This window comes from Pseudomaricurvus hydrocarbonicus (assembly GCF_011602365.1).
In the GTDB taxonomy this organism is placed as follows: domain Bacteria; phylum Pseudomonadota; class Gammaproteobacteria; order Pseudomonadales; family Cellvibrionaceae; genus Pseudomaricurvus; species Pseudomaricurvus hydrocarbonicus.
Genome location: NZ_JAAONZ010000007.1, coordinates 57,672 through 115,342 on the forward strand (window position 1 = coordinate 57,672; position 57,671 = coordinate 115,342).

The 57,671-nt window shown below is 55.6% G+C and carries 49 protein-coding genes (2 of these 49 cut by a window edge); 32 read left to right on the forward strand and 17 right to left on the reverse strand.

The genetic code is table 11. The annotated features are described in order from the left end of the window. The 8 genes from G8770_RS11075 to G8770_RS11110 all read left to right on the forward strand — a co-directional run. Window positions 1-647, forward strand: the 3' portion of a protein-coding gene (locus tag G8770_RS11075) for an acyl-CoA dehydrogenase family protein (protein WP_167186258.1). The gene continues 418 nt to the left of window position 1, outside the view; only the last 647 of its 1,065 coding nucleotides appear in the window; its start codon lies off the left edge, out of view; its stop codon occupies window positions 645-647. A 90-nt stretch (window positions 648-737) separates the two neighbouring features. Beyond that, window positions 738-1,886: an acetyl-CoA C-acetyltransferase gene (locus tag G8770_RS11080; RefSeq protein WP_167186261.1), complete on the forward strand. Its 1,149-nt coding sequence runs from the start codon at window positions 738-740 to the stop codon at window positions 1,884-1,886. Between the two features lie 60 nt (window positions 1,887-1,946). Further along, window positions 1,947-2,831, forward strand: a complete 885-nt coding sequence (locus G8770_RS11085; RefSeq protein WP_167186264.1) for an SDR family oxidoreductase — start codon at window positions 1,947-1,949, stop codon at window positions 2,829-2,831. Window positions 2,832-2,851: 20 nt separating this feature from the next. Continuing rightward, window positions 2,852-4,039, forward strand: a complete 1,188-nt coding sequence (locus tag G8770_RS11090) for an acyl-CoA dehydrogenase family protein (protein WP_167186267.1) — start codon at window positions 2,852-2,854, stop codon at window positions 4,037-4,039. Window positions 4,040-4,043: 4 nt separating this feature from the next. Continuing rightward, complete coding sequence (locus G8770_RS11095) at window positions 4,044-5,246, forward strand: acyl-CoA dehydrogenase family protein (RefSeq protein WP_167186270.1); 1,203 nt, start codon at window positions 4,044-4,046, stop codon at window positions 5,244-5,246. Window positions 5,247-5,392: 146 nt separating this feature from the next. Continuing rightward, window positions 5,393-6,184, forward strand: coding sequence for an SDR family oxidoreductase (locus tag G8770_RS11100; RefSeq protein ID WP_167186273.1), 792 nt, complete (start codon window positions 5,393-5,395; stop codon window positions 6,182-6,184). 9 nt (window positions 6,185-6,193) lie between these two features. Then, the gene (locus G8770_RS11105) at window positions 6,194-6,658 is read left to right on the forward strand and encodes a MaoC family dehydratase (protein ID WP_167186276.1); all 465 of its coding nucleotides are present in this window, start codon (window positions 6,194-6,196) and stop codon (window positions 6,656-6,658) included. Between the two features lie 126 nt (window positions 6,659-6,784). Next, window positions 6,785-7,987, forward strand: a complete 1,203-nt coding sequence (locus G8770_RS11110) for an acetyl-CoA C-acyltransferase (protein ID WP_167186279.1) — start codon at window positions 6,785-6,787, stop codon at window positions 7,985-7,987. Window positions 7,988-8,202: 215 nt separating this feature from the next. Here the strand turns inward: G8770_RS11110 and G8770_RS11115 are convergent, their stop codons facing one another. Next, on the reverse strand, window positions 8,203-8,517 hold the full coding sequence (locus tag G8770_RS11115) for a protein dehydratase (RefSeq protein ID WP_167186282.1): 315 nt from the start codon (window positions 8,515-8,517) through the stop codon (window positions 8,203-8,205). Here G8770_RS11115 and G8770_RS11120 point away from each other — a divergent pair. After that, entirely contained in the window at window positions 8,492-8,686 is a 195-nt protein-coding gene (locus G8770_RS11120; protein WP_167186285.1) for a hypothetical protein, read from the forward strand. The genes G8770_RS11115 and G8770_RS11120 overlap by 26 nt on opposite strands. Window positions 8,687-8,710: 24 nt before the next feature. Here the strand turns inward: G8770_RS11120 and G8770_RS11125 are convergent, their stop codons facing one another. The 5 genes from G8770_RS11125 to G8770_RS11145 form a co-directional block, all read right to left on the reverse strand. Next, on the reverse strand, window positions 8,711-9,163 hold the full coding sequence (locus G8770_RS11125) for an SRPBCC domain-containing protein (protein ID WP_208022197.1): 453 nt from the start codon (window positions 9,161-9,163) through the stop codon (window positions 8,711-8,713). Between the two features lie 67 nt (window positions 9,164-9,230). Beyond that, window positions 9,231-10,034, reverse strand: coding sequence for an SDR family oxidoreductase (locus G8770_RS11130; protein WP_167186586.1), 804 nt, complete (start codon window positions 10,032-10,034; stop codon window positions 9,231-9,233). Further along, window positions 10,034-11,212, reverse strand: a complete 1,179-nt coding sequence (locus G8770_RS11135) for a sulfotransferase family protein (protein ID WP_167186291.1) — start codon at window positions 11,210-11,212, stop codon at window positions 10,034-10,036. The genes G8770_RS11130 and G8770_RS11135 overlap by 1 nt, the downstream gene beginning before the upstream one ends. Then, window positions 11,209-12,366 carry a DUF1214 domain-containing protein gene (locus G8770_RS11140; RefSeq protein WP_167186293.1) on the reverse strand — a complete coding sequence of 386 codons (1,158 nt, stop codon included), beginning with the start codon at window positions 12,364-12,366 and terminating at the stop codon, window positions 11,209-11,211. Before G8770_RS11140 ends, G8770_RS11135 begins: the two co-directional genes overlap by 4 nt. Window positions 12,367-12,530: 164 nt before the next feature. Continuing rightward, entirely contained in the window at window positions 12,531-13,313 is a 783-nt protein-coding gene (locus G8770_RS11145) for an SDR family oxidoreductase (RefSeq protein WP_167186296.1), read from the reverse strand. A 330-nt stretch (window positions 13,314-13,643) separates the two neighbouring features. Here G8770_RS11145 and G8770_RS11150 point away from each other — a divergent pair, with 330 nt between their 5' ends. The 4 genes from G8770_RS11150 (at window position 13,644) to G8770_RS11165 (ending at window position 17,759) form a co-directional block, all read left to right on the forward strand. Further along, on the forward strand, window positions 13,644-14,648 hold the full coding sequence (locus tag G8770_RS11150; RefSeq protein WP_167186299.1) for a 3-ketosteroid-9-alpha-monooxygenase, oxygenase component: 1,005 nt from the start codon (window positions 13,644-13,646) through the stop codon (window positions 14,646-14,648). 112 nt (window positions 14,649-14,760) lie between these two features. Beyond that, on the forward strand, window positions 14,761-15,132 hold the full coding sequence (locus G8770_RS11155) for a nuclear transport factor 2 family protein (RefSeq protein ID WP_167186302.1): 372 nt from the start codon (window positions 14,761-14,763) through the stop codon (window positions 15,130-15,132). 225 nt (window positions 15,133-15,357) lie between these two features. Continuing rightward, window positions 15,358-16,824 (forward strand): flavin-containing monooxygenase, encoded by a 1,467-nt coding sequence (locus tag G8770_RS11160; RefSeq protein ID WP_167186305.1) that lies wholly within the window; start codon window positions 15,358-15,360, stop codon window positions 16,822-16,824. Between the two features lie 164 nt (window positions 16,825-16,988). Beyond that, on the forward strand, window positions 16,989-17,759 hold the full coding sequence (locus tag G8770_RS11165; protein WP_167186309.1) for an SDR family oxidoreductase: 771 nt from the start codon (window positions 16,989-16,991) through the stop codon (window positions 17,757-17,759). A gap of 14 nt (window positions 17,760-17,773) precedes the next feature. On the opposite strand, the gene G8770_RS11170 is transcribed toward G8770_RS11165, so the two are convergent. Further along, window positions 17,774-18,916 (reverse strand): helix-turn-helix transcriptional regulator, encoded by a 1,143-nt coding sequence (locus tag G8770_RS11170; RefSeq protein WP_167186312.1) that lies wholly within the window; start codon window positions 18,914-18,916, stop codon window positions 17,774-17,776. Window positions 18,917-18,963: 47 nt separating this feature from the next. Continuing rightward, the gene (locus G8770_RS11175; RefSeq protein WP_167186315.1) at window positions 18,964-19,887 is read right to left on the reverse strand and encodes an alpha/beta hydrolase; all 924 of its coding nucleotides are present in this window, start codon (window positions 19,885-19,887) and stop codon (window positions 18,964-18,966) included. Window positions 19,888-20,109: 222 nt separating this feature from the next. Here G8770_RS11175 and G8770_RS11180 point away from each other — a divergent pair, with 222 nt between their 5' ends. Then, window positions 20,110-21,831, forward strand: a complete 1,722-nt coding sequence (locus G8770_RS11180; protein WP_167186318.1) for an FAD-binding protein — start codon at window positions 20,110-20,112, stop codon at window positions 21,829-21,831. 55 nt (window positions 21,832-21,886) lie between these two features. On the opposite strand, the gene G8770_RS11185 is transcribed toward G8770_RS11180, so the two are convergent. From G8770_RS11185 to G8770_RS11195, 3 genes are all read right to left on the reverse strand, one after another. Then, window positions 21,887-22,741: a tyrosine-protein phosphatase gene (locus tag G8770_RS11185; RefSeq protein WP_167186321.1), complete on the reverse strand. Its 855-nt coding sequence runs from the start codon at window positions 22,739-22,741 to the stop codon at window positions 21,887-21,889. Window positions 22,742-22,823: 82 nt separating this feature from the next. Continuing rightward, complete coding sequence (locus G8770_RS11190) at window positions 22,824-23,618, reverse strand: SDR family NAD(P)-dependent oxidoreductase (RefSeq protein ID WP_167186324.1); 795 nt, start codon at window positions 23,616-23,618, stop codon at window positions 22,824-22,826. 78 nt (window positions 23,619-23,696) lie between these two features. Beyond that, a complete protein-coding gene (locus G8770_RS11195) occupies window positions 23,697-25,901 on the reverse strand; it encodes a TonB-dependent receptor (protein WP_208022199.1) in 2,205 nt (734 codons plus the stop codon). A 241-nt stretch (window positions 25,902-26,142) separates the two neighbouring features. On the opposite strand from G8770_RS11195, the gene G8770_RS11200 reads away from it, so the two are divergent. Continuing rightward, window positions 26,143-26,775 (forward strand): TetR/AcrR family transcriptional regulator, encoded by a 633-nt coding sequence (locus tag G8770_RS11200; RefSeq protein WP_167186328.1) that lies wholly within the window; start codon window positions 26,143-26,145, stop codon window positions 26,773-26,775. 100 nt (window positions 26,776-26,875) lie between these two features. Here the strand turns inward: G8770_RS11200 and G8770_RS11205 are convergent, their stop codons facing one another. The 3 genes from G8770_RS11205 to G8770_RS11215 all read right to left on the reverse strand — a co-directional run bounded on the left by G8770_RS11205 (window position 26,876) and on the right by G8770_RS11215 (window position 29,909). Further along, the gene (locus G8770_RS11205) at window positions 26,876-27,673 is read right to left on the reverse strand and encodes an SDR family NAD(P)-dependent oxidoreductase (protein WP_167186331.1); all 798 of its coding nucleotides are present in this window, start codon (window positions 27,671-27,673) and stop codon (window positions 26,876-26,878) included. A gap of 66 nt (window positions 27,674-27,739) precedes the next feature. After that, window positions 27,740-28,606: a 5'/3'-nucleotidase SurE gene (gene surE / locus G8770_RS11210; RefSeq protein ID WP_167186334.1), complete on the reverse strand. Its 867-nt coding sequence runs from the start codon at window positions 28,604-28,606 to the stop codon at window positions 27,740-27,742. Window positions 28,607-28,673: 67 nt separating this feature from the next. Next, complete coding sequence (locus G8770_RS11215) at window positions 28,674-29,909, reverse strand: NADH:flavin oxidoreductase (protein ID WP_167186336.1); 1,236 nt, start codon at window positions 29,907-29,909, stop codon at window positions 28,674-28,676. Window positions 29,910-30,044: 135 nt separating this feature from the next. Here G8770_RS11215 and G8770_RS11220 point away from each other — a divergent pair, with 135 nt between their 5' ends. The 3 genes from G8770_RS11220 to G8770_RS11230 all read left to right on the forward strand — a co-directional run bounded on the left by G8770_RS11220 (window position 30,045) and on the right by G8770_RS11230 (window position 34,748). After that, window positions 30,045-30,608, forward strand: a complete 564-nt coding sequence (locus G8770_RS11220) for a TetR/AcrR family transcriptional regulator (protein WP_167186339.1) — start codon at window positions 30,045-30,047, stop codon at window positions 30,606-30,608. A 138-nt stretch (window positions 30,609-30,746) separates the two neighbouring features. Then, window positions 30,747-32,471 (forward strand): FAD-dependent oxidoreductase, encoded by a 1,725-nt coding sequence (locus G8770_RS11225; protein ID WP_167186342.1) that lies wholly within the window; start codon window positions 30,747-30,749, stop codon window positions 32,469-32,471. A 75-nt stretch (window positions 32,472-32,546) separates the two neighbouring features. Then, window positions 32,547-34,748, forward strand: a complete 2,202-nt coding sequence (locus G8770_RS11230; protein ID WP_167186345.1) for a TonB-dependent receptor — start codon at window positions 32,547-32,549, stop codon at window positions 34,746-34,748. 272 nt (window positions 34,749-35,020) lie between these two features. Here G8770_RS11230 and G8770_RS11235 read toward each other — a convergent pair whose 3' ends face one another. Beyond that, window positions 35,021-35,638, reverse strand: coding sequence for an EthD domain-containing protein (locus tag G8770_RS11235; RefSeq protein WP_167186348.1), 618 nt, complete (start codon window positions 35,636-35,638; stop codon window positions 35,021-35,023). Window positions 35,639-35,703: 65 nt separating this feature from the next. After that, a complete protein-coding gene (locus G8770_RS11240; protein ID WP_167186351.1) occupies window positions 35,704-36,789 on the reverse strand; it encodes an aromatic ring-hydroxylating dioxygenase subunit alpha in 1,086 nt (361 codons plus the stop codon). A gap of 235 nt (window positions 36,790-37,024) precedes the next feature. Here G8770_RS11240 and G8770_RS11245 point away from each other — a divergent pair, with 235 nt between their 5' ends. The 14 genes from G8770_RS11245 to G8770_RS11310 all read left to right on the forward strand — a co-directional run bounded on the left by G8770_RS11245 (window position 37,025) and on the right by G8770_RS11310 (window position 56,960). Then, window positions 37,025-37,615 (forward strand): host attachment protein, encoded by a 591-nt coding sequence (locus G8770_RS11245; protein WP_167186354.1) that lies wholly within the window; start codon window positions 37,025-37,027, stop codon window positions 37,613-37,615. 674 nt (window positions 37,616-38,289) lie between these two features. After that, window positions 38,290-39,318 carry an aromatic ring-hydroxylating dioxygenase subunit alpha gene (locus G8770_RS11250; protein ID WP_167186357.1) on the forward strand — a complete coding sequence of 343 codons (1,029 nt, stop codon included), beginning with the start codon at window positions 38,290-38,292 and terminating at the stop codon, window positions 39,316-39,318. A 176-nt stretch (window positions 39,319-39,494) separates the two neighbouring features. After that, a complete protein-coding gene (locus G8770_RS11255) occupies window positions 39,495-41,192 on the forward strand; it encodes an acyl-CoA dehydrogenase family protein (protein WP_167186360.1) in 1,698 nt (565 codons plus the stop codon). Between the two features lie 176 nt (window positions 41,193-41,368). Further along, window positions 41,369-42,766, forward strand: coding sequence for an aldehyde dehydrogenase (locus tag G8770_RS11260; RefSeq protein WP_167186363.1), 1,398 nt, complete (start codon window positions 41,369-41,371; stop codon window positions 42,764-42,766). A 78-nt stretch (window positions 42,767-42,844) separates the two neighbouring features. Beyond that, window positions 42,845-43,678 (forward strand): p-hydroxycinnamoyl CoA hydratase/lyase, encoded by an 834-nt coding sequence (locus G8770_RS11265; protein ID WP_167186365.1) that lies wholly within the window; start codon window positions 42,845-42,847, stop codon window positions 43,676-43,678. 135 nt (window positions 43,679-43,813) lie between these two features. Further along, window positions 43,814-45,313, forward strand: coding sequence for an AMP-binding protein (locus tag G8770_RS11270; RefSeq protein ID WP_208022201.1), 1,500 nt, complete (start codon window positions 43,814-43,816; stop codon window positions 45,311-45,313). A gap of 21 nt (window positions 45,314-45,334) precedes the next feature. Next, the gene (locus G8770_RS11275) at window positions 45,335-45,766 is read left to right on the forward strand and encodes a Zn-ribbon domain-containing OB-fold protein (protein WP_208022202.1); all 432 of its coding nucleotides are present in this window, start codon (window positions 45,335-45,337) and stop codon (window positions 45,764-45,766) included. Further along, on the forward strand, window positions 45,763-46,923 hold the full coding sequence (locus G8770_RS11280; RefSeq protein ID WP_167186368.1) for an acetyl-CoA acetyltransferase: 1,161 nt from the start codon (window positions 45,763-45,765) through the stop codon (window positions 46,921-46,923). Before G8770_RS11275 ends, G8770_RS11280 begins: the two co-directional genes overlap by 4 nt. A 73-nt stretch (window positions 46,924-46,996) precedes the next feature. Further along, window positions 46,997-47,470, forward strand: coding sequence for a MarR family winged helix-turn-helix transcriptional regulator (locus G8770_RS11285; protein ID WP_167186371.1), 474 nt, complete (start codon window positions 46,997-46,999; stop codon window positions 47,468-47,470). Between the two features lie 255 nt (window positions 47,471-47,725). Next, window positions 47,726-50,131, forward strand: a complete 2,406-nt coding sequence (locus G8770_RS11290; protein ID WP_167186374.1) for a TonB-dependent receptor — start codon at window positions 47,726-47,728, stop codon at window positions 50,129-50,131. Window positions 50,132-50,426: 295 nt separating this feature from the next. Further along, window positions 50,427-51,770 (forward strand): MFS transporter, encoded by a 1,344-nt coding sequence (locus G8770_RS11295; protein ID WP_167186377.1) that lies wholly within the window; start codon window positions 50,427-50,429, stop codon window positions 51,768-51,770. 143 nt (window positions 51,771-51,913) lie between these two features. Then, on the forward strand, window positions 51,914-53,089 hold the full coding sequence (locus G8770_RS11300) for a helix-turn-helix transcriptional regulator (RefSeq protein ID WP_167186380.1): 1,176 nt from the start codon (window positions 51,914-51,916) through the stop codon (window positions 53,087-53,089). Between the two features lie 294 nt (window positions 53,090-53,383). Next, window positions 53,384-54,637 (forward strand): serine hydrolase domain-containing protein, encoded by a 1,254-nt coding sequence (locus tag G8770_RS11305; RefSeq protein ID WP_208022203.1) that lies wholly within the window; start codon window positions 53,384-53,386, stop codon window positions 54,635-54,637. 136 nt (window positions 54,638-54,773) lie between these two features. Continuing rightward, the gene (locus tag G8770_RS11310) at window positions 54,774-56,960 is read left to right on the forward strand and encodes a TonB-dependent receptor (RefSeq protein ID WP_167186383.1); all 2,187 of its coding nucleotides are present in this window, start codon (window positions 54,774-54,776) and stop codon (window positions 56,958-56,960) included. Window positions 56,961-57,094: 134 nt separating this feature from the next. Here G8770_RS11310 and G8770_RS11315 read toward each other — a convergent pair whose 3' ends face one another. After that, window positions 57,095-57,671 carry the 3' portion of an arylsulfatase gene (locus G8770_RS11315; RefSeq protein WP_167186601.1) on the reverse strand. It continues 971 nt past the right edge of the window, so only the last 577 of its 1,548 coding nucleotides appear in the window; its start codon lies beyond the right edge, outside the window; its stop codon occupies window positions 57,095-57,097.

Sequence of the window (57,671 nt, forward strand, 5' to 3'; positions counted from 1 at the left end):
GGCTGCTGCTACCCAGTGGTGATCAGATTCATCTGCTGGCCCGCGATCAAGTCAAACTGGTTACCCAGCACAGCGTTGATCCGAGTCGTCGCTTATTTACTGTTGAGTGGAAAGCCACTGATGAGACCTGCCTTGCAGGTGGCCCTGAAGGGGTTCAGCTGCTGGCTGCCAGCCTGAATCGTGGCGCCTTGGGTTGTGCGGCACAGTTGGTGGGACTGGCTGAGGCTATGGTCAGTTTGACGGTTGACTACACCGCTGATCGTCATCAATTCGGCAAGGCGATCGGTACCAATCAGGCCTTGAAACATCACATGGCCAACTGCGCCGTAAAATCCGAATTTGCGAAAGCGCCGTTGTATCGTGCCGCATATACGCTGAGTAAGGCACCACAAAATGCCGACTTTGCCGTCTCCCACGCGAAAGTGGCCGCAGGGGAAGCGGCATTACTGGCGGCCAAGAACGCGATTCAGTCGTTCGGGGCGATGGGTTACACCTGGGAATGCGACCTGCACATTTTTATGAAGCGGGCCTGGGCACTGGACAAGTTTTGGGGGCACACAGGCTTCCACAAAAACCGTCTGCACCAATGGTTGATGAATCCCAATGCCAAAATCGGAGCTGATAAAACATTCGGGATACAGGGCTAGTTTTTCCCGTCATTGCTGCGCTTGCGATGACGGGAGCAGTGATCACCGTCACGGTAACAACACCAGATACAGAGTCAGAGAGAAAAAATTATGGCTGAAGCCTATATAGTTGATGCACTGCGCACACCCACCGGACGTCGTAAGGGCGGCCTGTCTCATGTGCACGGCGCCGATCTTGGCGCGCATGTGTTAAAGCACCTGGTGGCGCGTAACGGCATACCCGATGCCGATTACGATGACGTCATTTTTGGTTGTGTCGATACCATCGGTCCCTTGGCCGGTGATATTGCCCGCACCTGCTGGCTGGCGGCCGGCCTGGACCAGGGCGTGCCCGGTACCACCATCGACCGTCAGTGTGGCTCCTCGCAACAGGCCGTGCACTTTGCGGCGCAGGCGGTGATGTCTGGCACCATGGATGTGGTGGTGGCCGGGGGGGTACAGACCATGACCCAGATTCCAATTTCTTCCGCCATGATCGCGGCCGAACCCCTGGGCTTTGCGAATCCCTTTACGGGCTCCAAAGGTTGGGTGGAACGCTACGGTGATATTCCGCCGACACAATTTAACTCGGCGCAAATGATCGCTGACAAGTGGGGCCTCTCCCGCCACGAACTGGAAGTCTACTCGCTCGAATCTCACACGCGGGCACTGAGAGCGATTGAAGAAGGCCGTTTTGACCGTGAAATTGTACCGCTGGAAGGGGTGACCACTGACGAAACTCCGCGTCAATCGACGCTGGAAAAAATGGCGGAGCTGGAAGGCATTTTCGGTTGTGACAAAGTCACGGCCGGGGTTGCCTCGCAAACCTGCGATGCGGCTTCTGCGTTGTTGGTGGTGTCGGAAGACGCACTTAAACGCTACAACCTGACACCGCGCGCCCGCATTCACCACATGAGTGTGCGCGCCGACGATCCCATCTGGATGTTGACCGCGCCCATTCCGGCCACCAAGTACGCCTTGAAAAAAGCCGGCATGAGCCTGGCGGAGATCGATCTGGTGGAAATTAACGAAGCCTTCGCTTCTGTGGCCATGGCCTGGTTGAAAGAGACCGGCTATGACCACGCCAAAACCAATGTGAACGGTGGAGCCATTGCCCTTGGGCATCCACTGGGTGCTACTGGCACCAAACTGATGACCACACTGCTGCACGAACTGGAGCGCACCAATGGACGCTATGGTTTGCAGACCATGTGTGAAGGCGGTGGTCAGGCTAACGTCACGATTATTGAGCGCCTCTAACGGCGACAATTGTTGCGCTGCGGCGCAATCTACCAAAGACAAGATCAGAGGAACAGCAGTATGGGTATTTTGGATAATCGGGTTGTCATCATTACCGGTGCCGGCGGCGGTCTGGGCGCGGCCCACGCAAAAGTCCTGGCCGCTGAGGGTGCGAGTGTGGTGGTGAACGATATTAACGCGGCAGCCGCTCAAGCGGTGGTGGATGCTATTACCGCAGCCGGTGGCAAAGCGGTCGTGAATACGTCCGACATCACCAACTACGACGACAGTCAGAATGCGGTCAGGCAAGCCATTGAAAGCTTTGGTGATCTGCACGTGGTATTGAACAACGCCGGTATCAACCGCGACCGCATGTTTGCCTCCCTGAGTGAAGCTGATTGGGACGCAATCATGAGTGTGCATCTGAAAGGTCATTTCTGCATTACCTCCCACGCGGTGCACTACTGGCGCGCCAAGTCCAAAGAGGGCAAGGCCGTCGACGCACGCATTATCAACACCACTTCCGGCGCGGGTCTGCAGGGCTCTATTGGGCAATCAAACTACGCCGCCGCCAAAGGCGGCATCGCCGCACTGACGTTGAACCAGGCGGCGGAGTTGGCTCGCTATGGCATTACCGCCAATGCGGTAGCACCCGCGGCGCGCACTGGTATGACCACAGCCGTTGAGGCGATGGCGACCCGCATGGCGAAGCCGGAAGACGGCAGCTTCGATTATTTTGCACCGGAAAATGTATCTTCGTTAATGGCGTGGCTGGCTTCGGCGGAGTCGACAGACATCAGCGGCCGCATTTTTGAATCTGAAGGTGGCAAGATATCCATCGCCGACGGTTGGCGCACCACCGAAGGTGTCGACAAGGGAGCACGCTGGGAACCTGCGCAAGTGGGCGAAGCGATGAAAGCGTTGCTGGCCAAAGAAGTACCGGCGCAGAACGTTTACGGTACCTGATAGAGTATTGAGGTTTCATCATGGAATTCGCGTTTACTGACGAACAGCAAATGATCCGCGACACCGCCGAGGCGTTTCTGGCCGAGGTGTCGACCAGCGAAGCCGTACGTCAGGCGATGGTGACGGATCAAGGCTACGACCATGAGCTCTGGCAGCGTATTTGCACCGAGTTGTATTGGCAGGCCATTCATATTCCGGAAGCCTATGGCGGACTCGGATTGGGCTACGTTGAACTGGTGGCGATGCTGGAGCAGATGGGTCGCTACCTGTTGTGTTCTCCATTTTTCAGCACTGTGTGTCTGGGCGCAAACGCACTGATCGTCGCGGGCACCGAAGCGCAGAAAGCGGAATTTTTGCCGCAAATCTGTGACGGTAAAACCGCTACCCTAGCCTACACCGGTTATCAATCTGCTCGTCATGGCGGTCAATGGGGTGCCGACGCCGTCAGCACCACTGTGTTTCGCGATGGTGAGGATTTTATTCTCAACGGCACTTTGCGCTACGTCCCGGATGGTGCCAGTGCTCAGTTACTGGTCGTCGCCGCGCGTGCCGAAGGCAGCCTGGGCGCGGAGGGTATCAGCCTGTTCGTTCTGTCAGCTGACGAGGCCGGCATTAGCCGCAGGTTATTGCCCACCATGGATCAGACCCGCAAGCAGGGCGAGATTGTATTGACGGATGTGCGCGTACCCGCAGCGGCCTTAATGGGCGCAGAGGGGCAGGCCTGGTCCAACCTGGAAGCCATTGTTGATCTGGCCAACGTGGCACTGGCGGCCGAACAGATGGGTGGTGCGCAACAGTTGCTGGACATGACCGTGGACTACACCAAAGAGCGCCAGCAGTTTAACCGGCCCATTGCCGGTTTTCAGGCCATCAAGCATATGGCCGCCGACATGATGACCCGGGTGGAAGTGGCGCGTTCCGGCGTCTACTACGCCGCTTGCATCGCGGAAGAGTTTTTGCAAAAAACTGAACTGGCTGTAGAGCTGCCAGAGGCGGCCAGTGTGGCCAAATCCTATTGCGCCGACGCCTATTTTCAGAACGCCAGTGATGCCCTGCAAATGCACGGCGGGGTGGGGTTTACCTGGGAATACGACGTCCACCTGTATTTTAAACGCGCCAAGGCGAGTGAACATTTCCTCGGCAATGGCGACTACCATCGCGAGCGTCTTGCGCAATGGCTGCTGGATCAAGACGAGCGGGGAGAGTGAGACCATGAAGTTAAGTTTCAGTCCTGAAGACGAGCAGTTCCGCGTAGAAGTGGCCCAATGGCTGCAACAAAACCTGACCGGCGAATTTGAAAAACTCAAGTTTCGCGGCGGCCCCGGCGACGAGCATATGTTCCCGCACGAGCGTCAGCGTTGGGAACAAAAACTGGCCGAAGGTGGCTGGACCTGTATCGGCTGGCCGCAAGAGTGTGGCGGTCGCGGTTGTTCCATCGAACAGCAGGTGATCTTCAACGAAGAGTACGCTCGCGCCGGCGCTCCCGGTCGCGCCGGTCATATTGGTGAAGGCCTGGCGGGGCCCACCATCATTGCTTTTGGCAGTGACGCGCAGAAACAAAAATACCTGCCCGGCATTGTCGCCGGTACCGAGTTATGGTGTCAGGGCTATTCCGAGCCGGGCGCCGGTTCCGATCTGGCCAATGTCAAAACCCGGGCCCGGTTTGATGAAGCCAAAGGCAAGTGGCTCATCAACGGACAAAAGGTTTGGACCTCGCTGGCTCATGAATCCGATTACTGTTTTGTGATTGCCCGTACCGATCCGGATTCCGTCGCTCATAAAGGCCTGGGCTTCTTTTTGGTAAAAATGGCTCAACCGGGCGTTGAGGTGCGCGGTATCCAGCAGATCACCGGTACCAGTGAATTTAATGAAGTGTTCTTTGACAACGCCGAGTGCGACGCTGAAGACATTGTAGGTGAGCCGGGTGACGGCTGGAAAGTGGCCATGGGGCTATTGGGCTTTGAGCGCGGTGTGTCGACGCTGGGTCAGCAGATGCAATTTCAGAACGAACTGAACGCAGTCATCCGCGAAGCCAGGGCTAACGGTGCCGATCACAACCCGGTCATTCGTCAGCGCATTGCACGCGCTCACGCCGAATTGAAAATCATGCGCTACAACTCTATGCGCATGTTGTCCGGTCAGGGCGGCAGCGATGGCAGCCTGCAAAAGGAAGCGCTCATTTACAAACTGTTCTGGGCCACCTGGCACCGCAGTCTGGGTGAGCTGGCCATGGACGTGCTGGGTCCTGACAGCCAGATTCTCGAAGACGGTCCCTACCAGCTGACTCGCCTGCAATCCATGTATCTGTTTGTGCGCTCGGACACCATTTACGGCGGTACCAACGAAATTCAGCGCAACATTATTGCTGAGCGTGGCCTGGGCATGCCGAAAGAACCCAAGGTCGCCGTTCAGTAATTACGCTACTAAACACACGTCATTGCGAGGAGGAACGCGACGCGGCAATCCATTATTGGCACTCTGTAGTTTAGAGATTGCCAAGCCATGGACTGCTTCGTGATTTCATTCCTTGCAATGACGAATCAGAATAACTGGAGTACATAATGGATATTCACAACCCCACTTACGTCGAAGGTCATGGCCTGTTAAAAGGCAAATCTGTACTGGTGACGGCTGCCGCCGGGGCTGGCATCGGTTATGCCGCGGCGTTGAAAGCCATCGAAGAGGGCTGTCGCGCACTGGTTGTCAGTGACATCCATGAGGGACGTTTAACCGACGCGGTCAACAGCCTGAAAGAAAAAACCGGGCTGCGGAATATTTACGGAAAAACCTGCAATGTGGCCGTCGAAGAAGACGTTCAGGCGCTGGTGAACTTCGCCGAAGACGCCCTGGGCGGCGTTGATGTGCTGATCAACAACGCCGGGCTCGGGACCAGCAAGTTATTGATTGAGATGGAAGACGCTGAGTGGATGAAAGTGCTCGACGTTACCCTCAACGGCACCATGCGCATGACCCGCTACATGATGAAAGTAATGAAAGCGCGCGGGCAGGGTGGGGTGATCGTCAACAACGCTTCGGTACTGGGTTGGCGCGCGCAAAAAGAACAGAGTCACTATGCCGCCGCCAAGGCGGGGGTGATGGCATTGACCCGCTGTGCGGCGTTGGAAGCGGCCGAGTTCGGTGTGCGCATCAATGCGGTATCGCCGTCACTGTGTGTGCACCCGATGCTGAAAAAATCCGCTCCCGAAGCTCTGTTGCAAGAGCTGGAAGGTCGAGAGGCCTACGGTCGCGGTGCCGAAGCCTGGGAAGTGGCCAACGTGATGATGTTCCTGGCCTCCGATTACGCCAGCTACCTGACCGGCGAGAACATCGCCTGTTCCAGCCAACAAGCTTAAGGATCGAACATGACAACGGTATTCAACAGCCCGCACGAGCTTAAAGACGCGGTGGGCCAGAACCTGGGGGCCAGTGAATGGGTCAGCATTGAACAGGACCGCATCAACGGTTTTGCCGACGCCACCGACGATCACCAGTGGATTCACGTCGATCCCGCACAGGCCAAAGATGGCCCGTTTGGTGACACCATTGCTCACGGCTACCTGACCCTGTCGCTGGTCAACCGCTTCCTGCCGGAAATCCTTGATGTGCAGGGCATTTCCATGGGCGTTAACTACGGCTGTGACAAGGTGCGTTTCCCCAGCCCGGTTAAAGTCAACTCGCGGGTGCGCGGGGTGGGTGAACTGATCGCGGTGGAAGAGGTGAAAGGTGCAATTCAATCCACCGTGCGGGTGACGGTTGAAATCGAGGGCAGCGATCGCCCGGCTTGTGTGGTGGATACCATCTCCCGTTATTTTCCCGCAGCGGGTTAACTGAACCGATCAGCGTTGGCCAGCTAGTCCAAATTGACGTTTCGGGCCAACGTTAAAATCTCAATAATTATGTTGAATGAAATGGCCAGGATATGGCCCGTCAACGTTTAATCGAAGGAAGCCATTATGCGCGAAGCCGTCATTGTCTCCACCGCCCGTACCGCACTGGGAAAATCTTTCCGCGGTGCTTTTAACGATACCGAAGCCCCCGCCCTGGGAGGCCACGTCGTGCAAGCCGCGGTGGCCAGAGCCGGTATCGACCCGGCCCTGGTGGACGACTGTATCTTCGGCGCCGCGGCGCAGCAGGGCACCCAGGCTTACAATCTGGGCCGTTTGTGCGCCGTGGCGGGCGGGCTGCCGGAGAGTACTGCCGGCATGGCCATTGAGCGCCAGTGTTCGTCAGGCTTGATGAGCATTGCCACCGCTGCCAAGAGCATCATGTGCAACGAATACGATGTGGCCGTCGCCGGTGGGGTGGAGTCCATCTCCCTGACGCAGAACAAGCACAAGAACAGCTATCGCAACGTCTCCAAAACTGTGACGGCGATTGATCCTACCGCCTACATTCCGATGATTGAAACGGCGGAAATCGTGGCGGATCGCTACCACATCTCCCGCGAGCTTCAGGATCTCTATTCCCTGCAGAGCCAGCAACGCATCGCAGCCGCTCAGCAGGCAGGGGTGTTCGCTGACGAGATTGTGCCCATGACCGTCACCAAGGCACTGTTCAACAAGGAAACCAAAGAAACCACTTACCAGGAGGTCACGCTCAGCCAGGACGAGTGCAACCGTCCCGGTACGACCCTGGAAAGCCTGCAATCGCTGGAGCCGGTCTGGAAAGACGGCAACTGGGTTAAGCAGGGTCGGTTTATTACCGCCGGCAACGCCTCCCAGTTGTCCGACGGCGCCAGCGCCTGTGTGTTGATGGACAGCAAACTGGCCGAACAGCAGGGCCTGGCGCCACTGGGGGCCTACCGCGGTCTGGCGGTGGCCGGTTGCAAAGCGGACGAAATGGGCATCGGACCGGTGTTTGCGATTCCCAAGTTACTGCAACGTCACGGTCTGACGGTCGACGACATTGGCCTGTGGGAACTGAACGAAGCCTTCGCCTCCCAGGTGGTCTACTGCCGCGATAAACTGGAGATCGACAACGACAAACTGAACGTCAACGGCGGGGCCATTGCTATCGGTCATCCGTTCGGCATGAGCGGTGCGCGCATGGTCGGCCACGTGCTGCTGGAAGGCAAGCGTCGCGGGGTGAAATACGCAGTGGTTACCATGTGCATCGGTGGCGGTATGGGAGCCGCCGGGCTGTTTGAAATTTTTTAATCTAGCCCAAGGGCTAAAACTCTCTGCCCCGATGGTATTTTATTGGGATTGTGCGGTTGTCGATCTTCGGATGGGCAGCCGCTTTTTTTGTCTGTGAGTTGTGCGTTTTGGGGCTGTATTTTAGGGTACATTCACCATTGATGTTATTTGGGGCAGTCACTGTTATCTGGGATAGTCACAGCCCAGGTGACCGGCACACACACTAGTAGTTTGTGTCAGCCGTTGATCCATACAGTGGCAGTCCCGGCCAACAATATTCCCCTGTCGTCATGTTCCAACCAAATATCACAGTCCGCCACAGAACGCGCGTCGATCGTGCGCAATGCGGTGATGGTGCCTCTGGCAACGACTCGCTCCCCATCCAGCACGACCTGGGGAAAGGTCATGACCAGGCGTTGAATGCATTCAGGCCCCATCCACGCGTGCAGCATATTGACCATGTAGCTTAGGCCCAGCGGTCCCTGATTGATGGTGCGTTTGCCGAGTCCCAGGGGCAGGGCGTCGATGGCTATCCGTGATTTTTTACCCATGCTGCTCTCGCTCTACCACAACACCGGGGTGACTCATGAGTTGGCCTGGGTGCCGGGCTTTGGTCATTTCTACCCGGCGGCGGTACCCAGTCTCTCTGCCGACGGCCGCAAGCTGTCGGTGGATGCGCGCATTGACGAATTTTTGCAGCGGCTGGTGGGCGCCCCCTGAGCCGTGGGTGTCTTTGGGTTGGCCTCAGACCAGGGCTTCGGCACGGGCTTTGAGTTGCCGGGCAACGTCGTCAAACCCCTGTTTGATCCAGGCGCCGTGGTTTTTCATCACCGCTTTGGTAAACAGGCCGGAAAAACGGTCGGTGGTGTAGTAGCGGGTCTTGCCGTCGGGCAGGGTTTCCAGGTACTGGTCGCGACGGGCGCCCAGCAGCCAGGGGTGCAGCCATTTCATGCCCCAGGACAGACGCTTTTGCGGTTCCCAGCAGAGCAGGTACTCGCGCTGCATCATCAGCTCGCCCGAGCCATCGGGTTTGGGCAGGTACAAATCAACTTTCTCGTGCAATTGCATACTGGATTCGACTCGCACCGTGTAGGGGTTCCAGTCGCCGTAGCGTTCCAGGTCGGTGAGCACTTGCCAGACCAGGCTGGCGGGGGCGTCGATGTCGACGCTGATGGAGGTCACAATGTCCTTGGCCATATTGAGTCTCGTGATGAATGTTGAATGATGAATAAGGGCAGCCGATGCCCATGTCCGCGCAGCTCGTTCAAAGCGGCAAGAAATCCCCGCCGTTGACATCAAGGCTGGCACCGGTAATGGCCGAGGCGTAGTCCGAGGCGAGAAACAGGGCCGCGCGCGCGCATTCGTCGTCGGTACAGATACGCTTAAGCGCCATGTTTGTCGCCAGGGCGTCGATCAGATTCTGTTCCGGAATGCCTTGTTCTGCGGCGGTGTGTTGGACGTAACTTTTTACCGGCTCACCCCACATCCAGCCCATGTGCGCGTTGTTGACTCGAATACCGTAAGCGCCCAGTTCCCGGGCCAGGTATTTACTGGCGACGGCCAGCCCACCTTTGGAGGCGGCGTATCCGGATTCGCCGCCGATGTCCAGCACCGCCGGTTGGCGGGTGGCCTGGGTATTGATCATGACAATGGCCCCTTGTTGCTGGGCTTTCATGGTGGCAATGACGGCCTGGGTCATGTTCATGGTGCCGATCAAATTGGTGTCGAGGACTTTGCGCCAGAGTTCCATATCGGCGTGTTCAATAGCCTCGAATTCGCCATGGTAGTAGGCGCTGTTGATGAGGGCATCGATGCGCCCAAAGGTGTCGACGGTCTGTTTCACCAGATCATCGCACTGGTTGCGATCGCAAATATCGGTGACTACCTTAAGGGTCTGGCAGTCACTGTTGAGGGCCCGGATCTGGGCCTCGGCAGCGTCCAGTTTGGCGGCGGTGCGGGCGGCCAGAACCACGCCGCGGGCGCCTTCTTGAGCGGCGTGCAGCGCCAGTTTAACTCCGAGGCCAGGGCCGATGCCCGATATAATAATTACCTTGTTACGCAATAACATCACACTTTCTCCGGGTGAATGTAAGTGTCGCGGTAGGCGCGGTAATCGCGATCCATTTGAGGTTCACTCAAGCCAAATTGCGCCAGGCTGTAATGGTGGGGCGCGCGTTGGTCACGGTGGTTACGCGCGCGCCAATTTTCAATGTTGGTACGGGTCTCGGCGGTCAGGGGCATGTCGGCAAACTGGTAAATGGCCTCGATTACCGCCAGCGGCCGCTCGACGGTGTCGATAAAGCGCACGTCCAAAAACCGATCCCCATGCTGGCGCTGGCGAAATTCCAGGGTCTTGTGCAGACCCGCTGCCATTTTGCGATGCCACTGTTCGCCCACCGCCAAGGGGTCGGCCTGGTCACTGCCCAGTTGCCACAGGTGATGGATAAAGCTTGCCAGTGACGGAATAGTCTGCAGCGGATCACGATGAGTTTGTATCACCTGCGCGTCGGGAAACTCGGCAAACAGCGAGTCGATACAGTGGATATGGTGGGGCGATTTCAACACCCAGCGACGGGCGCTGTGGCCGCGCTGTTTTTTTTGCCACTGCAGAAACTGCAGCAGTTGCTTCAGATAGCGGTAGCCGGGGCTTTGATCTTGTTGTTCGAGCCATGCGCCGAAGCCGGGGACATTGGCCATGGCTTCGGGGTTGGTGCTGAAGAACGACTGCTCCAGCAGCGTGATCTCCTCGTCGGCGGCCTCGGCTTCCAGCGGGTGTATGGCGGCCAACTCCGGGACGGTGTCGAGCATCATCTGCACCTGGGCCCGGGCGGCGTCGATGCGCGGATCCTCAGGCTGACTAAAGTCAATGTCTTCCAGTGGCACCGGGTACAGCGTTTCCCAGTACATGGCCGAGTAAAAGCGCGGGTCCGTTGCCAGCATGCGCTGCAGCAGGGTGGTGCCGGTACGCGGCAGGCCAACAATCACCAGCGGCGGCTCAATCACTTCGTCGAGAATTTGCGGGTACTGTTTGAGGTAGTGGGCAAAGCGCAACCGGGTTTTCAGAATCGTAAGGATACGCTGATACTGGCTGTCACGGCCGATGTCATTCAGATTGGCTTCTGTATTCAGGGACCACAACAAACGCTGGCAGGCCTCACGAAAACTGTCGTCACCAAAATCACTTAACCCGGTTTGCTGCTGCGCGTCCAGCAGCAGGGTCGGGAGTTCCAGTCGGGGGTTGCTCATAAAGTTGCTCCCGCCGTGGCGGACTGGTCGGCCAGCCATTGCTGCAACTTCACCACCCGGGTGGTGGGGTGGCACTGCTGCTCGGCACCGACCCAGCGAAAACACAGGGTGCCCTGGGTATAGCCGGCGGTGGTGAGCCAGTTGCGGTGCTGCGGATCGCGATGGGCGAGAATCAATTGCACACTGCCGTCCGCATGGTAGTGGGCGGTGTGTTTGTTGATGCAGATGCGGTGGTAGCGGTAGTCGAGTGATTCCATCCAGTAATTGTTGATCTGCAGGTTCCAGGTATCGCAGTCGGGCACTTGCGCCACATCAACTACCAGTGCCTCGTCCTCGGCCAGCGCCCAGTGACTGTGGTAATAAAAAATGTTCGGGTCGCCGCCAACAGACTGGCACTCAGCCTGGTTGGCCGCTGGTAACAGGTTGCTGTGGGGCAGGTAGCTTGCGGCCCAGTCGGCAAACAGACGAGCGGTGCCGTCGACAAAGTGGGCCGCATCCAGCAGGCCTCGGGCCAGCGTGGCCGCTTGCAGGGGGGGCGGTGCACTATCGCCGTCCAGTCGCTGCAGGGTTAACTCGGCGGCGCGCTCCTGCTGCCGGTCGTGAAAGGTATGCCGCACCACCAATGCGTTGCTGTCCGCCTCCATAGGCAACCAGTGGCTGTGGGGCAGTAATTGTTGGGGTCTATCGCGGCTGACAATGATTTCAAACTGGCCCTGTTCATCGGGTGACAGTTGATTGCTGTCGAGAAAGCCGGTTTCAATCATGCTGCCGTCGCTTTCATAACCGCCTTTTTGCGTGCGAAAGCTCAGATAGTGCACCGTGTTGCGCTGGCCGCGTATGCGGTATTCATATTGTCCGTTAAGACGGGCGGATTGATAGAGATTGTCCGGGTTGTCGGCACCGATTTTGGCGGTCTCGTGAGACGGTTTAAAAAAGCCGGGAAATTGCGGATCGGAAAATTCTACGTGCATTTCCAGGCCGATGCGCAGTAATCGCGTCAGGTAGCGAAACCCCTCGGCACGGGTGGCAGCGTCGGTTGGGGCTTCCGGTCGCAGAATTTGCTGACCGGCCTGTTTCAGGGTGTCACAGAACTGATTCCACAGTTCGCCCGAAATGATGTCCCCGTCGGTGACGGGGTGCTGGGTGTGCGGCATGGTGTTTCCCCTTGCGTTTATTGTTATTCACAACAGTGTGCTGGGGAAACACCATGGACGCATGGTCCAAATGTAGGAGGCTTAGCGTGTAAAATCGTTGCTGAAGAATTTGACTAGGCCAGCTGTTTCTTCATCTGTTTTTATTCAACAGCGCTGCGAGTGGGTTATTGTGACAAGGCCGCGGCCTCTTCGGCGATGCGCAAAAAACTCGGCGGTTCACCGCCACCATAGACTTCCAGGGCCGCGCCGCTGACGTAAGCGGAGGTGGGCGAGGCCAGGAACAGACAGGCGTTGGCAATGTCAGCCGGCACGGCCATACGCCCCATCGGTAACGCTTGTTCCAGCATCTGCATGCCTCTCTGACCGCCGTAGTGTTCTTCCGAGGCTTCGGTGCGAATCAGGCCGGCGATGATGCTGTTGACCCGCACTTTATCCAGACCCCACTCCTGCGCCAGTGAGCGGCTGACGTTAATCAGTCCGGCTTTGGCGGCACCGTAGGCGGCGGTACCCGGTGACGGTCGCTCGCCGGAGACACTGGCAATGTTAATGATGCTGCCGCCCTCGGCATTGCGCAGCATGACGGCGTGGGCCTGCTGGGCAAAGATCATCGGTGCAATCAGGTTCAGGCGGATGATGGATTCGGTCAATTTGTAAGGCGCGTCGGCGGCGGCAATCGGGGGGCTGCCACCGGCGTTATTGATCAGCACATCGAGTCGACCGCTGGTTTCCATAACGCTGTCGATCAGGCGCTGGGTGTCTTCGGGCTTGCGCACATCGGCTGCGATGAAGCGGGCGCAGTTGCCGTTCACCTCGGGCGTCTGCTCGGGAGGGCGACGCCCGCAAATAGTGACCTGGGCACCGGCGGCCAGAAACGCCTCGCTGATGCCGAGACCGACGCCTTTACCGCCACCGGTGACGATGACACTTTTGCCGTTAAAACTGTTCATAAGCGGTTTGAACTTCCTGCTGGTTACGCAATTCGTTTTGAGTATCGCAACTCTGTTTCCGGCAAACAATCGACACTGACAGAAATAGCGCCGATTTTGCGGGTTTCTACTCCGTACAGACTAGGCGCGGGGACAGGGTACGCTCATCGGCTGCGCTGGCACTTGTGTACGTTGGCGAAGGGCTAATTGGAGCATCCGCTATCAGATCTTTACAGACCAATTCAGTCTAGCGGTGGGGCCGGCGCATTTCGTAGTCCTCTTGGACGAGGAGAAGGGCAGGCTTGCCGTGGATAATCCTTACATATTGTGTGGAATACTGGATGATTCACTATGACAGCAGCATTGACCATCGCCACTGACAAACCGCGTTTCGCGCGCGGCTGGCACGTAATCGGGACGGGTTGGGATTTCCCTCAGGGAGAGGCCAAAAGTTTTTCCTACTTTGGAACCAAAATCGTCGCCTACCGCGGAGAGGACAACCACGTCTATGTGCTGGATGGCTACTGCCCGCACATGGGCGCGGATCTGGGCAAAGGCAAGGTGGTGGCCAACTCTATCCAGTGTCCGTTCCACCATTGGCAGTGGGGGTGCGATGGCGCCTGTGAGGATATTCCTTACGCCAAGGTGGTGCCGCCCACCGCCAAAATCAAAGCCTGGCCGGTGTGTGAACGCAACAACCTGGTGTTTGTCTGGCACGATCCGGAAAACAACCTGCCCTATTATGAAATTCCTGAAATGCAGGAGTGCAGCAGCGACGAATGGCTGCCCTGGGTGGTGGACACCATTCACATTCCGGTACACCCAAGAGAGCTGGTGGATAACGTCGCCGACAAGGCCCACTTCGGGCCGGTGCATGGCGCCCCCTGGCATCATTTTGAAAATCAGTTTATCGATCACATGGCAGTGCAGATCATGGAGGCCAGAAGCGAGCGGCTGGGGAAAGACCTGTTGAAAACCACCGCCACTTATTACGGACCGTCCTATCAGATCACAGTGATGGAGGGGGATGTTGAGAGCCGGCTGTTGAATTGCCACGCGCCCATTGACGGCAACAGCTTTGATTTGCGCTTTGGGGTGATGGTGAAAAAAATCCCTGGCAAGAGCGACGAGGAAATGCGGGAAATCGCCAACGCCTATGTGGCCAAGGCGCAAGAGGCTTTTTACGAAGACGTGGAAATCTGGCGCCATAAAACGTTTTTGGAACAGCCATTACTGTGCCATGCCGATGGCCATGTGATGAAACTGCGCAAATGGTACACGCAGTTTTACACCGACGTGGCGGACCTGCCAGAGGCACAGCGCCCTCAAACCTATCTCGAGGCCTACGCCTCCTGATCCGTAAACACTTGATCAAAGACAGGGCGGCTTCACCGAAGCGGCCCTGTCTTTATTTTTGGGCGACGATCTTGTCACCTTTAATTTTTTTTGCAATGAAGAGGAAAAAATCATGCTGACTCATCAAGCTGCTGAGCACATTGTGGATACCTATATGCGCTGTTTGAGTGAAGGGGATCTGGAGGGGATTATGGCGCTCTATGCCGACGACGCCACGGTTGAAGATCCGGTTGGCAGTGGGGTGCTGGCGGGTAAAGCGGCGATCCGTGAGTTTTATGGTCACACTGTGGCCATGGACATTACGGCTGAGCGGACCGGCGCGGTTCGCTGTGCGGCCAACGAAATGGTGTTTCCGTTTTTGGTGCATGCCCGCACTGCGGATATGGCCATCACTTACGAAATCATCGATCACTTTGTTGTCGACGGTGAGGGGCGGGTGGTGTCGATGCGGGCATTCTGGAGTGAAGCCAATATACGTCATTAGCGCCCTCGGAACTGTTTATTAGCGCTTACCGAGCGGCAAGGTGTGAGCGCCATTCCCACACAGGAGGGTGGTCGTGAACTTTGGCAAAGGACTGTCGAAAGCCACGTAAAAATGCCTAGTCTATACGCAGGATGCTTCAGGACCGACCACTGCTTAGATTAAAGCCTGGATAAAAAATCATACCAGACCTGAATAAGTTATCGCGATACGGAGTAGATATAGGCTATGAGCAAAGAATCACAAGGGCGCGAGTTGCGCTTTGTCATTATTGGTGCCGGTATGGCTGGCATTTTAAGTGCAATCAAACTGCGCGAAGCGGGTTTTCAGAATGTGACGATCTATGAAAAGGCCGCCAGGATCGGCGGTACCTGGCGTGAGAACACCTACCCGGGACTGACCTGTGACGTGCCTTCTCACTCCTACACCTACTCCTTTGCCCCCAATCCGGACTGGAGTCAGATTATGCCCCCGGGTGGCGAAATTCAGCGCTACTTTGAGGGCATTGTTGCCGACTACCGGGTGGACAACATTGCGTTCAACCAGGAAGTGATTCGCTGTGAGTTTGACGGTGATCGGTGGCAGTTGGAAACCGCGGCGGGCATCAAGGACAGCGCTGATTTTGTCATTGCCGCCACCGGTGTGTTGCACCATCCACGCTGGCCGGACATTAAAGGCGCCGACAGTTTTGCCGGCGCTCTGTTTCACAGTGCCCAGTGGGACCATGCGGTGCCTTTGGAGGGCAAACGCATCGGCATTATTGGCAACGGTTCCACCGGTGTGCAAATTGTGTCTGAACTGGCACCGCGAGCAGCGAAACTGTGTCACTTCCAGCGCACGCCGCAGTGGATCATGCCGATTGAAAACCGACCTTTCACCAATGAGGAAAAGCAGGCCTTGCGCAGCGATCCGGCCTTGTTGCACCAGGTCCAGAATGACCCCACCCTGAATGCCAGTATTGAGCGTTTCAGCGAGGCCATTGTCGACCCGGACTCCGACGCGATGCATGAGATTGAAACGCTGGTGATTGGCAATCTGGATAACAGCGTCAGCGATCCGGTGTTGCGGGAAAAACTGCGTCCCGACTACCGCGTGGCCTGTAAGCGCTTGATTTTTTCGACCGATTATTATGAAAAAGTTCAGCACCCCAACGCCGAGTTGGTGGTAGAGGGAATCGAGTGCATTGAGCCAGCCGGGGTGCGCACCAAGGACGGTCGTTTGATTGAGCTGGACGTGATCGTGTTTGCGACAGGGTTTCACGCTGATCAATTTATGCGGCCCATGAATGTGACCGGGCGCAATGGCACGCTATTGAATGAGGTCTGGACGCCTAAGCCTACCGCTTACATGGCCATCTCCATTCCGGAATTTCCCAACCTGTTTATGCTCAATGGGCCCAACGGCCCGGTGGGTAATTTCTCCCTGATCGAGATTGCCGAACAGCAGTGGCATTACATCAGCCAGTTGATCGACAAGGTCGCGTCCGGTGAATGTCGTCATATTGCGGCGACCCGTGAAGCGCTGGAAGCGTTCGACAAGGCGCGTATCAGTGCGGCCAAAACTACGGTGTTCGGCAGCGGTTGTCAGAGTTGGTATCTGGACGCCGAAGGGGTGCCGGCCACCTGGCCCTGGTCGCGCGCGCGCTTTGCAGAAGAAATGCAGGCACCGAAGCTGGACGCGTTTGAAATGCTCTGAATCGTATCGCTATCGCGTCGACTTTTAGCTCAAACAAACCCTTTTTTTAATCAGTGCTTTAGTCCAAACAGTTCTTTAGTCCAAACAGAGGACGCCCCGCAACCTGAGCCCGTTTAGGGTAAGGGCTGGGGCATCCCAAAATAACCATTATCAGAGAAAACGTTATGACAAATCGAGTTGCTGGAAAAGTGGCCATCGTCACCGGGGCCAGTCGTGGCGTCGGTCGCGCCGATGCCGAGTTGCTGAGCCGTGAAGGCGCCACGGTGATTCTGACCGATGTGAATGCCGAAGCGGGTCAGCAGGCGGCCGCAGACATTGGCGGCAATGCCCGCTTTATCACCCAGGACGTCAGTGACGAGGCCGGCTGGCAGGCGTTGATTGACATGGTGGAACAGGAATACGGTCGCCTGGATATCCTGGTCAACAACGCCGCCATTTTGAAAATGGCCGACATCAAGGCAGAAACCCTGGAAGGCTGGCGTCGCATCCATACCGTCAACACCGAGAGTATTTTCCTGGCAATCAAGTACGCCCTGCCGTTGATGGAAAAATCCGGCGGAGGCTCGATTATCAATATGTCCTCGTCGTCGGCGCTGGTAGGTATGCCGCAGTTTGCCGCTTATTCGAGCAGCAAAGCTGCGGTGCGTGGTCTGACGCAAAGTGTGGCGGTATATTGCCACAAGGCGGGCAACAAGGTGCGCTGCAACACCGTTCATCCTGATGGCATTGCCACACCCATGGTCGCGGAGCTCGCTGCAGCGGCCAGTAGCCCGATCATGGATGAAGCCAAGGGGCAGGTGGCGGCCAGCTATACTTGTCTGCCGGAAGACGTGGCCAATACGATCCTGTTTTTGGCCTCCGACGAATCCCGTCACATCAACGGCGCGGCGATTCGGTTGGACAATTCCTCCACCATCACCCCGCCGTATCTGTAACCGGTATTTGTGGCTCAGGGCATGGACGCCAGACTTTTCAGCACCAGACTCACCAGCATGGATTGCTGGGTGACGCCGGTTTTTGAAAAGATGGCTCGCAAATGCGCCCGCGCGGTGTTGCGGGCCATGTTCATCCCCGATGCCACTTCATCCAGCGTGTGGCCCTGGGTCAACATAATCGCCACTGAAGCTTCGGTCACGGTCAGTTGATACAGTTTCATCAGCAGCCGCAGGTTGATTTCACCGGTTTGATCCGGTGCGTAAATAAACACACTCAGGTGAGGGGATCCGCGGGTATCGATCATTGGATCGAAGGGCAGCGGTTTGATCACCATTTCGTAATCGGGCTTGCCGGAGGGGCGCGGTACTGCCAGCGCGTTAATGCTAACTGGCTTGTCTTCGCGTTGCTGTTGCAGTGCTTCATGAATGTATGTCTTGAGTTTCTGGTTGAGGTCGGGGTTTTTCAAGTACAGGCGGTTGTGCAGCTGACTTAAGCCGTCTTTTTCACTCAGGCGACGATCCGCCACAGCGGTGGTGCGCACGATAGCGCCGGTTTCATCCAGCATGACCACACCGATGGATTTGCCGGACACGGAGCTGGCCCACATTTGCCGCTCGCTGTCGAGACGGATCAGTTTTTCGCCGTAGGCCACCGCCCGCTGAATGTGTTCGGCCAGCATGGTCAGAAAGTCACATTCCTCTGCGGTGAAGGGACCCTGTTGCTGTGAACGGGTAAAGCGCACGGAAAACCGCTGCTTGTTGTCGTATTCCAGATCCAGACCTGCCGAGTAATAGATATCAATCGGCTTCATGCCCAGCTGGAAGAGCTCACTGGCTTCCAGTGTGGCGCGGTCAATCACGTCTTCAATTAACACCACTTTACCCACGGGAAGATTCACCAGCGGATCGCTGGTGTAATAGCCTTGGGTATAAAGGTTGGCGGGATTTTCAGGAGTGACGGAATCGATCCGCTGGTTACTGGAGATCATCAGGCCGCCATCGTTGTGGGTTGGCGAGCGCAGGAAGAGAAAGCTGGCATTGAGATTCAGAATCTCATCAAGCTTGGCCAGACAACTGAACCAGGGGGAGGCTTCAAAAGCGCCTTTGTACAGTAGGTTCAACAGCTGATTGTACGCTTGGATTGACAGGTTTTGCATAGGCTACCGGCTTCTAAGCGAGGGCGATGTTTTTATAATTACTATCATTATAAACGACACTTTATGGCCCGGAGTATAGCCTTGACCTCCTCTTCGACGCCAGGCATGGACATAAAGCCGTGAATCATGCCCGGGACGACCTCACTGCAGACGTTGATGCCGGCCTGTTGCAGGCGCTCGGCAAACGCCAGGCCCTCGTCTTTCAAAGGATCCAGCTCAGCCATCACCAGCTGGGTGGGCGGCAGGCCGGCCAGGCTGACAGCTTGCAATGGTACGGCACCGGTCTGGCTGGCATCCAGCTGAGCCGGCAGGTAGTTGTCCCAGTAAAACTGCATCATGCCCCGACTGAGAAAAAAGTCGCCGTTGCCCAGTTCGCGGTAACTGTCGGTATCCTGTTGCGGGGTCAGTGTGGGGTAAAACAGCATTTGGCCGTCAATCGCGGCGGCCTCCGAGCGCTCCCGACTGAGTAAGCAGACGGCAGCGCACAGGCCGGCACCGGCACTGTCGCCGGCCAGCAATAGGGGGCAATCAGCGCTGGCTAACTGCTGGCGCTGGGCCGCCGCCCATTGGGTCGCTGCATAGCAGTCTTCGGGGGCGGCGGGAAAGGGGTGTTCGGGTGCCAGGCGATAGGCGACCGAGAGCACGCTGCTGTTGAGCTCCTGGCACAGATGGCGGCAGAGGCTGTCGTGAGTTTCCAGCGTACCCATGACAAAGCCGCCACCGTGAAAAAACACGATCAGGCGTTGCGGTTGCGCTTGCGGCAGGTACAGGCGCGCAGCCAGCGGACCTTCGGCGCCCGGTACCTGCAGTTCCTGCACACCGCCCACCGCCGCTTTGGCCATGGGCAGCGGGGTATCAAAGATCTGCCGCATGGTGTGGATGTCCATGGTTTCGATGGCTGGCATTGGCGTTTCGGCAAAGCCGGCCAATAAGGCCTGTAACGCCGGGTGCAGCGGGCTGGGTGAGGGCATTGGGTTCTCTCCTGCAGGATTATCGTTATTACTTTGATTGTAAGCAGCTTCAGCCGTGGGATTATCGTCCTGATGGACGATGAGTTGGTATCGCCATCAGAGCAGAATCGAGCGTTCGTGTGTTAACCGCATGCGCCGGTTTTACAGTGGTTGCCTCAATGCAGCCTGAAATCATAAGCCCTAAAAAATAATAAGGATGATTCAATTGAATGAGGCCACAGTATGAATAACGAGCAGCGTCCGTCCTCACGGTGGCGGCAACAATTACAGACGGCAGTGGCGCCGCCCCGGGTAGTCAATACCGCTGGCGAGTGCCAGTGGCACGGTGAAACGCAGGTGGCGGTGGTGGGATATGGTGCCGCAGGTGCCAGTGCAGCCTTGCAGGCGGCTGAAGACGGGGCCCGGGTCACTGTGCTGGATCGGCTCAATGGCGGTGGTGCCAGCGCATTGAGTGGTGGGGTGGTGTACGCCGGCGGCGGTACCCGTTTTCAACAGCAGGCAGGTGAGCAGGACAGCGTCGAGAACATGTTGAACTACCTGCGGCAAGAAACCGCAGGTGTGGTGTCGGAAGAGACCCTCAGGCGCTTTTGCGAACACAGCGTAGAAAATATTGACTGGCTGCAGGCCCACGGGGTGCCTTTCAGTGGTACCGCTTACAACGACAAGGCGTCTTACCCGCCGGAAGGCTATTTTCTCTATTATTCTGGCAACGAAACCTGCATGCCGTATCGCCAGCAAGCGACGCCGGCCAAGCGGGGACACCGCACCGCCGGTGAGGATTTTACCGGACGGGTGTTGTTTGCCAGTCTGCACCGTTCCGCCAGTATGCATGAACACATCGACATTCAGCCACACTGTGAAGTACAGCGTTTGATTGTCGATCGCGACCATCGCCTTCTGGGGGTTGAATACCTGCAGGCGCCCACCCAGCCGCTGGTTCGCTGTTTGATGGCGCTCACCAATCGCTTTGCCAATCGTTTTGCGTTGTTTTCGCCGCAGCTGGGTGGGTTGATTCGCCGTTTGGTGCACCTGATGCGGCGGTGTGGACAGGTGCGATGCCTGCGGGTCACCCAGGGAATCATTCTCAGTACCGGTGGCTTTGTGTTTAACCGCCCGCTACTGGCTCAGGTGGCACCGGACTATACGGTGCCACTGCCTTTGGGTGAAGAGTGCAATGGCTCCGGCATTGGTTTGGGGGTCAGCGCAGGCGGTGCCGTTGCACACCTGGAACGCATTTCCGCCTGGCGTTTTTTCTCACCACCTGCCGACATGCTGAAGGGGATGGTGGTGGATAAAACCGGCCAGCGCATCTGTAACGAAGATCTGTACGGTGCCACCACCGCGGATAAAGTGATGGCGACCGAGGGCAAGCGGGCCTACCTGATTATGGATCAGACGCTCATCGATCAGTGTAAACGGGCAGCCCGTCCCGGCAAACTTCCCTGGCACGCCTGGTTACCGGCGCGGCTGTTTTTGAATGCCTCATCGGTGAAAGCCCAATCCCCGGCTGCATTGGCTGAGGCGTGTGGCTTCGACGCCGATGATTTGCAGCGCAGCCTGGAGACCTACAACGCCGGTGTGCACAGCGGTGAAGATCAATTCGGTAAAGCCGGCAAGTACATGCAGCCACTGGACCAGGGGCCGTTTTACGCCATCGACATTTCCATCAGTAATACCCGTGTGCCCTGTCATGCGATCACTTTAGGGGGATTGCGCGTTAACGAGGGTACCGGAGAGGTCCTGAATGACCGTGGCGAACCAATTTCAGGGTTGTATGCCGCCGGCCGCACTGCGGTGGGCATCTGTTCCAACTCGTACCTGAGCGGCCTGTCTCTGGCCGACTGTGTGTTTTCCGGCCGGCGTGCCGGTGTGCATGCGGCAACCCGGAACACTTCGGGATCAAAGCAGCAGACGGAAACGCCAGAGGCCTCACTGGCCAGCTGACGTCTCCGGGGCTGTCGTTTTCGGCATTGGCCGTCGCTGACGCTGTGCCGCGAGGTTATTGCGGCGTGGGTGTCAGCAGGTTGTGACGCATCGCTGATAACTCCGCGTCGGTTAACCCCAGGCCCTCGCGCAAATAATTGTCGACGCCGCCGTAGCGTTGCTCGAGCGCGTTCAGGGCTGTTTGCAAAAACTCCGGGCGCGCTTCAAACAGTGCCGGGGCGGCCTGTTTAATGGGAGCGTAGGCGTCGGGGATGGCGGTCGGGTACTGGTTGGTCAACGCGTAATCGGCGAAGACGGTTGCTTCCGGCACGCCCAGTGCCAGCAACACCAGCGCGGCCCCAAAGCCGGTGCGATCCTTGCCGGCGGTGCAGTGGAACAGCATCGGCAATTCCTGCGGGCGCGCCAGTTGCTGAAACAGGGCCCGGTATTGATCGGTGTACTCCAGTGCGATGTTGCGATAGGCATCCACCATAAACTGGTGCCAGTCGACGCCATCAATGCCTCTCTCTTTCATCAGCTCGCTGACTTGCATCAGGTTGGTCGCCGGGTTGCCGTTACAGGTTTCGATGCGCTCGACACTGGCGGGCAGTTGGCTGGGGTTGTGTTCGCGCTCGGTGGCGGTGCGGAAGTCACACACACTGCGTAGGCCGAGTTCGGTAATGCGTTGCTGATCCGTGTCGGTGAGACCACTCAATTGACCGGAACGATACAGCAGGCCGTAGCGAACCTGGTGGCCGTCGACGGTGTGGTAGCCCCCCAGGTCGCGAAAGTTATTGGCCCCATGCAGCGCAATCACTCGCTCTTTGAGCGGACGGGTGTCAAGGGCGTCGTCACCGGGTTGGCTGTCATTGCATCCCAGGGTGAACAAGAGGGTACTGACTGCACCAGCCAGGAGAAGGTGTTTCTTCATAACGGGTATCCACATATCGGAAATCCAAAAAAAAGCCCGCAGGTCAGTACGAACTGCAGGCAAGCAAGATTGAGGCATGGTTTCACATACGCTGGGAGGAAATGTTGCCGCCATCCACGACCAGCTCCGCGGCAGTCACATAGCTGGCTTCGTCGGACAGCAGGAAGCGCACAGCGCGGCCGATTTCGGCGGGTTCACCCAGGCGGTTCAATAAAATGCGCTGCTCGAACTGTCCCTGAGGCAGTGCCTCCACCACCGGTTGCAGCATTGGGGTCAGGATCTGACCGGGGGAGACGGCATTGATGCGGATGCCATCCTGGCCCAGGTCATCGGCGAGTGCGCGTATCAGCGACAGCATGCCGCCTTTGGAGGCGCTGTAAGCCGGATTGGCGGCGTTGCCCAGGGTGGCGTTGATGGAGGCAATCCCCACAATCGCCGACCCGCGTTGGGCTTTGAGGTCGGCGCGGATGGCTTGCACCACAAACGGCAGTGCCCGCAGGTTGACGCGCAGCACGGTTTCCCAGCTTTCCTCGGTTAATTGGTCCAGTGGCACCGGCAGGGATACGCCGGCGGCGTGAACCAGACCGCCAATACTGCCCAGCGCGGTGCGGCTGGCCTCGACCGCCGCCGCGATGCCGTCAGTGCGGGTCAGGTCAATGGCCAGCCCGCAGACGGGCGTGTCGTACCTGCCAGCCAGGTCGCGGGCAAGGGCAGTGGCTTTGTCGGCGTCCAAATCCCAGAGGGCGACCGGGCGACCAACGGCGACCAGGGCTTCCGCGCATGCCAGGCCAATGCCTGAGGCGCCACCTGTGACGATCACACCGCTGTGGGGCTGACCGGGGCTCGGAGTTAATGCTGAGGTTGTAGTTGTTGTCATGTTGGGTTCTCTGTGGGGAACGGTTTTCGGAATTGTAAAACCGCCGCCCGGGGGCGGCGGTCGCAGTTCTGATTAGAATCAGTATTCGTAGATCAGATCCAGTCCGTAACTGCGCGGCTCGCCGTACACCGCCGACGGCACCACCAGTCCGAAGTGCGCGGTGTAGTACTCCTGGTCCTCCAGGTTTTTACCCCACAGGGCCAGGCGCAGGTTGCCACCGGCGAAGGCGACATCGGACAGACTCAGGCGGGCGTTGAGCAAACCGTAGTCATCGACGATGTATTTTTCATCGTCGACGCTGGAGGATGTGTATTTTTCATCCTGCCAGGTGTAGCCGATGTGGGCGCTCAACTGGCCAAACGACAGCGCCGGGAAATCGTAATTCAGGTCCACGGTGTAACTGTGTTTGGGCGCGTTGGTAAAGCGGAAATTGTCGGCAATGTCGCTGCCGGTGGCATCCACAATTTCCTCGTAGTCGGCATCCAGGTAGCCGTAACTCAGGTTCAGGGTCAGGCCCTCTGTCAGCAGCGCGGTGACGTCCAGTTCCAGCCCCTGGACTTTACCCTCACCGGCGTTGAGCACGTCGGTTTTGGTCGGATCACCACCGTCGGAGCGCACATTAACTTGCAGGTCTTCATAATCGGAGGTGAACACCGCAGCGTTCAGCCGTACCCGGTTGTCCAGCAGCTCCGATTTGATGCCCAGCTCGTAGGAGCGCAGGTTTTCCGGATCAAAGCCCTGGTTGAAAAAGTCGATGCTGGAGGCCCGGGTATTAAACCCGCCGGTCTTGTAGCCATCCACCACCTTGGCGTAGAGGTTGATGTTGTCGGTAAGGTCATAGGCAACCACCAGCGACGGACTGACGTTGGTGAAGGTGTTGTCGCCGACGCCTTTGGGGTAATCGGTGACAGCGCCGCTCGACAGCGTGATGTCACGTTCTTCCAGGGTGGCAGAGCGTTTGTCCTGCGACCAGCGCAAGCCGGCGGTAATGCGCAGCCGATCAGCCAGGACGTTGGGGGTCCAGGTGGCCTGGCTAAACGCCGCCAGCGCAGTGTTTTTAATGTCCGCCTCGCCGAATGAAACTTCGTCGCTCAGGGGTTTGCGGGTGTCGTCGTTGTCGACGCCTTCCTCATTGAAATAGTACAGGCCGACGATGTATTCGAGGCGACTGTCCCAGGCATCACCCAGCAACTGAATTTCCTGGCTCCACTGTTCCTGATCGGTGGTGTGGGTTGAGGTAAACAGTGGCAGCGGGGCATACAGACCGGCGTGATAATTCTGATTAGTGAAGCTGTCCAGCGCACGGTAAGCGCTGATGGACTTTAGGGTCAGGTGGTCATTGAGGTCGTAAGTGATGGTGAGGTTGTGGCCATCGGAGGTAATGTCATTGGGCTGCAGGTCCCGCACAAACTCACCGGCGGCAGAGGGCGTCGGCGTGAATTGCGGGTGCAAGTCGACCCGGGCAATCAGCGCCGGGCTGTCATGGATGTTAGAGCGGTCGTAGCTGTAGCGCAGTTCCAGCTTGTCGGTGGGTTGCCACAGCAGGTCGGCGCGCCAGGCATCGCGGTCCTGATCGCCAAAGTGATCGACGTCGGTGCCCTGGTTGTTGATAAAACCGTCTTTCTCCGTGTTGAGATAGCTGAGGCGGGCCGCCAGGTTGTCTCCCAGGGGGGCGTTCAACATGGTTTTGAGACGCTGGCTGTGGCGGTTGCCCAGCGACACTTCCTGCTTGAAACCCCATTCGCCGATTTCGGGTCTGGCGGTGATGAAGTTGATCGCACCGCCGGTGGCATTGCGACCATAAAGCGTGCCCTGCGGACCGCGCAGCACCTCGATACGCTCAATGTCGGCGACACTCATGGACAAGCCCTGGCTGCGAGCCACGTAGACCCCGTCCAGATAGACTGCAACGCTGGGATCCTGAGTGATTTGATCGTCGTTGTTGCCCACCCCGCGCATGAACACCCGCGGCGTGGTGGCGCTGTTGGGGTGGGGGGTTAACTGCAGGTTGGGGACGTTGGCCTGCAGGTCATCGAGGGTTTGAATGCCTTTGTTTTCCAGATCTTGCGCGCCAAAGGCGGACAGCGAAATGGGGGTGTCCTGCAAGGACTCCTCACGCTTTTGCGCGGTGACCACCACCTCTTCCAGCATCAGGCCCGGGCTTTGGGTGCTGCCTTCGGCCCAGCTCAAAGGGGCTTGTGTCGCGACTACCAACGCCAGTGCGGTTTTGCTGAAGCCACACGGCGTCAGCCTATGGCTCGGTTTTTTGATTCTGTGTTGCATACTTACCTCTCTCCATCGGCCTGTTTCCAGTTGTGCCACTGGTCTTTAGACCTGTTGAACGGTTTGATTATTGTGGTGTGCTCAATTCCCTTCGCGGTACGGTCTGTATACGACTCGGAGTGGAATTAATAATCAATCTACCTGCGCGCAGGTAGAATTACAACAGTTTTTGACGCCAGTCATTGGACTGGGGCAGGCTTGCCCTTATGATTGAGTCATTTCAACGCAGGAATACGTCCAGATGAACGATGCTTTGCCCATCAACCCCGCTCTGGCCAGCCGTGGGGAGCTAACCCGTGAGCGCATTCTGGATGCCGCGGAGCAGATTTTTGCCAACAAGGATTTTTCCGCTGCCCGGTTGGAGGATGTGGCCCAGGCGGTGGGTATTAAGCGGGCATCCATCGTCTACTACTTCAGTAACAAGCAGGAACTCTACGATGCAGTGGAAGGGCGCTTGTTCGCCGCTATGGTGGAGGCCACGGAGCAGCGTCTCAATGCAGACGCACCGGCTCTGCAGCAGGTGTTGACGGTGCTCGATACCTGGCTGGACTTTATGGTCAAGCGACCCACCGCACCGCGCCTGATACTGCGCGACAGTGCCAATACTTATCCCAACGCCTCGGCGTCGGTGCGCATTTCCGGGGTGGCACTGAGTACCTGGGAATCCGTGATTCGCGCGGGGCAGGAAAAGGGCGAGTTGGTGGATGTCGAACCCATGTACCTGCTGCATCTGCTTGGCGCGCCGGCGATTTATTTCGCCGCCACCAGCCAGCTGCTGGGGGAGAACCGCAACTTCGACCCGGCCGAACCGGAACACCTGCAGGCCTTCCGCTCCATGTTGCATCGCAGTGCTCGCGCGGTGCTGCAGCCCTGAATGAAAGGGGCAAGCATGCCCCCTTTGGTTCGTGAATCACACAACAAACATTCTAAGTGCGTGCAAATGTATGCAACGCTTGGTTTGAGCGAATGGGTGTTTAGTTCTTGCGGGTCAATTTCTGGATGCCGACCGGGAACCAGCGTTTCAACCAGTCCACCAGCACCGCGTCGAGCCCGATGCGAATGCGCAAGTGATTTTTCTCGATGGCCTTCACAATCCGTCGCGCGGCATAGTCGGACGAGACGCCGATCTTCTGCACCATAGCGTGGGTTTTCTGCGCTACCTCTTTGCTGTCGGCGGTTTGCATGGTGGTGAGCAGGATGTCGGTCTTGACCGCACCGGGGTGCACACTGGTGACGCCGATGTTGTGCGCGGCCAGTTCCCCCCAGATGGATTCGCTCAGCAGTTTCACCGCCGCCTTGGTGGCGCAGTAAGAGGCCTGCGAAGGCAGGCCGATAAACGCGGTCATGCTCGACAGGTTGACAATGTGACCTTCGCCGGCGGCTTTCAGGTGATCCAGAAAATAATGGCAGCCATAGAGCACGCCCCACCAGTTGATGCCGACAATCTTTTCCCAGTCTTCCAGGGTGTGGTTGGAAAACTGTTTTTGAAAGGTAATGCCGGCGTTGTTGACCAGGATGTTGACCTTGCCATGTTGTGCCACCACCTGGTCGGGCAGGGCGGCCATTTGCTGCTTGTCGGATACGTCCACAATGTGGGTGCTGGTGTTGACGCCATACTGGCTCAATGCCTCTTGCGTACCCCGCAAGCCGGTCTCGCTGACATCCACCAGCGCCACATGGGCACCGCGGCGGGCCAGTTCGATGCATACCGCCCGGCCAATGCCGCCGCCGGCGCCAGTGACCACGGCCACTCGATCCTTAAACTCTTTCATAAATACAGATATCCGTTAACTAGTGTGTTGTTAACTACGTGTGTTGTTTCAATGTTGAGGCCGCGATCACGGCTGTTTGTTCAAGGACGGCACCAGGGACGCTGGCAAAAGGCCTTGCCAGTCCGGGGCGGTGTAATCACCGTCAATGGGGACAATGGTGATAAAGCCCTGACGCAGACCGAAGGTGTCCTGCTCCAGTTCGCCGGTGGTCAGCGCAGCGGGCAAGGGGGTTTTTTGGTTGTAATACACCTTGATGTCGTGACCGTGGCGGTAGATGCCGGCGCCTCGTATCTGCGCTTGCGGCAGGGCCGGGTAATTGACGTTCAGTGCGATACCCCGCGGCAGCAGTGGCGCGTTGTCGGTTTGTGACTGTTGCAGTGCCGCCACCAGGGTCACCATAAACTCGGCGATCTGCTTGGCGTGTTGCAGATTGGCGGGCGCACTGGCCTCGGCCTTGGCATCGAGCAAATTGCTGCTGATGGCGATGGCGGGAATGGGTGCGCCCGCCATGTGCAGGGCCGCCACCGTGGCCCCGACGGTGCCGGAAAAGGACGAGAACACGCCGATGTTGGCGCCTTCATTAATGCCGGAGATGATCAGGTCCGGACGTTGCGGTAGCACTTTTGTTGCTCCCAGGATGGCCGCCGTGGCGGGCGAACCCTTGACCGCATAAACGCCTTCGGCGGGGTTGGTGATCGCGTCGGCGCTGTTGCGCAGGGCATCCAGTGTCAGGGCTGCCGACTGGCCACTCTGGTTGGCTTGCGGTGCGACAATGGTGACGTCATGGCCGGCCTCGGCCAACACCGATTGCAGGGTGCGCAGCCAGGGGTGCTGGTAGCCGTCGTCATTGGTAAGCATGATGTTGAGCGCCAGCGCTGGATGGCTGACGAACAGGGTTAAAAACAACACAGAGATCAGTTTTCGCAGAGACACGGTTAATTCCTCAGGTAAAAGCCCCGGCACAAGGGGTATTCAGGGAGTGAAGCCAGCGGGGCTGGCTTCAGGTGTTAAGCACGGGGCGCTTATCCGGGTGCAGCTCCGGGCAATAGATCCCGCCAGGGGCATCGATCAGGGCCACGCAGCGGTTGCAGTGGTTGCAGCCGCTGTCGTAGGGCTGGCTGTTCGCCAGTGCCGCGCTGGCGTTGCGCGGGTAGTTCGGGTCGGCCAGCAAGGTCCGGCCCAGCTGCACAAAGTCGATGCCATCGCGCATCACCTGTTCCAGACTCTCCAGGGTTGAGCAGCCGCCGATGTAGACCAGCTGGCAATCGACGGCGTCGCGAACCCGGCGACACCCATCGCGGAAGTAAAGCTCGTGATAGGGGTATTCTTTAAACAGGCTTGGCCCCAATATTTTCATGCCCAGCTTGGCAATCAGGCTCTGGCTCTGTTCGATTAAGCCGTGGTGAATGCTGGGGCCGCGAAACATCAGGTTGGGATTAAAACTGGAGGTGCCGCCGGTGGTAATCAAGGCATCGCAACCGGCCTGGTCCAGGTAGCGGGCCACCTCGACCGCCTCGTTTTCCTCGAGCCCGCCTTTGATGCCGTCAGTCAGCCCCATCTTGGCGATGATCGGGAAGTCATCGCCGACCGCGGCGCGGATGGTTTCGATGATGCGCACCGGCACCCGCATCCGATTGTGCAGGCTGCCACCGTAGTCGTCGGTACGGCGATTGGTTTTCGGGCTGATAAACTGGCTGATGCCGTAACCGTGTCCGCAGTGCACTTCCAGGGCATCGAAGCCCACCTCTTTCATAAACAGTGCCGCGTCGTGGAAGCTTTGCACGAAATAGTCGATATCCGCATGGGTCATGGCGCCGGCAAACGGGCGGCCGAGTGGCACACCCAAGGTATTGAGCTGACGCGACGGCCCCAGGGGTTTGTCGAGACGCTGCAGTTTGGGATTGCGGGAAAAATAACCGCAGTGAACCACTTGTCCCGCCACCCGTGCGCCGGTGGCTTTCACCGCACTCACCAGGTCTTGCAACTGCGGGCGGATGCCCTCGTGCATGTACATCATCTGGTCGTGAATACGACCGTCGGCTTCGGTGGCACAGTAGGCTACTGTGGTCATACCGATGCCGCCCTCACCGAGTTCCACATGAAAATTCTGCAACAGCTGACTGGGCACCCCGCCTGGGCTTTTGCCTTCATAGGTACCCGCTTTGATCAGGCGGTTGCGCAGTGGCAGTTTTCCTAAGGTGGCGGGGGACAGGGCACGGCGTAAAGCATCGCTCATAGTGATGTCTCTTTCGGATAATTATGTTCGACCGCACAGGGCGGCGGAATATGGGGGTGATTGCTCTTATGCAATGACATTGCATAAGTTATGCAATACTATTTCATAAGTCAATCATCGAGCCAGGGCCCTTGCATGAGCAGTCAACGTCGAAGTCAGGCCGAGCGCCGGCAGCAAACCTACAATCAGGTATTGGAAAGCGCGACGCAGCTGTTTGGTGAACGCGGTTATGACGGCACCTCGCTGGAAGACATTGCGGTCGCATGTGGCTTGACCACGCGGCCGATTTACCATTATTTCGGCAACAAAAAAGCTCTGTTTGCCGCCGTCAACGAACAACAGGAGCAGCGCATCCTGGCAAGCATGGACGCCAGCGCCGATGTCATGAGCAGTTGGCGCAGCTTTCTGGGTTTGTGCGATGAGGCGGGTTTTCGCCGCATCGTATTGCTCGACAGCCCCAATGTGTTGGGACGTGACCGCTGGGGCAACAGTGAGGTGGCTCAGGCCTCGCTAAAGTTCTTAGTCGCTGATGCGACGCAGTCCAAGTCACAGCGCATTCGACAAACCCTGATCAGTCGGGTTCTGATAGCCGCCTTTGGCGAATGCGCGCTGATGATTGCCCAAGCTGACGATACTCAAATGGCCAAACGCGAGGCCGATCGATTGGTGCAATCCCTGGTGCAGGCCTTTATTGGCTAGGCGCTCGGCGCAGCTGACAGGCTCCGCAGCCCTCCCGCCGCTAAGTTGCACTTCTTATATCGTCCATGTGGACGATGAGCCGCAGCCGCCATCAATTCAGACTTGTGTCGAATCTGCAAATCTGAAGATGGCGAATCCATGACGGAAACTACAACCTACGATGTGATTGTGGTCGGCTCCGGTGCCGGTGGCATGACAGCGGCCCTGCGGGCGTTTGATCAGGGGCTGTCGGTGTTGCTGATAGAAAAGAGTGAGCTCTACGGCGGCACATCGGCCATGTCGGGCGGTGGTATCTGGATCCCCAATCACGGTAAGCCCTCCAGTGTGCAGGACTGTTACGACGAGGCCTTCACCTACATGCGGGGGCTGGTGGAACCCTGTGTCAGTGACGAGCGCATTCACACCTACCTGACAAAAGCTCCGGTGATGCTGCGCTATCTGGAAGCGCATACTCATGCCCGTTTCGATCCCCAGGACAGCTATTGCGATTACTACCCCGATCGTCCCGGCGGCAAGAGTGGCGGCCGTACCCTGGATCCGGCGCCTTACGATGGCGCTTTATTGGACGATGAGATGGCGCGGCTGAGACCTTCGCACGTGCAGACCGTGGTCATGGGGCGCTACACGCTGACCATGGCCGAAGCTCGCAAGGTGTTCAGCAAAGCCTCCGGCTGGATGTCACTGATGCTCAAGGTGGTGGCCCAATATTGGCTGGACTGGCCCCAGCGCCGACGCAGTTCACGCAGTCGCCGTCTGGTGCTGGGCAACGCGCTGGTCGGTCGGCTGCGCCACTCTATGCTCGATCGCAATATCCCGCTGTGGCTGAATACGGCGCTGGAGGAATTGCTGTACGAAGCTGGCCGATGCACCGGAGTACGAGTGCAGAAGAACGGACAGCCGCTGACCCTGATGGCTCGCAAAGGCGTGATCTTGGCCGCCGGCGGGTTCGAGCGCAATCAGGCCATGCGCGATCAGTATCTGCCGCAGCCGTCGTCCATAGACTGGTCTGCGGGCAACCCGGCCAACACCGGTGATGCCATTCGCGCGGGCCAGAAACTCGGTGCCCATACCGACCTGATGGCACACGCCTGGTGGGGACCGGCGGTGAAAGTCGAGCAGGAGCCGCTGGCGCGTATTTTGTTTGTGGAAAAATCCTTGCCGAGCCTGATCTTTGTCAATCGGGACGGCAAGCGTTTTTCCAATGAGGCCGCCCCCTACCAGAATTACGGTGCGAGTGCCTATACGGGGCTGGAGGAAGAGGGCAACGCGGTGCCTGCCTACGCCATTTTCGACAGTCAATACCGCAAGAAATACCTGTTCGGGCCCATGTTGCAATCCGAAGTGACCCCGGACGCGCTGCTGCCCAAACACCTCAAAGATAACTTCTATCACAAGGCCGACAGCCTGGAGGCGCTGGCCGCAACCCTGGGCTTACCGGTTCAGAACCTGAGACAAACCGTGGATCGTTTCAACCGCATGGCCAAGGCCGGCGAGGATACGGATTTCCACAAGGGCGGCAATCTGCACGATCAGTATTACGGTGACGCCAGTCATTCCCCCAACCCTTGTCTGGGCACCCTCAGCAAGGCGCCGTTTTACGCCGTCAAAGTCTACCCCGGTGATCTGGGCACCAAAGGCGGTTTGTTAACGGATACGCACGCGCGGGTACTGCATGAAAATGGCGAAGTGATCAACGGTCTCTACGCCATCGGCAATTGTTCGGCGTCGGTGATGGGCAGTACCTATCCAGGTGCCGGCTCAACATTGGGGCCGGCCATGACGTTCGGTTATCTGGCCGCCAATCACTTGGCAGACTGTAAACAAGAGGAACAATTGGATCCCCGGGAGGCGATGTCGGCTTAATTCTGTCCATCGTGATCCGTGCAGAAGCTCTCCCAAAACAATAACCATAAACAAGCCCGAAGAGTGAGTAACACCATGCATAATAAAAAAACAAGACACGCTTTACCCCTGGCTATCATGATGGCATCGGGGCTGATCCCGCTCACGGCCAGCGCCGAGGGGGTGCTGGAAGAAGTTGTGGTCACGGCGCAAAAGCGCAGCGAGTCCCTGCAGGATGCTCCTGTGGCGATTACGGCTTACAGCGCCGAGTCCCTGGAATCACTGGGGATTGATAACATGGAAGACCTGACCACCACCGCGCCGAGCCTGCAGAGCTACGCCTTTCCGACCTCCACCAACACTGTGTCGCTGTTCATCCGGGGACTGGGCAACCTGGATTCCCAGACCCTGACGACTGATAACCCGGTCGGTATTTACGTCGATGATGTGTACATCGCCCGCGCCAATGGTGCCCAGATTGATTTGCTGGATCTCGAACGGGTGGAAGTGCTGCGCGGACCACAGGGCACCCTATACGGGCGCAACTCCAGTGCCGGGGCGGTGAAATTCATCAGCAAAAAACCGGCGGACGAGGCCGGCGTGACGGTGAAAGCCAGTGTCGGTGAATTTGATTACGCGCGCCTGGGGATCACCGCCGATCTGCCGATCAGTGACAGCCTGCGTACCAAATTGTCGGTCATGGCGTCCAGCGAAGATGGCTGGGTGGAAAACCGTGGCCCGAACACAACCGGCGGCAAACCTGACAACGACTTTTACGCCAAAGACCAGAGTGCCATTCGCCTGGCAGTCAGCTGGGACATCAGCGACAACCTGACGGCCGATTACAGCTACGACTACACCGATGTGGACAGCACCGCCCAGTACTACCAATCGGTAGCCTTGGGTAATAAACGCCGAGACGATACTTACAACATCCTCACCGGCGGTGACTACCGTTATGTTCTGCCGGAAGGCAATATGGAGCAGCAGGGCCACAACCTGACGGTCACGGCGCAGTTGGCAGACAACCTGACGTTGAAGTCGATTTCTTCCTACCGCGACTCCACCGACGATGTGGCGTCCAACTGGAGCGATGTGATTTTTTTCGCCACCCATACCCGCTTTGCCACCGAGTCCTTCAGTCAGGAGTTTCAACTGGTGGGCAATGCTGAGCGGCTCAGCTACGTAGCGGGTTTGTATTACTTCTCCGAGGACGGTTCAAAAAGTGATACCCAGTATTCGAACATCGACTTTGGCGGGCTGCCACTCTCTACAGATGTGCTGCTCGACCCGCTGGCCAGCCAGTCCTATTTCGGTTTTCCACAGGGCACGTTACTCGGCACTACCTATATTGAAACCGAGCTGCAATCCGTAGCCGCCTACGGCCAGGTCACCTATGACATGACCGACCGCCTGAGTCTGACCCTGGGGTTACGCTACACCGAAGACGATCGTGAAGCGCAGCGCAGCGGCGATAACCTGACCTTCTTCCCGGGCGCCAACGACGGCACCTATGACCATATTGACTGGACGGCGATTGCCGACTTCGCCTTTACCGATAGCGTCAACGGCTATGTCAAAGCCGCAACTGGCTTCCGCTCCGGCGGTTCTTCCGAGCGGGCGCCCAACTTTGCGCAAACCTTTGCTGAAGAGGAAGTGATCAGCTACGAACTCGGTGTGAAATCGGAACTGCTGAACAACAGCTTGCGTCTGAACGCCGCACTCTTCCGCACCGAAACCGATAATGCCATCAACACCATCGGCGGCACGGGCGTGATGGCGGCGTTTCAGGAAACCTTTAACTTCGGCGAAGTGAAAATCAGCGGCTTTGAACTCGATGCCCTGTGGGCGCTGGGTACAGACACCACCCTCGGACTGAATTATGTCTACCTGGATGGTGAATTGTCGGATGTGGTGGTGCCGGATGAAAGCCTGTTGCAAATTCCCGGCAGCGATATCACCGACCAGAGTTATTTGTCGCAAACGCCGCGTCACGCCTTCAGTCTGACGTTTGATCACAGCTTTGCCATCGCGGAACATACCCTGGACGCGCATCTGGACTACAGTTACCGCGATGAAGTGTATTCATCCGCTCTGGGTTTCAAGGTGAACGACCTGGGTCAGCTCAACGGCCGCATAAGTCTGCGTGACCTCAGCATTGGCAAGTCCACCATGGACATCGGGCTGTGGGGCAAAAACCTGACCGACGAGGAAGAAACCATCTACGTACTGGCCGGTGGCGGCAATCAGTTCAACAAGCCACTCAGCTACGGTGTGGATGTCAATATCCGTTTCTAGGACGGCGTCTCACAGGTCCTGCCGCTGGGTGGCAGGACTGTTTTTTTAGATTTACCTGCTTGGTTTTCTTAGCGCTAAACTGCCGTCCATGGTTGTCTGAAGATTGGGTGGCCCTGTAACCCGTGATGCTGTGTCAGTGTTGGTTGCAAGGCCAAGGTTGTGTGACGTCGACGCTGCCTGCAGTGACGCAATTACACAGTGACGCCATTACGCAGTGACGCAGTGGACCAGTGGCCAGATTTGATCAGGTGACTTTGACTCGATCAAAGTCATCAAACATCAAGACGTGTCAGCAGCAAAGAGGCGATCAGTGCAGAGGGGTCGGTTTCCTCCCGCTGTACGCGCAGAGCCGTGGCTGACACAGACTGAGGCAAGTTGTCGGTAACAAAGGGGTCCGAGGTCCACAGTAGCGCCCGTGCGGGAAAGCTGGAGGGTTGCATGATCCAGTCCAACGTCATCTCGGCGTCGGACGGGACCAGAGTGTTGGCCTGAATCAGACTGTTGACCCAGTCCTCGACAGTGGATCGATCACCGCTCCAGTTCAACAAGATGGCCCAGCGTTGATTGAGCAACGGGCCGGTTGACAAGTATTGCACTTCACAGGCCCCCGCTGCCTGCTGCGAAGGGTCCATAAATTGCAGCTCATCGGTGCGCAACAGTTTGCGCGCCGGGCCATTGGATATGGTTGCCACATGGTTCAGGTCTTCGGCCCAAAACTCCGAAATGGTATCAAAGCCAATCCCTTCGTGATCCAGCAAATGGTTGCGCACGTAGCGGTTAAACGGCAGGTACTGAATCGCCAGCGGTACGTGCTGTTGCTCGTAATAGTGCTGAAACTCCTGTCGCGACATGCCCATACGGCGCGTTAATGCACAAATGGATTTCATCATGGGCGTTAACTCTTATTGTTGTGAGCATATTATTGTTGTTGGCAAATTATGATTGGCGTCGTCCGCTAATCAAAAAGACCACTTTCCAGTTCACGCGCTGTGCTGTCGGGTGCAGGCAGGTGCTCGGTCAGGTAGGTGCCGTTGACAGCTTGTTGAATTGCCGTGCTTTCTTCGGTGTTGGCATAGAACTGATTGATCCACTTGCGGCCTTTGAAAAACGGGCCATCCACCGGCATTTGCATCGCGCGCAAGGCTGGCTTTTTGTATTTCCAGATTTCAAAGTCGGCGGCAAAAGCTTCCAGGGCACCGGCCTGAACCTGGCGGGCGTGCTCGATATCCGCTTCGGTAACGCTATCGCCTGCCGCCGGGGTCAGGCACGCATGCCACACTTTTGTGACGCCATCCTCTACCGGGGTGTTGGCAATCAGTTCGTAAGTGAGCGTGTCGCCAAACTGTTGTTTGGAGAGCAGAATGCCGGGTCCGGTGTACCAGGTGACGGTGGTCAGCATGGCCTGGTAAATCTGGTGAAATCCCCCCTGCCGCTGGATGTAAACGTGATCGCGAAATTCGTTTTCAAACCACTCACAGGGCGCTCCGTGAGTGGGGCCCAGGTGAGCCGTGTCGGCCATGTTGTCAATGATTTCTATGGCGTGAATGTCGAGCGTGCCGAGGTGATCGAGTGTCCAGCGAACCCAGCGGGGGTCGTCCCACTCCTTCAGAAAAGGGGGTTCGAATAAGGGGGCGCTGCCCTCGGGATCGTGCCAAACCATAATGCAGCCCATGACTTCGCGGACGGGATAAGAGGTCAGGCTCTTCACTTTGGGGCAGGATTCCATGTGGGGGATATCGTCCACTTCACCGGCGGCGTTAAAGCGCCAGCCGTGGTAGGGACAACGAATGGCATCGCCTTCGATCTGTTGTCCGTTCTTGACGATGATGGCGCTCTTACCGCGGGCCAGGTGGGTGCCCATGTGTGAGCAGTAGGCATCCAGCATCACCACCCGGCCGCTTTCGCCGCGATACAGTGCAAAGTCCTGACCGAAAAAACGAATGGGGATGGGGCCATGGTCCAGTTCCGAGGCTTCGGCGACAACAAACCAGCCGCGTGGGTAGGTGGCGGGTCCCAGACGATATTCTTGTGATGTGGCCATGGTATCTCCCTGTAATTGTATAGCGTGTCTTAAATGGATTGATTTGAGAAATCGAATGACTTCAGGGTAATGCACGGCTTCGGTGAATACCATCGTCCGCGGGTAGAGAATCCTAGTCCATTTGGGGGAGGTTAATGACCGTGTTGTTTGAGGGGGTGTTTTTTGAAGTTGGACTGGTCAGTTCATTGAGAAATGACAGCAGTGTTTTACCGCTGTGACTAATTCGGGCGGCCAAGTGCATGATGATGGTGTCATCAGTCGCGACGAGAATCTTGCTATTCTTTTAGCGGTTATCTTGACTATGATCAAGATGCCACTGGTGCTTTGGGGTCAAGGTGGAATACGCTTTGATACGAAGATTCAGGAGGTATGTATGGCCCATTTAGTGGCGGTTTATAATCATCACATGGCCCGATTTCTTCAGGGTAGTGAAGATGAAGGGGTTGTCGAAGTTGCGACACTAATCTGTCCAGAGGCAAGGCAGTCTGCGCGGGATTTAGAGAGCGATGCCCCAAGTCGCATGCAAAACAGTTTTGGCGCAGGACAGGTCTATGAAGGGCGAACCGGGGCCAAGGAGAAACTGACTAAAGAGTTTGCCCATGACATTGCCGAGTGGTTGGATCATGCCAGGCAGCAACATACCTATACGCATATTGTGCTGGTTGCCCCACCGGATATGATCGGAGCCCTCAGGGCGGCAATGAACTCTGAATGCAGGAAAATGGTAGTTGAAGAGGTGCAAAAAAATCTGGTGGAGATGGAAATTGTCGACATGCTCACCGCACTGCCGAAATCCGTTAAGCTGGCACAACAGGCGCGATTGTAACCGGGTCAACCGGCGAGCGATGGCCTGACACTGTGACCAGATCCGGTTTGGCTTATAGCCTGCCGGGAATTGTCAAGGATACTCACCGCAGCGACAGGGCAAGGGCTGTAGGCTTCTTCATTTGGATCACAGGGGGGCGTCCGGAGTGATCCCCCCCCCCCTTTGCTGACACGACATTCATCCAGCACTTATGTGCACAACTCTTTTGTACGCTCATCTGCTTGTAAGCTCATTTGTACTGCTCTTTCAAAATCGGGTCAGCCAACGCTTCGGCAGATTTTGTTGTCTATGGGGGGAATCCGTCCGCGCTCAAACACCTGTGCTGATCTCCAGGCGCAGCCGGGTAGTTTCGTCGTGTTTGAATGGCACGGGATGCCCTCAAGGGCGGCAAACCGGGCTTTACGCAGGCTGGTCGGGTGTTGCATGGGGCTGGAGCAGAGTCTGTGGTTAGTGTCGGCAACTGGTTACACATGACGATTTTTATTCAAATGGATCCAATATTTGGCTATTGTCTTGGGGTGTGTTGCTGGTCATGGGTTTATTGGTAGTATAAAGGCATTTTTTATGGGGTTTGGCTGGATATTTGGGTGTGTATCTTTTATATTGGATCCAATTTAGCCGGTTCTTACTGGCTGGAGTCAAAATAACAACATCCAAGCCTGAAGAGAAAATGTATGTTTCCTAAAAATTGTTGGTATGTCGCCTGCACCCCGGACGAGCTGGAGGAGAAGCCTCTGGGACGCCGTATCTGTAACGAGAGCATGGTGTTTTACCGTGATGGCGAAGGCCAGGTTGCTGCCCTGGAGGACTTTTGCCCTCACCGCGGCGCGCCCTTGTCGCTGGGTTTTATGGAGGACGGTAACCTTGTCTGCGGTTACCACGGACTGAAGATGGGTTCTGACGGCAAAACCGTCTCTATGCCGGGGCAGCGGGTGCAAAATTTTCCCTGTATTCGACGTTACCCGGTGCATGAGCGTTACGGTTTCATCTGGGTGTGGCCGGGTGACGCGGACAAAGCCGACGTTGCCACCATTCCACATCAGCATTGGGCCGAAAGCTCGGATTGGGCTTACGGCGGCGGTCTCTACCATATCCAGTGTGATTACCGATTGATGATTGATAATTTGATGGATTTGACCCACGAGACCTACGTGCACGCCAGCAGTATTGGTCAGAAGGAAATTGATGAGGCGCCGGTGGCCACGAAAACCGAGGGTGACACCGTGATTACCAGCCGTTTTATGGACCATGTGATGCCGCCCCCTTTCTGGCAGAACGCGCTACAGGGCAATGATTTACCGACTGATCAGCCCGTAGACCGCTGGCAGATATGCCGCTTTACTCCGCCTGCGCAGGTCATGATTGAGGTCGGCGTGGCGCTGGCGGGTAAGGGTGGTTATGACGCGCAACCGCAACACAAAGCCAGCAGTATTGTGGTGGATTTTATGACGCCGGAAACGGAAACCTCGATCTGGTATTTTTGGGGCATGGCGCGCAACTTTAAGCCCGAGGATCAAGCGCTGACGGATACCATCCGTGAAGGGCAGGGTATTATTTTTTCTGAAGACCTGGATATGCTCGAGCGCCAGCAGCAAAATTTATTGGCCTACCCGGAGCGCCGCCTGATGAAGCTCAACATTGATTCCGGTGGAGTGCAGTCACGGCGGTTATTGGATAACCTGATCAAAGCAGAGCAGGTATAAATTAGAGTAATTAGGGCGGCTAGCTGCCCTTGCTATCATTCGTAGCGCCTGAAGAATACAGAGACCGGTTTGTTGACGGACTCTGTATTCATAAATTAGTATGTATGACATACTAATTGTGTGTGGCAGCATTCACCTGTCTCCATGCTTTATCGATTGTTACTGGAGGTTTTATTGTGTCCAAAGTTTTGGCTCAGCTGGAGTCCATCAAATTCCATCTTCAGTATGTGGGGCAGCTCGATTCGACACTGAATCAGTCCCTGTATCAGCATGTTGATATGGGGATGGTTGAGATGATGCTGGAACAGGCAGCACGCTTCAGTGACGAGTTTTTGTTGGAGCTTGCCGAGAGAGGCGACCGTGTTGGCTGTTCTCTTGATAAAGGCGGGGTTACATTGCCCGCCGGCACAGATCAGGCTTATCAGGCCTGGTGTGAACTGGGTTTTCCCGCGCTCTCATTGTCTGAATCCCAGGGAGGCTTGGGCGTTCCTTTGACGGTGCAGCTGGCGGTTCAGGAGCTTATCGATGGCGCCAACCTGGCGTTTGGTATGTTGTGTATTAATCAGCGTTGCGCGACAAAAGCCTTATTAGGTGCCGTCTCGCAAGAGCCGGTGGAGCAGTGGCTGGCCGGGCTGGCGGATGGCAGCCTGGCGGCAACCATTGCTATCAGTGAGCCGCAGGCGGGTTCTGATGTCGGTCGAATAGCGACGCGTGCAACGTCTTCTCCTGAGGGTGGCTGGACGCTCAACGGGTCCAAAATCTGGATTTCTTACGGGGATCACGATGCGACGGACAATATCCTGCATCTGGTCCTGGCGCGCACCGCTGGTGGCGGCACGCGAGGGTTGAGTTTGTTTGCGGTGCCTAAACGTCTCGACGATGAAGATAATGGGGTGTCAGTGTTGCGGCTGGAAGAAAAAATGGGGCTGCATGCGTCGCCGACCTGTGTGCTGGCATTGGAAAATACGCGTGGGTATTTGATTGGTGAGGAGGGCCGGGGTTTGGTTAACCTGTTCCCTATGATGAATGCCATGCGTCAGGCGGTTGCCACGCAGGGTGCAGCGGTTGCCAATGCAGCTACCTTGCAGGCGCTGGATTATGCTGGCACTCGACCTCAGGGGGGGCGTGCTGATGCGCCTGCCAGACCGATTATCGAGCATGCGGACGTGTCGCGCATGCTGCTGGAAATGACGGCCAAAAGTGAGCTGTTGCGGGCGCTGAGCCTGCGCACTGCGAGCTATGAAGATCGAGCTGCCTGTTGTGAAGATGACGATGCTGATAACGCCAGGGACTGGCAGCAACTGGCGGGTTTGTTGCTGCCCGTGGCCAAAACCCTGAGTGCGGAATGGGGCTTTGAAGTCGCTAACCAGGGTATCCAGGTCTTGGGGGGATACGGCTATACCAGCGACTACCCAATGGAGCGAATGGCCCGCGATGTCCGCGTGGGATCTATCTATGAGGGTACCAGTGGTATTCAGGCTCTGGATTTTGCGCACCGAAAATTGCTCGGTGATCAATTGGGCGCCATGCAGCGCTTGCTGGCATTGATTGAGGCCGACCTGGCGGGCAGTCAGGCTGACAATCCGCTGAGAGCGCCGCTTGAACAGATTTTATCGATCTATCGTGAGGTTTTGCGGTGCATTCAGCAGCCGGACTGGCTTGCGGGCGGTGGCGCGTACCCATTACTCAGGTTAAGCGGGGTGTTGTTGTGCTGCTGGAATGGGGTGACGCTCTATCAGGCGGCACATGACGACTCTGAATATCAGCGGCGGGTTCGCCAGGCGATGGATTTGTTTTCTGTGGGCCTGGCGGCCGAGGCCGAGTCCTGGGCGGCCAAAGTCAGTTTAAAAAGATATTCACTGTCAGCTCAATAGTGGTTGACAGAATTCTTTAGGATAAAATAGTATGTGTCACATACTATTTGTTTAGCATCTTAATTATAAAATCTTAGGTATCCAGATCGTTTAAGTGCCTATAGTTATCCAAAAGCAGTGTGTTTAAGTGCCAGCGAATGGGTGGCGTATCTAAAGCACGGGAAGAAGGAGGGAGTATGAAATTTGAACGTATGAATCCGTTAACCGGTGAAGTGGCCAGCCAGGCGGTGGCCATGCAAGCCGAAGACGTTGTGGCAATTGCCGATCAGGCACAAAATGGTTTTGCCGCCTGGGCTGCTCAGGGGCCGAACGCCCGCCGTGCGGTGTTAATGCAAGCGGCCCAACAGCTGGAAGCCCGCCGCGATGAGTTTGTGCAGGCCATGATGAGCGAAATCGGCGCCACCGAAGGCTGGTCAATGTTCAATCTGACCTTGGCCGCGAGCATGATCCGCGAAGCGGCATCAATGACCACCCAGATCAACGGTGAGGTGATTCCATCCGACCGTCCCGGCTGCGTGGCCATGGCCGTGCGCGAGCCGGTGGGGGTAATTCTGGGTATTGCGCCCTGGAATGCGCCTATTATTCTGGCGGTACGAGCCATCGTGACTGCACTGGCCTGTGGCAACAGTGTCATTCTTAAAGCTTCCGAAATTTGTCCTCGTACACACGCTTTGATCATTGAAGCCTTTGCCGCAGCCGGCTTCCCTGAAGGTGTTGTTAATGTTGTCACCAATGCACCGGCGGATGCCGGCGACGTAGTGGGCGCCCTGATTGATCATCCGGCGGTCAAGCGGATCAATTTTACCGGTTCTACGCAAGTCGGACGGATTATCGCCAAGCGTGCCGCAGAGCACCTCAAGCCTTGTCTGCTGGAACTGGGTGGCAAAGCGCCCTTGCTGGTGTTGGAAGATGCCGATCTGGATGAAGCCGTCGCTGCAGCAGCTTTTGGTGCCTACATGAACCAGGGGCAAATCTGTATGTCCACCGAACGCTTGATTGTGGTGGATGCGATTGCCGATCAATTCATGGAAAAGTTTGCCGCTAAGGCGAAGTCTATGCCGGCTGGTGATCCCGCCGAAGGCAATACGCCACTGGGTGCAGTGGTGGATCAAAAAACCGTGAATCATGTGAATAGCCTGATTGATGATGCTCTGAGCAAGGGCGCTACCCTGGCTGCTGGCGATAAAGCGGACTCGGTGATCATGCCCGCCACTGTATTGGATGGCGTTACTGAAGCCATGAATATTTACCGCGATGAAAGTTTTGGCCCGGTGGTGGCGGTGATTCGCGTTAAAGACGAAGCTGAAGCCATCCGTGTTGCCAACGACAGCGAATTCGGTTTGTCCTCGTCGGTCTTTACTCGTGATAGCGCACGAGGATTACGTGTCGCTGGTCAAATCAAAGCCGGTATGTGCCATATCAATGGACCTACCGTCCATGATGAGGCGCAAATGCCGTTTGGGGGAGTCGGGGCTTCAGGTTATGGCCGCTTTGGTGGCAAGGCCGGGATCGACCAGTTCACCGAATTGCGCTGGATCACCCTGGACACTCAGCCGGGCCACTACCCAATTTGATTCAGGGTTACCCTTTAAGCAAAGTCATTCATTTTTAGTAATCACCATTTTTAGTGACAGGTTGTCAGGAGTTTTTATATGTCAGTTTCACAAGCAGAACAGGATACAGTGGCATTCACTGTTGAAGACGGTATCGCATGGGTAAAGTTTAACCGCCCGGAAAAACGCAATTGCATGAGCCCGCAACTTAACCGTCAAATGATGCGGGTACTGGATGAGCTGGAATATCGCGACGATGTTGGCGTACTGGTGTTGTCTGGTGAAGGCACGGCCTGGTCGGCGGGCATGGACCTGAAAGAATATTTCCGTGAAAACGAGGCTAAGGGCTTGGGCGCCATGCGTCAGGCTCAGCGTGAATCCTATGGCTGGTGGCGTCGCCTGCGCTGGTATCAGAAGCCGACCATTGCCATGGTGAACGGTTGGTGTTTTGGCGGTGGTTATGGTCCATTGTTTGGTTGTGATCTGGCGTTTGCCGCAGAAGAGGCACAGTTTGGTCTGAGTGAAATCAACTGGGGTATTTTACCCGGTGGCGGCGCCACCAAAATTGCAGTGGAACTGATGAGTTTCCGCAACGCGATGTACCACTCCATGATGGGTGAAAACGTCGATGGTAAAAAAGCCGCAGAGTGGGGGCTGGTTAACGAAGCGGTGCCTTTGGCCAACTTGAAAGAGCGCGTTACCGAAGTGGCCAACGTTCTGCTGCAGAAAAACCCGGTGGCACTGAAAGCGACGAAAGATGCGATTCGCCGTGTGGGTGAAATGACTTACGAAAATGCGGAAGATTATCTGGTGCGGGCGCAGGAAGCTGCCAACAGCTTTGATAACGAAGGTCGTAAAGAAGGCATCAAACAGTTTATTGATGACAAAACCTACAAGCCAGGCTTGGGTGCTTACGATAAATCCAAGGCTTAATGTGCTCTTCGTGTGAAAGCATATTGATTGTAACAAACTGTAAATGGACACAAGGCACGGATGCCGTCAGCACTATGTCGGCACTGACTTCAAAACCGGCATAGACTGAACATAATAAGCATTGTGGAGAGAAACGTGACGGTACCCGTGGTAGACGCTATAGCCACTCACGCCAAGGCTCAGCCTGGTGCACTTGCCTGTATGGATTTGGACAGCGACAGACGCTGGAGCTACAGCGAGTTTGATGCAGCCATCAACCAGGTGGTTCACTGGTTGATTGAGCGATTAGGCCAGCAAAGTGGGGCCCGTATCGCAACGGTCGCTCGCAATAAGGCCGAAATTTTACTGCTCAATTTCGCTTGTGAGCGCGCCGGTGCTATTTTTGTCCCCTTGAATTGGCGTTTGTCGATCGCTGAGCTTGATCAACTGATTGTCGATGCTGAACCCGCTTTTATTTTTCACGATGACGAATTCAAGTTACCGCAGTGTTCGGCGCACGTGTGTCAACTCAGTGAGTTAACCGAATTAAGCCAACATTATCCGGTCGAGCCTGCTGTATCTGCCCGACGTGAGTGTGATCAGCCGGTGCTGCTGCTTTATACTTCTGGCACCAGCGGCAATCCCAAGGGCGTGATGATCAGTGAGTCCAATATATTTTGGAGTCACATTAATTTCAATCTGGGCAATGGTGTGTCTTCGCAGAGTGTTTTCCTGTGTGATATGCCTTTGTTTCATACCGCTGGATTGATTACCAATGCGCGAGCGCCATTGTTGGCCGGGGGCAGTGTACTGGTGTCTTCCGGGTTTGATGCTACTCAAACATTGCTGCGTCTGGCCGACAAACAATTGGCAGTGACGCATTACTTTTCAGTGCCCCAAATGGCACAAATGCTGTGGAATAATCCGGATTTCACTCCGGAGAAACTGCAGGGGCTGCAAGTCTACGCCACCGGCGGTGCACCCAATCCGGGCGCGCAAATCGAACGTTTTGTCCGTGCGGGCATCCCCATGTCGGACGGTTTTGGCATGACCGAAACCTGCTCCAATTTTGGCATGCCCGTTGGCGACGGCGACCGTTTGATTGCCAAGGCCGGCTCTTGTGGCTTGCCCTACATCAGCTTGCAAGTCCGTATTGTGAATGAAGAGGGAGCCCCTGTTAAAGCCGGTGAGGTGGGCGAGATGTGGTTAAAAGGCCCCAGTATCGCCAGTGGCTACTGGAACAAGCCAGACATGTCTGAGCAGGCGTTTGTTGATGGTTGGTTTAAAACCGGGGATATTGCTCGAATGGACGCCGACGGTTTCTACTACATTGTTGATCGTATGAAAGACATGTTCATTTCGGGCGGTGAAAATGTGTATCCGGCCGAAGTGGAAGCGGCCATCAGTCACTTGGCCTCGGTGGCAGAGGTTGCTGTGGTCGGCGTTGCTGATCCCACCTGGGGTGAGAAAGGGGTTGCGTTCATTGTTTGCGTACCGGGTTACTCAATTACCGAATCTGAAGTTCGCAGCCATTGCGAGGCCCGGATGGCGAAATTCAAAGTACCGAAAGACATTGTACTCGTGACAGAAATCCCGCGCACGGGGACCGGCAAAGCCATAAAAGCTTCGCTGGTTGAACGGGCGAAACGTCTGTGACCGGATATGTGAGTTGATAAAATGACCAACCAATCGCAAAGTCATGATCAAGAACAAGCCAAACAACCGGCGCAAATGGACGTCGGGCCGGAAAAGAAGTTTCGGCAATATTTGTCCGAGGGTAGCTTTCACTTGCAGCGTTGTGATCAGTGTCGGCAACATGTCTTTTACCCGCGTTTGTTGTGCCCGCATTGTGGTTCAATGCAGCTGACCTGGGTGCCGGCGAGCGGCCGGGCTACCGTGTATTCTACCTCGGTCCCGCGTTCAGGCGGCAGCAGCTACAACATCGCCCTGGTTGATCTGGAAGAGGGGCCGCGGATGATGACCCGGGTCGTCGATGTGGCACCCGAAGACGTTACGATTGGTATGCCGGTCACGGCTTTTATTGGGACTATCGAACCCAACGGCGAGCCATTGGTGTTATTTCGCCCTATCAGTGGAGACGACTCATGAACCATTCTCTGCGCGGATCCTGTGCGGTTGCGGGTATCGGCTTAACCGATTTTGGGGATTTACCGGGTCGCAGTGCCCTGGAAAACACCGCTGAAGCCGTGCACAGTGCCCTGACGGATGCAGGTATTCATAAAAGCGAAGTCGATGCACTCTTTACGTCTAATTTTCCCGATACGTTTGCGGCGTTGCACCTGGCCGAATACCTCGGTGTGCAGCCGCATGTACTGGACGATACCAATATTGGCGGGGCGGTGTACGTCAGTCAGTTACAGCATGCGGCGGCTGCCATTCAGGCAGGCTTGTGTAACGTCGCCGTGATTGCCATGGGCAGTAACACCCGCAGTAAATTGAAGCAGCAGGGCATTATTGATGGCCCCCGTGAGCTGTTTCCCTACGAAGACGAATATCGACCCAAGGCCCCCATGAACGCCTATGCGCTGGCGGCAGCCCGTCATATGCATCAGTACGGCACCACCCGTGAACATTTAGCGGAAATTGCGGTAGCCGCCAGGGCTTGGGCCCAATTAAACCCCCGCGCCATCCGTCGAACCCCCCTGTCTATCGCTGAAGTCATGGCAGCACCCATGGTGTGTGATCCGTTATCGGCAATGGATTGTTGTTTGATTGCGGATGCGGGAGCTGCGGTGGTGCTGGTGTCCGCGGATAGAGCCAGGGACCTGCCTCAATCCCCGGTTTATTTGCTCGGAGTGGGGGTGGCCACCACCCATGCCGGGATCTCCCAGATGCCGGATTTAACGGTTACGGCCAGTGTGGAATCCGGCAAACGCGCCTATGACATGGCCGGTCTCAGTGCCAGAGAGGTTGATGTGGTCTCGCTGTATGACGCCTTTACCATCAATACCCTGTTGTTTCTCGAAGATCTGGGGTTCTGTCCAAAAGGCGAGGGTGGCAACTTTGTGTCTGATGGCAATATCGCTCCCGGGGGCGGTTTGCCGGTAAACACCAACGGCGGGGGATTAAGCTGTGTCCACCCCGGGATGTATGGATTAATGTTGATCATTGAGGCGGTTGAGCAATTGCGCCACGCTGCGGGTGAGCGTCAGATTCCCGGAGCAGAGATAGCGTTGTGCAACGGCAATGGCGGCCATTTATCCAGCCAGGCCACGGCCATATTTGGCACATCATCCTCGTTATGACGTCATGTGTAAGAGACATCCTGCAGGCGCCAAGGTATAGTTTGCTTTTTACGTTTGACAAAAGGGAATACGAATGAGTCAGCCAGGCAACTTGTCATCAGCGCGCAAACACAAAGCTGATCAGGACGAAACGGTGGATCGCAGCACTCTGGAAGAGAAACTGGGATTTCGCATTCGTATGGCCGAACGGAGCATTTACAAGACCTTCATTCAAAACGTGGGTATGACACCGGTCCAATACAGTATCTTCACGCTGGTGGCCGAAAACGAGGGCATGTCACAGGGTGTGATTGGTGAAGCGCTGAATATGGACCGCGCCTCGACCATGGCGATCATGGACAAACTGGAAAAAGCGGGCTTAATTGAGCGGCGTAAATCTTTGGTAGATCGTCGTCGACACGCGCTGTATTTGACCGCAAAAGGTCGAAAAGAAATAGTCAAAACCGAGAATAAAGTCAAACAAACGGATGATAAATTTAAACAGCGGTTAACGGATAAGCAGCTGCAGGAGTTAACCAAATACCTCAATCTGTTGTGGCACGAATAACCACGGTTTTAAAAAGAAACGGCTTTAAGAAATGTAACGGTTATCAGGATTACCATTAACAGCGAAGTTAAAGTCCTTTGCTCTGATTGAGAGAGTCAGAGGCAGTGGTGTAAGCCAGTGCCAGGTGAAGGCAGTCAGTGTAGTTGAAAGAGCAAGACGAGTTAATACAAGAAACTATGTATGTATGGCATACATATGTATTATAAAAGTATGCCTGACTTACAAATAAACATAATAAAAGCCCAGGAGGCCACTATGATCCATCGTCATTCCACACCAATGCTGTACGTTAAAAAAGCATTAAGCGCAGATAAGCCTTTGCCGTCAGAAACACAGCGACACTCAGATTTCACTTTCCGGACAGCCGCACTGCCTTTGGCGATTTCCCTGTCTGTGATGAGTGTCTTCCCCGGTGTTGTTTCCGCTGAAGAACGTTTTGCCATTGAAGAAGTGGTCGTGACCGCCCGAAAACGTGAGGAAAGCCTGCAAGACGTCCCTGTGGCCGTGTCTGCGTTCAGCGAGCAGGCGTTGGAGATGAGGAACGTCACCAGCATTGAAAAAGTGTCGCAATTTGTCCCCAACGTACAATTTGACGGCGCCGCTGCTCTCAGTGGTGGTGGCAGTAATGCCACCATTTATATCCGGGGGATTGGCCAGAATGACTTTGCCTTGTTCAGTGACCCCGGAGTCGGGACTTATGTGGATGGTGTCTATCTGGGCCGCTCCATGGGTGGCGTCATGGACGTACTGGATGTGGCTCAACTGGAAGTCCTGCGTGGCCCACAGGGTACCCTGTTCGGCAAGAACACCATCGGTGGTGCGCTCAATATCACCAGTAAAGCCCCCTCTGAAGAACTGGGGGGCGAAGCGTTCCTCAGTCTGGGAACATTTGACCGCCAGGAAATCAAAGGCATTGTGAATCTGCCCCTGATCGACGATGTGTTGCTGTCGCGTATCAGTCTGGCCAGCGTCAAACGTGACGGGTATGCCGAGCGGGTCCTTGATGGCGAGGATTTGGGCGACAAAAACTCCACCGTTGGCCGAGTTCAGTTGTTGTGGCATGCCACGGAAGACGTCGACGTGTCCCTGGCCGCCGACTATACCCGCGGTCGCACCCACTCTGCCGCCAATACCCTGTTGCGAGTGAATAACAGCGGTTTTCCGTTTCTGGACATTTACAATGCGGAAGTGGCTCCCGGCACCGGCATCGTTGCCCCTAACGGGGTAGCCAGTGTGAACGATTCCTGGATCACCAACGACCCTTACAAAACCTATGGCACGGGGCCCAACGACAGTGAGCTGGATTCCTGGGGGGTGTCCGCGACTGTTGACTGGTCAATCAGTGACAACCTGGATGCAAAATCAATTACCGCCTATCGCGGTCTCGAAGCCAGTTTCGGCCGCGATGGTGACAATACCCCTTTCGTGTTTCGCGAAACCACTAATGACAATGAACAAAGCCAGTTTAGTCAGGAGTTTCAACTGACGGGCATCAGCTTTAATGACAAGCTCGATTGGCTGGTGGGTTTGTACTATTTCAACGAAGAAGGTGAAGAGAATGCCGCCGCGCAGCTCGCAGTTGGCATTTATGATGCGCTGGAAGCCTTGCCGGGACCCACCTACGGCCCTTTTGGCGGCGCGGGTAATCCGGCGAACACCGGGTTGGATCTGGACGTAAGTATCTTCAACAAAATAGATACCGAATCCTACGCAATTTTCTCCCAAAACAGTTGGCATTTCACCGATCGCTTCAGTGCGACTGTAGGTGCTCGTTACACCCGGGAAAGCAAAGAGTTTGAGAAACAGGACCAGCGCCTTGGCAGTGGCGCTTATATCGTTTCACCAGGCAGTACCTGGGAATCTGACTGGTCGGAATTTACACCAAAACTGGGCTTGGAATACACGCTGTCTGAAGAGGCCATGATGTACGTGTCCTGGTCGAAAGGTTTCAAAAGTGGAGGCTTTAACGGGCGTCCTTTGGTTTCGGCAGCCGAGGTGACTGAATATGAACCCGAAACGGTTGAGAGCTTTGAAGTCGGACTGAAAAGCAGTTGGCTGGACAATCGTTTGATTGTGAATACCGCGGCGTTTTATATGGACTATGAAGATATCCAGTTAACGGTAAATCAGACGCCTGCGAATTTTGTGGCGAATGCGGCCATGGCTGAACTGAAAGGCGTTGAGCTGGAGGTGATTGCCAAGCCCTTGAGCGCACTGGATATCAATTTCTCTGCCGGATATCTGGATGCCAGCTACAAAGACGTTGGCAGTGGTCTCGGGGTGGGGCAGGTCTTACCCATTACTGAAAAAACCGATCTGGCCAAGACGCCGCGCCTGACTTTGTCAGGGGGAGCGCAATACGCCATAGATTTTGGCAGTGGGGCGTCGCTGGTGTTGAGAACAGATCTTTCATATCGCAGTGAGGTATATCATGATATCGCAAATGATCCACTGTTAAAGCAAGACGCGTTCACTCTGGTTGATGCCAGTGTTACGTATACCACACCGGGTGAAGATTGGGTCATTCGTCTGTTTGGAACCAACTTAACGGATGAAGAATACTTACAGTCGGGTAACGCCTCCAGCGCGGCATTTGGTATTGCTGAAGGTTCTTATGCGATTGGCAGAGAATGGGGGATGAGCGTTAAGCGCCTGTTCTGATTTGACAAAAGCAGTACGAGCATTCGGGCTGTTCATGGATGGGCAGCTCGAAATGTTTTTGCATGGGATCAACTACAAAACCCATTGGTTTGTGGAATTTCGTTAAAGGATACTGACTGTTAGACATTTTCCGGATTTAAATTTGCAACACAGAATGCATAATGAATGTTAATGCAAGCTTGTGCTACTGGAAAACAGGTATGGCACCTGTAGCAAAGAGTGATGACACAACATTTATAACTAGAAGTATTAATAACAAAACAAGCTCGATTATAAGTAATAAGAGAGATTTCTGATGAATACAGCAGACCCCCGCGAGGTCATCGCACAATCCCCTCTGAGCCGTCCGCAGATTGTGGTGATCATTCTGTGCATATTATTAAATGCGCTGGATGGTTTCGATGTCTTGGCGATCAGCTTTGCTTCACCGGGTATCGCCGAAACCTGGGGTGTTGATCGTGCGGCTTTGGGGTTGGTGTTGTCGATGGAGTTGATCGGCATGGCAATCGGATCCATAGTACTGGGCAGCCTGGCGGATCGGATTGGGCGTCGACCTACCATTTTGGGATGTTTGACCATCATGTCCGGGGGCATGTACCTGGCGGCAATAGCCAATGACATTACCACACTGTCGGTGGTTCGCTTTATTACCGGTCTGGGTATAGGCGGTATGCTGGCTTCGACCAATGCAATGGTGGCCGAGTTTTCCAATCGTCGTCGTCGTCACCTGGCGGTGGCGTTAATGGCGGGGGGGTATCCGGTTGGCGCCATCATTGGCGGGATTATCGCCTCCATGTTGTTGGCGCATTTTGATTGGCGGTCTGTGTTTATTTTTGGTGCCATTGCCACGGCGGCTTTTTTACCGCTGGCTTTTTTCTGCTTGCCGGAATCGGTTGAATACCTGGTTCAAAAACGCCCTAAAAATGCGTTGCACAACATCAATAATATTATGCGAAAAATGGGGCATTCTGCCGTTGAGGCTTTACCGGTAATCTCCCCGCAAGAGACGCGTACCGGGTTGCGGGAATTACTGTCGCCACAACTGGTTCGGATTACTCTGTTGCTTACGGTGGCGTACTTTGCCCACATCATGACGTTTTATTTTATCCTTAAGTGGATCCCGAAAATTGTTGTCGATATGGGGTTTGTCGCTTCGACTGCGGGCGGGGTGCTGGTCTGGGCGAATGTGGGCGGTGCGGCCGGTGCCCTGGTGCTCAGCTTGCTCACTCAAAAAATTGATGTACGCAATCTGGTCATTGGCGCCATGGTCATGGCCTTTGTGATGGTCACCGTGTTTGGGTATTCCAGCCCGGATTTGCAACAACTCTCTTTGTTTGCCGCGTTAGCGGGTTTCTTCACCAATTCGGCGGTTGTAGGTCTCTATGCGATTTTTGCGCAGGCGTTCCCAACCAGAGTTCGTGCGGGTGGTACGGGTCTGGTGATCGGTGTTGGTCGTGGCGGCGCGGCGCTGGGTCCGGTGGTGGCCGGAGTGTTGTTTTCGACAGGACAAAGCTTGCCGACAGTGGCCTTACTGATGGCCTTGGGCTCACTGCTTGCCGCCGCTGCCTTGCTGTTGCTGAAGCCTTCAGGGGACAAACAGTCCTCTACCGGGGGGAAGCAAACCGCTACCTGCTCCTGATCTGGTCTTGGTGAGGACTCCTCAGACCTTGAGGGTCTTCACTGAAGCGTCGGAAACAACAAGTCTGGCTCATGACCGGTTTCTTTGATAATGTCGAGGCTAGGTAACATAGTCCCCATTTATCGTGCTGAGGTAGCCTTCCTGTGAGCTTTCTGGAACGTGTTTTGCCGTCCTTATATCAATCTGCCGAGGAACCGGAAAGCTGGACCTCTGCACTGGACCAGATCAAGCAGGAAATGCAGGTCGCCAGTGTCGTTGTCCAAAAGCTGAAATTGTGCCATAACCGCTTAAGTCAGGAGTGGGTTGTCAGGGATTCGGTATCGACTGAAATGGCTGAATCCCATGACTGTCTGGTCAATAATGACGAAAACCCACGTCTTAATGTGGGATCGGTCCCGATGTCTGACAGTGCTGTTATTCAGGACGATGGCAATTGCCATGATCCTGAATTCAGAGCGTTACAGCAACGTCTTCACATGCTGGGGTTGGGGCGTCCGATTATTTTAGGGGTTAAGTACTCGCAAGGCAGTAGTCTGTGCATGTTGTTGCATCGCTACAGTGATGATGCACGGGATTTTAGTGAAGAACACGTGAATTTCTTGCACAGACTCACCCCACACTTAAAACAAACCGTTTCATTGTCGGAAAAACTGGGTCAATTTCAGACGCAAGCCGATGTCTTGACCCAGTCCATGGAGCAGTTAAATTCCGCGATGCTGTTTTTGGACCGTACGGGTGAGATACGCTGGGCGAATACCCGGGGGCGGGAGGTGTTGCAGCGTTCCCCGCACCTGTCCATGAGCGGTTCAAAACTGCGTTGCTCATCCAGCAAGGCACAGCGACAACTGGTTGAGTTATTGGAACATGTGTCCTCACCATCACACTCTGGGGAGCGGTTTGTAACTACGCTGGGGTCTCAATGGGATAACCCTTTACAGATATTGGCGCTGCCCATTTACGCCACGGGCGCCAGCAGCGGCTCCAGTCAATCCGCATCCCCCTGCATTGCCTTGTATGTCACTGAGCAAGATACAGCCCAGAGCCTATCCGCTGTGGAAATCGTGAAACTGTTTGGCCTGACACCGGCGGAAGCTCGTTTGGCCATTGCCTTATACTATGGCGCATCGCCTAACGATTATGCCGTTCAGCAAGGCATTGCGGTCGGTACTGCCCGTATCCAGTTGAAAAACATTTTTGCCAAGTTGGGGATCAACCGACAGCCTGAATTGGTTCGAGTCATAGGCTCATCCATTGCGGCCACCATACCAACTCGCTTAAACCAGGATTTCAGCAAGTCAATCTTGCAACGGTCAGCCTGATCTCCCATCTACGCCCAGCTTCTCCCCATGGTTACCCTGACCGCCTGCGGGTTGCCGCTTTACAGACGTTTTACCGAAAAAGTGCTTCGTTTCAGGCTATTGCCTTCATGTTGGCACTTAGGCATGAACTCCATTTGACTGGGTGACAGTCTTTTTCCCAAAAAACCTCCTGCCATATCTCATATTGGATATGACGCATTTATGACTCCTGAGTAGTATCGAATTTCAGATGTAATGCATGGCCCTGAGCCAAGCCAAGGCTTAATACCAGGGTTCACCAGGAGTGAATAAACGATGAAAAGAACAGTCAAGCCGCGTTTTATAAAGCGCATGGGGGGGGTGCTTGCCCTGGGGATGGTATCGGTTGTGGCGCAGGCGCAACTGGAGCTGGATCCCCACGTGGCGGCCATAGGCCCAAAATCCGAGGTGCCGGTGGCCATTCAAAATGCGCGCTGGCATATGAACGATGGGGATATTAATACCCTTACCTTTCGCAGCATGGATACGCTGTTTACGACCCGTCAAGTATCGCGATCCGGTCGTGTGACGCCTCTTTCCGAGGCGAATCACTCGCTGGATTTTGACTACAAATTTGAAGGCAAAACCTATTCACCGACAGACTTTCTGGACCGGACTTTCACCAATGCGCTGCTGGTGATGAAAGACGGTGAAATTGTCTACGAAAATTACCTGAATCACAGCAACCCGCAAACCCATTTTATGGGTTGGTCAATGACCAAGTCACTGACGTCGCTGCTGGTGGGTATTGCCCTGGAAGAGGGGCGTATTAAGTCGCTGGATGAAGACATTACCCGCTATTTGCCGGAATTGAAAAAAGGAGCATACAAGGGCGTCACAATTCGTCAGGTGCTGCAAATGCGTTCCGGGGTGGACTACGAGGAAAGCTACGATTTTGAAAGCCCGGGCATTGCCGCCCGCAACCACATTCAGGCGTTGGTGAAAAATGTGGTTCGCTTTGTGGATGTTGCCAAAACGATCAAACGTGCGCATCCGCCCGGTAAAGTCTTCGCCTATAAAACCATTGATACTGCCGTGTTGGGGTTGCTGGTTGAGCGTGTCAGTGGCGGCAGTAATCTCGCTGCGTATATGGCTCAGCACCTGTGGGAGCCTCTGGGTGCTGAAGCCGATGGCTTTTTTATTATGGATGGCCAGCCCGGGGTAGGGCGTGAATTCAGCGGTGCTGGGTTTAATGCCATCTTGCGTGACTATGCCCGGGTGGGGTTGTTGATGCTGAATAAAGGTCGTATCAACGACAAGCAAATCGTCTCCGCAGACTGGATTGAGGAATCAACACGGCCAGCCGGTGATGAAAAAGGTCCCATGGATTATGGCTACCAGTGGTGGACGGTTTCCAACACTCCGGCTTATTCCGCTATCGGTTTGCAGGGGCAATTTATTTTTGTTGATCCGAGTACAAAAACCGTGATCGTCAAGATGAGTTACTTTCCACCCTTGGACAAGGATGAAGCGGCGATGCGGGAAACTTTCAGTTTTTTTGAAGCTGCTTCCAAATGGCAACCCAAATAAAGAGCAAATAGCATCATAACAACGATTTAAACCTTCATGAGAGAGCTGGTCCGACAGTGGTGTGTAAAAACTTCATAGCTATCGCAGCACGGTCGGTTGACCCGAATAATAAATTTCCATCAATTGAGGATAGGCCATGAAAAACAAATCGGTATTAATGAGCGCGATACTAAGCGCCATGGGCAGTCTGGGGAGTACAGCGGTCTACGCTGAAACTGCTGGTTCCGCCGCGGTGCTGGAAGAGATTGTCGTCACAGCACAGCGCCGGGAAGAAAACCTGTTGGATTTACCCCTGTCGGCGACAGCGTTTAATGGCGACATGTTGAAAAACAAAGGTGTGTCAAAAATTCAGGATTTACAAACGGCATCACCTTCGCTTTCGGTTACGGATACGGGCCCTACGTTAAGTGTAAATATTCGGGGCATTGGTATTGCGACCAACACACCCAACATTACCGCAGGTGTTGCCACCTATGTAGACGGTTTGTTTCAGCCGCCCATTGTTCAATCCAGCAGCTTTTACGACATCGATACGGTGGAAGTGTTACGTGGTCCTCAAGGTACCTTTGTGGGTAATAATGCCACGGGTGGCGCTATCTTTATTAACACCAAAGATCCGCAATTGGGTGAGTTTGGTGGTTACGGAGAAATGAGTGCGGGTAATTACAACAATTTTGGGGTGGAAGGGGCAATCAACATTCCGCTGTCTGATGATCTGGCGATCCGTATTGCCGGCTTCAAACGTGATCGTGACAGTTATTACGAGGACATTGGACCTTTTGATAATGATGCGGGTAAACAGGATGAATACAGCGCACGGTTGGGCGTGCTTTGGAACCCGGGAAATTTTGAAGCCCTGTTCAAAGCCCAGACCAACAAGCGTGACACCGGGGGGTATGCAGCACAGCCGGTGGCGGGTACCACCTATGGCAGCTTTCGCACGGATGATGCTTTTACCCTGGCCTTTGATGAAGATGTCTCTTATGAGGATGAAGGCGACATGTACAGCCTGGAGCTGAATTATGAGTTGCCGAACGGTGTGGTACTGAGATCGTTAAGCGGTTATCAGGATAAGTCCATCACCAATATATCCGACGTCGACGCTTCTACAGCACCCATCTTTGCCAATGGCGATATTGACGAAGACTACTATGCCAATGAAAAGCAAACCAGCCAGGAGATTAACATCATTTCTCCTACTGACGGCAAGTTTGACTGGGTGGTTGGTGGCTACTATCAGGAAACCGACATCGACATCATGATTGTGGATACCCAGGCCGGATTTCCCACCGACATTCCCGGTGGCAATGAGCGCACCGTGACCGGTCTGTTTGCGCAGGGTAACTATGAACTGATTCCTTCTTTGGAGTTACAGGTGGGTGTGCGTCACTCCACCTATGAAGTTGAGGGCAGCGGTGGGATTTACATTGGTCGGGGCATCCCGGGGTTTCCAGCGGAAGGTTTGAAAGTCGCAGATTTAGCGGGGGAATATGACGATAGCCGTACAACGGGTAAGGTCGCCCTAAACTGGTTTGTGGATGACAGTCAGCTGGTGTACGCGCAAGTGTCGACCGGTTACAAGCCCGGTGGGTTCAATTCCGCTACCTCGGAATTTGCAGCCGAAGATGTGCTCAGTTATGAACTGGGTTGGAAATTCAGTGCGATGGACGACCGTATCCGAACCCAGTTAACGGCATTTTATAACGATTACCGCGATTTTCAATTTGCGGTGCTGGAGCCGTCAACCGGAGTCGAAGGCTCTGAGAATCTGGCCGACATGACCATCAAAGGCCTGGAGGCTCAGGTGCAGGCGCGTTTTGGTGCGTTGTCAATCAGCGGCAACATCGGTTACACCCAATCGGATCTGGCGGGACAGACGTTTATCAATGTGCGCCAATTGCCGGGCAATGGCCTGGGGCCGCAGTGTCCAGCCGGTGTACCATCATCGCCACCGCTGTGTTTTGACTATGCTCCCTACCAGCAAACCACCTCCGGTGGGGATGCGCTTTATGCCCCGGAGTGGACATACAATGTATCCGTCAGTTACGAGTTTGAGTTGGGGAAGGGGCTTTTCCTGACACCGCGGTTCAATTATTCGCACGTGGATGAACAATTTACCTATCTGGCTTATTCGAAAGTCTCTGACACTCTTGAGAGCCGGGATTTGGTGAATGCCTCTGTGACCTTGACCAATGACCAGTGGAAAGTTGAATTGTATGGCACCAATCTGACCGATCAGGAATATGTGTCTGGTCAGTTTGGCACGACAGAATTCTACGGGGCTCCCCGGGAATACGGTGTGCGTCTAGGCGCATCCTTTTAACACATGGCTTAATCATTGTGTTTCTTCTCAAGTTGCCGGTATCCCGCAAAGGGTACCGGCTTTTTTCACTGAGAAAGAACGATCAGAACGAAGAGAGCTGCTGTGTGTACGTTCAACAGTACCTCCCATTAGTATCACCAGTTCATGTATTCTTCCACCAGCTGATCAATTGTAAAACTTGCCGGCCGTTGGCTAGGTGGATATTCCTTGAAAGTCTCAAAAAATTTACGAATTTCCATCATGGCAATACCACCTTGGGCCATGATCTTTCGGACTCTCCATTCATTGTAGGTATTGGAATCGGTGTCAGCTCGTTCATAGGGATCCCGACGGAGATTGAAGAGTTTGGGGCTGCGCAGAGTCACAAACGGTTCACGCCATACGTCGAAGCGTTTGGCTCGCTGTTCGGCATACACCAGTTTCCAGTCGCCAACTCGGGCGGAGACTAAATTGCCATCATCACTGAAGTAGAAAAAGCTTCGACGTGGAGCATCGTTACTTTTTCCTGTTAAGAGGGGTAAAAAATTATAACCATCCAGATGTACATTAAAAGTTTTGTTACCAACTTCTTTTCCTTTTAGGAGCTGTTCTTTGACATTGGTTTCGCCCGCAGCGGCCATCAAGGTTGGAACCCAATCAAGGTGGGACATGATCTGGTTATTAATGCTGCCGGCCTTAATGTGCCCCGGCCAGCGAGCGAGAGCCGGTACT

Excerpts from the sequence above, each read along its gene's own strand:
- G8770_RS11080 (WP_167186261.1), top strand. The coding sequence starts at position 738 with ATGGCTGAAGCCTATATAGTTGATGCACTGCGCACACCCACCGGACGT.
- G8770_RS11085 (WP_167186264.1), top strand. The coding sequence starts at position 1,947 with ATGGGTATTTTGGATAATCGGGTTGTCATCATTACCGGTGCCGGCGGC.
- G8770_RS11090 (WP_167186267.1), top strand. The coding sequence starts at position 2,852 with ATGGAATTCGCGTTTACTGACGAACAGCAAATGATCCGCGACACCGCC.
- G8770_RS11095 (WP_167186270.1), top strand. The coding sequence starts at position 4,044 with ATGAAGTTAAGTTTCAGTCCTGAAGACGAGCAGTTCCGCGTAGAAGTG.
- G8770_RS11100 (WP_167186273.1), top strand. The coding sequence starts at position 5,393 with ATGGATATTCACAACCCCACTTACGTCGAAGGTCATGGCCTGTTAAAA.
- G8770_RS11105 (WP_167186276.1), top strand. The coding sequence starts at position 6,194 with ATGACAACGGTATTCAACAGCCCGCACGAGCTTAAAGACGCGGTGGGC.
- G8770_RS11110 (WP_167186279.1), top strand. The coding sequence starts at position 6,785 with ATGCGCGAAGCCGTCATTGTCTCCACCGCCCGTACCGCACTGGGAAAA.
- G8770_RS11120 (WP_167186285.1), top strand. The coding sequence starts at position 8,492 with ATGGCTATCCGTGATTTTTTACCCATGCTGCTCTCGCTCTACCACAAC.
- G8770_RS11115 (WP_167186282.1), bottom strand. The coding sequence starts at position 8,517 with ATGGGTAAAAAATCACGGATAGCCATCGACGCCCTGCCCCTGGGACTC.
- G8770_RS11125 (WP_208022197.1), bottom strand. The coding sequence starts at position 9,163 with ATGGCCAAGGACATTGTGACCTCCATCAGCGTCGACATCGACGCCCCC.
- G8770_RS11130 (WP_167186586.1), bottom strand. The coding sequence starts at position 10,034 with ATGTTATTGCGTAACAAGGTAATTATTATATCGGGCATCGGCCCTGGC.
- G8770_RS11135 (WP_167186291.1), bottom strand. The coding sequence starts at position 11,212 with ATGAGCAACCCCCGACTGGAACTCCCGACCCTGCTGCTGGACGCGCAG.
- G8770_RS11140 (WP_167186293.1), bottom strand. The coding sequence starts at position 12,366 with ATGCCGCACACCCAGCACCCCGTCACCGACGGGGACATCATTTCGGGC.
- G8770_RS11145 (WP_167186296.1), bottom strand. The coding sequence starts at position 13,313 with ATGAACAGTTTTAACGGCAAAAGTGTCATCGTCACCGGTGGCGGTAAA.
- G8770_RS11150 (WP_167186299.1), top strand. The coding sequence starts at position 13,644 with ATGACAGCAGCATTGACCATCGCCACTGACAAACCGCGTTTCGCGCGC.
- G8770_RS11155 (WP_167186302.1), top strand. The coding sequence starts at position 14,761 with ATGCTGACTCATCAAGCTGCTGAGCACATTGTGGATACCTATATGCGC.
- G8770_RS11160 (WP_167186305.1), top strand. The coding sequence starts at position 15,358 with ATGAGCAAAGAATCACAAGGGCGCGAGTTGCGCTTTGTCATTATTGGT.
- G8770_RS11165 (WP_167186309.1), top strand. The coding sequence starts at position 16,989 with ATGACAAATCGAGTTGCTGGAAAAGTGGCCATCGTCACCGGGGCCAGT.
- G8770_RS11170 (WP_167186312.1), bottom strand. The coding sequence starts at position 18,916 with ATGCAAAACCTGTCAATCCAAGCGTACAATCAGCTGTTGAACCTACTG.
- G8770_RS11175 (WP_167186315.1), bottom strand. The coding sequence starts at position 19,887 with ATGCCCTCACCCAGCCCGCTGCACCCGGCGTTACAGGCCTTATTGGCC.
- G8770_RS11180 (WP_167186318.1), top strand. The coding sequence starts at position 20,110 with ATGAATAACGAGCAGCGTCCGTCCTCACGGTGGCGGCAACAATTACAG.
- G8770_RS11185 (WP_167186321.1), bottom strand. The coding sequence starts at position 22,741 with ATGAAGAAACACCTTCTCCTGGCTGGTGCAGTCAGTACCCTCTTGTTC.
- G8770_RS11190 (WP_167186324.1), bottom strand. The coding sequence starts at position 23,618 with ATGACAACAACTACAACCTCAGCATTAACTCCGAGCCCCGGTCAGCCC.
- G8770_RS11195 (WP_208022199.1), bottom strand. The coding sequence starts at position 25,901 with ATGCAACACAGAATCAAAAAACCGAGCCATAGGCTGACGCCGTGTGGC.
- G8770_RS11200 (WP_167186328.1), top strand. The coding sequence starts at position 26,143 with ATGAACGATGCTTTGCCCATCAACCCCGCTCTGGCCAGCCGTGGGGAG.
- G8770_RS11205 (WP_167186331.1), bottom strand. The coding sequence starts at position 27,673 with ATGAAAGAGTTTAAGGATCGAGTGGCCGTGGTCACTGGCGCCGGCGGC.
- G8770_RS11215 (WP_167186336.1), bottom strand. The coding sequence starts at position 29,909 with ATGAGCGATGCTTTACGCCGTGCCCTGTCCCCCGCCACCTTAGGAAAA.
- G8770_RS11220 (WP_167186339.1), top strand. The coding sequence starts at position 30,045 with ATGAGCAGTCAACGTCGAAGTCAGGCCGAGCGCCGGCAGCAAACCTAC.
- G8770_RS11225 (WP_167186342.1), top strand. The coding sequence starts at position 30,747 with ATGACGGAAACTACAACCTACGATGTGATTGTGGTCGGCTCCGGTGCC.
- G8770_RS11230 (WP_167186345.1), top strand. The coding sequence starts at position 32,547 with ATGCATAATAAAAAAACAAGACACGCTTTACCCCTGGCTATCATGATG.
- G8770_RS11235 (WP_167186348.1), bottom strand. The coding sequence starts at position 35,638 with ATGATGAAATCCATTTGTGCATTAACGCGCCGTATGGGCATGTCGCGA.
- G8770_RS11240 (WP_167186351.1), bottom strand. The coding sequence starts at position 36,789 with ATGGCCACATCACAAGAATATCGTCTGGGACCCGCCACCTACCCACGC.
- G8770_RS11250 (WP_167186357.1), top strand. The coding sequence starts at position 38,290 with ATGTTTCCTAAAAATTGTTGGTATGTCGCCTGCACCCCGGACGAGCTG.
- G8770_RS11260 (WP_167186363.1), top strand. The coding sequence starts at position 41,369 with ATGAAATTTGAACGTATGAATCCGTTAACCGGTGAAGTGGCCAGCCAG.
- G8770_RS11265 (WP_167186365.1), top strand. The coding sequence starts at position 42,845 with ATGTCAGTTTCACAAGCAGAACAGGATACAGTGGCATTCACTGTTGAA.
- G8770_RS11275 (WP_208022202.1), top strand. The coding sequence starts at position 45,335 with ATGACCAACCAATCGCAAAGTCATGATCAAGAACAAGCCAAACAACCG.
- G8770_RS11280 (WP_167186368.1), top strand. The coding sequence starts at position 45,763 with ATGAACCATTCTCTGCGCGGATCCTGTGCGGTTGCGGGTATCGGCTTA.
- G8770_RS11285 (WP_167186371.1), top strand. The coding sequence starts at position 46,997 with ATGAGTCAGCCAGGCAACTTGTCATCAGCGCGCAAACACAAAGCTGAT.
- G8770_RS11290 (WP_167186374.1), top strand. The coding sequence starts at position 47,726 with ATGATCCATCGTCATTCCACACCAATGCTGTACGTTAAAAAAGCATTA.
- G8770_RS11295 (WP_167186377.1), top strand. The coding sequence starts at position 50,427 with ATGAATACAGCAGACCCCCGCGAGGTCATCGCACAATCCCCTCTGAGC.
- G8770_RS11305 (WP_208022203.1), top strand. The coding sequence starts at position 53,384 with ATGAAAAGAACAGTCAAGCCGCGTTTTATAAAGCGCATGGGGGGGGTG.
- G8770_RS11310 (WP_167186383.1), top strand. The coding sequence starts at position 54,774 with ATGAAAAACAAATCGGTATTAATGAGCGCGATACTAAGCGCCATGGGC.